This window comes from Krasilnikovia sp. MM14-A1259 (assembly GCF_047159535.1).
Classification (GTDB): Bacteria; Actinomycetota; Actinomycetes; order Mycobacteriales; family Micromonosporaceae; genus Actinoplanes.
The window spans coordinates 1-57,671 of record NZ_BAAGAJ010000003.1 but is presented as its reverse complement, the minus strand read 5'-3'; the positions used below and the strand labels follow the sequence as shown (position 1 = coordinate 57,671).

The following is a 57,671-nucleotide window of genomic DNA, read 5'->3' as shown; positions in this document are numbered from 1 at the left end:
CCGGGCATCGCGAAGCGATCGCGGTGGATCATGCTGTCGGGAGCGGCGCAGTCAGGACCGGATGCCCGACTCGCTACCGACGACCGGAGCCACCCGACAGCCGCTCGGGAGCCGGTGGCTCTGAGCCGAGGAGCGCTCCCGCGGCGCCGAGTGTCAGCGCCGCGGTACCGAGCCGCTCAACCGCGATTCCCAGTGCCGACTGCAGTTTGGCCGCCGTCACGATCGGGACGTCGCCCACGATGGTGCGCCGGGCGATGCCCGCGTGCAGCTGCTGCAGGCCGGTGTGCAGCCTGTGCACCGTGATGTGCAGCCCGACCAGCAGGTCCGCGACGTCCACGGTGCTCGGCACCGACGCCGGCACTCCGGGACCCAGCGCGGTCGCCAGGTAGTCCGCGCCGGTGGTCAGCGCCTGCACCGCTATGCGGGTACGGTCCGGGCCTACCGCAGCGTCGCCGTCGAGCAGCTTGCCCAGAGTCAGCAGCCCGGCGGTGTGGCCGTCGGCCGATTCCGAAGTAGCCATCGAAACTCCCTCGAGTCGTCGTGCTCGCCGACCCGAGCCTATCGAAGTCATTGCGAATTGGCAATGTCAAAGGCTACGGTGGTGGGAGACGACAGCAGGATCCCGGCGCCGTGATGGAGCCGAACCCCGCTGCTCGGTGAGCCGCGCCCGCCCTCTCAATGCCCGCCCCGGGATCGGCGGGCACGGCGCGCCTTTGCGTACCCGTGCGCCGCGGCGCGGGGACCAGGACGGGCAGGGCCGTACACTGCGTTGCCAATTACCAACGACAAAAGAAGGGGCCGTCCGAAGACGGCCCCACGCCCGACCCCGTACAGCGAGCACGAAGAGAGGCACACCCATCATGACGACCTGGCGCGTTCGTGTCGAGCTCGCCCCGCCAGCCGGGGCCCCGCCGGACTCCGTCCTGACGCAGATCCGCCGGCAGCTGCAGGGCCACGACCCCCAGGTGGTCGTCGAGTACGACGGCCACCTCACCATCGCCGTCACCGTCGAGGCGAGCAGCCGCCGCGCCGCCTTCGACCGCGGTGACAAGACGGTTGCCGGCGCCCTCGACGCCGTTGGCCTCGCCGACCTCGAGGTCGTCGCCGTCGGGGTGCTCACCGCCGCGGAGGAGGACCGCCGGCAACGCCAGCCTCGTGTACCGCGATTGGCCGGGGTCAGCGAAGCCGCCGCCATCCTGGGCGTCTCCAACTCCCGAGCGAAGGTGATCGCCGTGCAGCACAGCGAACACCTGCCGCTGGTCACACAATTCGCCGGCGAGAAGGGCGCCAAGGTGTGGCTGGCCGAAAGCTGGGAACGCTTCAACGACACCTGGGATCGTCGCCGGACCGGCCGGCCACCCGGCAGCGGACGCAAGGCCACAGCACCGGAGTAGGCCCTTACTGACCTCGAGACGACCGCGGCAGGTCCTCGTCCTGGCCAGCGTGTGTCCGACGTGTGGATAACGGCACCCCACCTTCTATGCCGTTCCCGCACCCCTCTCTCGAGCCTCCTGTTCAACCTCAATGGTTAGCCACGGCATCCCGCGGATGCGTGGTCAGTCGCCGCGGTGGGCATTGGCCAGCTCTCGCACTGCTGCGGCCAGGTCCAGCACGGCGTAAGCCACTGCGGCCAGGCCCTCGCCGACGGATTCCGTCAGTTCCTCCTGGCCGTGGCGCTGCGCTGCCCGGTCGGCGTTGGCAGAGGCGATGTCGTCATTCACAGTCATGGCATCGATGATGGACGACCGGTATGACACTTCCCGACAAATGATCATGTTGCGTGCGCGTCCGTACTGTCGTACGGCTCTGTCACCCTGATGGCGCAAATCTCCTTCGATCATCTTCGATTCAGATGGGGGTCGTCGTGGCACATCAGCAAGAGGTCGCCGTCAGCAAGCACATCGTCAAGCGGCTGGGCGAGGACGGCGTTCGGGAGACCATGGACAGCCTCTACGCCGTGGACTGCCAGACCTGCAACAGACCGCTGGCCGGGACGACGGCGTCGCTGGTGGTCACGGACCTCATGATGTTTCTGCAAGCGGAGCTGCACCACCGTCGGTGCCGCAAGTCGGAGTGGAACGACTCGGGCCTCGTCCGGTCGTCGGGTGAGGCCACGTTGAGCCACCGGACATTGACGGTGCTGCTTCCGTGGTCGAACAACACCGGGGAGCCGACGACGATGCAGCCGGTGTTCATCCTCAACCCGGGTCTGGAGAGTGTGTTTCTCGACCGGGATGACGACGGACGGTGGCGGGTCCGGCTCGCAGAACGGTTCGCCCACGCGGGCCTGGTAGCCGGCCCGCAGTTGACGATCGACCGCCCGGTACCGGAGGCCACGGTGCGGCTGGCCACTGACGGGGTGGCCGTGACGATGGAGAACCTGCCCCCGGAGACGTTTCTCTGCCGTGCCACGGAGCAGTATCGGGCGCAGGTCCGCGCCCGCGGCGGCGTTCTGTTCGTCGTGACCCACGCGCTCAATCCGGATGCCGTGCAGCACCAGCAGGAGTTGCTGGACGTGCTCCCCGATTCGCGCACCGTCGCCGGGTGGGTGCCGCTGGCCGAGGTGCGCGAGCGCCAGCCTCGGAAGGCGGCTCCGTCGAACCCGGCCGCGGCGGGAACCACGTACGTCCTGCACCGCAGCCCGCGCCATCTGACGGTGGGCCCGCTGTTGGCCCACAACGCCGCGGCGTTGACCCTGGAGCAGGCCCAACAGTGGGCCGAGCAGGTGATCGGATGCGAAACGCTGATCGGCTGGGAGCCCACGGTCGACGGCGAGCCTGCGAGTGGCTGGTTCAACATCGACTTCATCAGTGTGGCGCAGTACCTCCTACGCCAGTACCCGGACGGATGGCGTCTGGTTCGCTCCCTGTCGCGGGTCGACGGTGGTGGCAGCGCCGAGACGGACAACGAGGCGCGGGTGTGGGCCGACCAGGTGATCAAGTTCAGAGAACAAGTCAGCGGCCTGCAGTGGATGACCGGCCCGTCCCCGCAAGGGGCTACCACGCTGTACGCGACTGCGTGAGATCTCGGGGCGGTCAGGACCTCGTTCCCGGGCAACCTTGGCGGCGGACGCGTGCCTGCTCGGGGTGCCGCCCCTCGGGCGCGGTAGCCCCCCAGGCCGGGAGTGCTTTCCCGGCCGCCACGCGGGCGAACTGGTCCACGGGCTACCGCCAGGCCAGCGGGCCGTCCGGGTGCGCGAGCGGGGCCACGGTGACAGGTGTGCCGTCGAGGCGTACGCCGCGCCAGCCGGTGCTGGTCCTCATCCGCAGCTGGCTGTGGTCCGGGGAGAGCAGGACCGCGTCGACCGGCGCCTCGGTGGCGGGAACGATCGTGTCGAGAGCGAGGCCTCCGGCGTTGCGGCGCAGCACGGCAACGCGTCCGTAGCGCGAGGTCTGCGCGCTGAAGCAGAGCAGCGTGCTCGCCTCGAGCTGCTCGGGGCAGCTTAGGTGGAGCTCGTCGTGGGCGGAGGCCGTGACGGTGACATCGCCGGGCAGCAGCTCCGCGGTCGTCGTCAGGACCGTCGCCGTGGTGCCCGGCGCGCCGGTGATGGGCAGGCGGGCCGGGCTCGCCGATGTGCCGGTGCGGTCGAATCCCGCGGGTACGTCGTTGCCGCGCTCCATGCGGGCCGGCGCGGTAGGGTGTGCCGGGTCGAACGAGAGCACCTCGATCTGCCTGGCATCGCCCGCCCGCAAGGTGGCCTTGGCCCAGACGCGCCCGTCCGGGGCCATAGCGAGTGATTCGTACTGGGCCGTGATCCCGTTGTGGAGCTGGTCGGGGCCCCACGCGGCGATCTGCTCGTAGCGGTCGCCGCGGAGTTGGGCGACGTGGATGGTGTCGGGGTCGCGCCAGGTGACCAGGCTCAGGTCGGGGGTGAACTGCCCAAGGTTCGTGGGGTGCAGGACAGTGTCGGGCAGCGTCAGGGTCCGGGTGAGCGCCCCGGTGAGGGGGTCGTGCACGTACAGCACCGATCCGGTGCCCGACGGGTCCGCTCCGATGGTGACGATGCCGGCGGGTGGCCCGGCCACGGGCGCGGGCTTCACCGGGGCGGCCTCGGGTTTGCGGGTGAGTAGCACGGCGGCGATGCCCGCGCCGGCCAGAATGATCACCATTGCCAGGACCAGGAACCTGCGGCGGGTACGGGTGTCGGCCACGGGCGTCACCTCCCCTGTCGACGTTCGCAGCCGTGAGCCTAGTGCTGTCTCCACTCGCCTTCACTGGGTATTCCGTGGGGTGGTGGATCCTCGCTCATACCGGGTGGTGTGGGCGAGCGACTCCCCACTGTTGGTGGTGGGGCGGGCCTCAGCCGGCCAACTGATCCTGGTGCCGCCGATGGTGGGCGGCGTGGATCACGCCGGGACGGTCCGGCACCGGGCAGGTGTCGTCCGGCTCGACGGTGCGTGACCACCCCAGTCGCTATCTGTGTGGGGATGGTGGTGACGCCGCCCGGGGTGCGGGTGGCGATGGTGAACGCCGCGGCGAGATCGCGATGCCCGGCGAACTGGCAGTGCCGGCAGCGCATGCGACGGCCTGCCGGTTTGGGATTGCGTAGCCGACACAGCGGGCAGGTCGAGGACGTGCCGCGTTCATCGACCAGGTGCACGCGGATGCCAGCGAGGGCGGCCTTGTCCTGCAGGCTCTGCAGGGTGCGGCCGATCTGCCACTGCCGCAATCGTAGGTTGTGGCGGCGCCCGGCGGGTAGGCCGAGCACACCGCGGGGGTCGCCGACGGTCAGGGTGCCGACCCGGTGTTCGACGGCCCAGTCGACGACGGTTTTCGCTGCCTCGTGCTGTGCTTGCCGGAGTCTGCGCCGGTGACGGGCCTCGACCAGCCGCGCCCGGCGGCGGGACTTGCGCCAACGACGCGAACCGCGCTGGCCGGGCTTGGGTGCCCGGTCGGCGGTGGCTCTGCGGCGCGCTTTCGTGTCCCTCAGGTGCATGCGGTGCTCGGCGCGGATCGCCCGCCCGGACACCAGCAGCGCCCGGCCATCAAGGCTGGTGACCGCGTACGGATGGATGATGCCCACATCCACCCCCGCGACCCGGGAGGGATCGGGCTGCTGGCCGGCAGGGTAGGTCCTGACCGGTAGCTCGGCGGTGATATCGATCCAGCAGCGGCCCGCCTCATACAGCAGGGTCACCGACCGAATCGTCTCGGGCGGATACGGTGGCAGCCGATCCAGACGTACCCACAGTCGGGGGTTGCCAGACGCGGTCGGCAGCCGCAACCGGCGCCCCTCGAGGCGGAAGGTGCCGTGATACCAGCGAACCGGCATCAACGCGCGACGCCGCCGCGGATACCGAACCTCGCCATGACCGGCCTTACGGCGGGCGGCCGCCGAGAACCAGGCGTCTGAATAACGACGCAGCACCGACCGGGCGCCGGTCGAGTCAAGTTCCGTGAACACCGCGGGACCGCAGCCCGACAACTGCCGGCACAGCTCCTGATAGGAGGTCACCGGCTTGTCGCCGCGCTGGCGACGCCAGAGGTTGATCTCCAGTACGCACGCCCACACGTCACCCGCAGAACGCAGCAGACCGAAACAACGGCGCCGCTGACCCCGGTTCAGACGCAATCCGACCCGAGCGGTACGCAGCACCACCGGCGCACTGCCAGAATCCCTGCGTCTCGGCATGCCCGGCATTCCAGCACACAGGTACGACAGGAACCCGGCACACGTCACCAGACACCGAACTCGCTGTCGAGAAGCCCGCGGTTGGGCGCGGGAATCCCGGGGCGACCGCCGGGGGTGGTCGCCAGCGAGCCGTCCGACGTCGTAGACGGGCTCCTGCTGCTGACGGATGTCGGCGGTCACCTGGCGCACCAGCGGGGGTCGCCTGGCGGTCGCTGGGGGCGGGGTAGTCGCTGGGGCTGCCGATCCGCCAGGGGCCGATGCCGACGCCGAGCAGCTGGGCGACTCCGCCTGCTCCCCTGGCGTCGTGCCGCACGGTGTCGTTCGGCGACCGGGCGGTTTGCGCGATCCGGGCGGCGTCGTGGGCGTTGAGCAGCCGCAAGACGGTGGCAAGCCATGTGTCGTCGTTCTGGGTTCGCGGTGCGACGCCCAGGCCGTTCATTGTTTGCCGGGCCGCCGTGTACGCCGTCCAATGCGGTAGGGCAGCCGGATCAGCGCAGCGAGCTGGGCCCGGTACCGGGCGGTACACCACAGGGCGTGCGCGGCGCGGTACTCGGCCTGCGGCAGCTGGTACGCGTCGTCGTTCTCCTCGGCGAGGCGGGCGGGTACGACCGGTTCCGGTTCGGTACCGTCGAACGCGGCGAAGGTGAAGGACGGCCCCTCGGTGGTCGTCGCGGTGGAGCGCCACCGTGGCTGGTGCCGCTCGGGCGCGACCGGCGCCAGGTGGAGGCGGTTGAGGTCGGGGGGCCACACGGCAGCACTGATCGTCGGTTACGCGCCGAGCGGGGCGGGCTCGACCGAACGGGTGAGGGTACGGCGCAGGGCGCGCAGCAGGCCGGTCGCGACCGGGGTAACCCGGTGGTAGGCGTAGACGCCTTCCTCGCGGCGGGTCACCAGGCCGGCGGTGGTGAGGACCCGCAGGTGGTGCGACACCGTGGGCTGGCTGACCGGCAGTTGCGAGGTCAGCCAGCTGACGGAGGCCTCGCCGTGCTCCTGCAGCGCCATGACGATGAGCAGCCTGTTGGGCTCGCCGAGCGCGGCGAAGACCTGGTCGCCGGTGGTCGGCACGGTGAGCGCGGGAGTGGTGATGGTCATGGCAGGAGACTCCTAGTCAGGGTCGGCGGGCAGCGGGACGAGGGTGAGGGGGCCGGTCTCGGTTCGGTCGGTGCTGGCCGGGATCCGGTGGGCGGCCAGGGCGGGGCGCCAGTCTCCGCAGCACTGGCCCCAGATGCCGATGCCGTCGTCGTCGGCCTGAAACCAGTCGCCGGGGATCAGGTACTGGCCGCAGCCGCTGCACCGTTGGGGCTCGGTGGCGAGGCGCCACGGCCGGTCCGGGTCATCCATGGGGGGTCTCCTGGTCAGCTGGCGGCGGCCGCTGCCACCAGGCGGGGCCGCCGGGGCCGGGTGTCGCGGCGGCGGTGGGCGGGCCGGTCACCGGAGCTCGCCGGACCGTCCAGGGTGGCGTGGTAGATCTGCACCCCGGTCCCGGTGGTCTTGGCGCGGTACATCGCGGCGTCCGCGGCGCTCAGCGCCACACCGGTGTTCGCGCCGGTGACCGGTGCGAGGCCGATGCTGGGCGGCGCGCTGACGGCGCGGCGCGCCAGGTGGATCGGCTCTGCCAGGTGGGCGCGCCAGTGGCGGGCGACGGTGGCCGCGGTCTGGGTCTCGTCGTCGGGGAAGACGATGACGAATTCGTCGCCGCCGAGGCGGGCCACCGGCCTGCGGGGGCCGGCGAGGTGAATCAGGCGGGCGGCGAGGGTCCGCAGGACCACGTCGCCGGCGGCGTGCCCGCAGATGTCGTTGATGGCCTTGAGGCCGTCGACGTCGAGCAGGCCGATCGCGCGGGGCGTGGCGTGCAGGAGGAGCCGGTCGAGGCCGCGGCGGTTGAGTAGTCCGGTCAGCGGGTCGTGGGTTGCCTCGCGGTGTGCTGCGGCGAGCTGGCGGCGCAGGCGGTCGCGGTCGGCGATCCAGGTGGCGCCGATGGCGAGCAGGCCGGTGGCCAGCATCGTGGTGGAGCGGGGAATCCGGCGGCGGGTCACGTGGTGCCGCCCTGGTCGGGTGCGGGCATGGGGACCATCCCTTCGCACTGGTGGCCGTCGCCGGTGCGACTGCAGACAGTCGGCGAGGCTGAGAAATCGCGTTCCACTTGACAAGAGGTTACATGCAACCTATGAGCGATTCAATGTGCTCGGTGACCGTTGGCATGCCGACGCGCGCCCGTGGCTGGTCATCCGGCCAGGGCGGCACAGGCCATCAGCCAGGCCGCCTGCGCCGCGACGTTCTGGCGGATTCGCTCCCCCACCACGGCGGCCTGACCGGAGGGTTCCTCCTCGAGCGTCAACGCCTGCCACAGGTATTCGTCCACCGTGTCCGGTGCGAGCAGCAGTTCATAGGTGACCGGCCGGAACTGCCCTTGCCGGTGCAGCCGGCTGAGCATCCGGTACACCTCGCCGGCGGTGAACCCGAGCTCGGTCTGTACGCCGAGACGCGCGGCGGTCAGGTCGTGGCCGGTGGTCTCGGCCAGCGCGATCGCGATGAGCGTGGTCCGCGGGTCGGTGCGGAACCGGGCGACGGCGCCGTGGACCGCGTCGGCGTGCCGGCCGGCGTGGATGCGCAGAGCGCCGAACGCGGCGGCCAGCTCGTCGACGGCCTCGCGGCGCGCCGCGGCGACGACGAGCTTCTCCCCCGTGTCGAGGCGGGCGGCCAGGTGGCGGTGCACGGCGTGGTGCTTGGCGGCGGCGAGCAGCCGCCGCAGGGTGCGCAGCTCGGCCAGGTAGTGCGCGCCGTCGCGGTGCAGGGATCGGGCGACCCGCGGGTGGGTCACGGCCACGCGCTGCCGGGCGGCGGCCGTGGTGACGTGATCGGCCACCCGGGCCAGCAGTGTGGCCTCGGCGGCCCGGTATGCGGCCAGCGCGGCCGGGTCGCCGCCGGTCAGGTCTAGGCGCACCGGCACGGTGCGCGCACCCGGCAGCGTCGGCAGCGCCGTGGGGTCGCGGCGCAGGAGGATGCCGTGGGTGCGCAGGCGCCGGCGGACGGCGGCCGGGTCGGCGCCGAGCCGGGTGCGCAGGTGTGCGGTGCCGCCGGATTCCTCAAGGCGGTCCAGCAGGGACAGCTGGCGGGTGAGCAGCTCGGCGCCGCCGGTCGTGGTGTCGGCGGTGGTGAGGTCGATGAGCAGGCCGTCGCGGCCGGCGACGTCGACGGCCAGCTCGAACAGGGCCCGGGCCCGGGCGCTGCGCGGGGCGTGCTCGAGGTGGCCGTCATCGGCGACCAGCGCGGCCGGGCGGCGGGCGGCCAGGGCGGGTAGCCACAGGAACTGGAGTGCGCGCCGGACGCCGGCCGGGCGGCGGGCCGGGGCGCGCCGCGCCATCGTCGCGGCGCTGACGATGTACAGGTCGGCGTGCTCCGGCAGCCGGCGCGGTCCGCTTCCGGCCACGACGTGGACGCGGCGGGCCGGCAGCGCCGCGGCAGCGTGGTCTGCCCACAGCGGCGTCGCCGACGGCGGGCAGACCACCACGGCGGGGTAGGCGCGGGTGGCTTCCAGCGCGGCCAGCACGGCGTCATGCTGGCCGGAGCCGGGCGGGTCGGCGAACGCGACCCGCCGGTTGCGGGTCAGGAACCGCACGGCGAGCTGCTGATGCGGGTGCAGGGGCACGGCCAGGCCGGCAACGGTGACCGGTGGCCCTGCGGCGGCCAGTGATTCGGCGAGGTTGCGCTGTTGGACACCGCGCCAACGGCGCAGCTGCGTAGCGGCGCCGTCGTCGATGCGCAGACCGAAGCGGTCCACGGTGGCCAGTAGCTGCCCGGCGTCCGCGCGGGCCGTCAGGACGTACGCGCTGCGGTCACGGTGCCAAGCGGTGCGGTCGTCGTTGGCGGTGCGCAGCGCCGCGTGCAGGTCCGGCCGGTAGTCGCAGCCGACGACCAGGGCGCCGGTGGCGTCGTCGAGGGTGACCTGCGGGCGGTCGTTGCTGCTGGCGGCGCCCAGGGCCCAGACCGCGTCGTCGACCGTAATGCCGTGCGCGTCGGCGAACGCGACGAGCATGGCCGCCGCGCGGGGCGGGAAGACATTGGCCCGGGCGGCGGGGTCCCAGCGCCGCCCGGGCAGTGCCCGCACGAGGTAGACCAGTGTGGTGCGGGCCGGGAAGACGACCTCGACGTCACCGTCGGGGCGCACCCGCACGACGGGATCCGGGTCGCGTGTCGCCGTCGGCGCGAGATCGGTGGACAGCGCGGCGCGCAGGTGTTCGGGCACCGGGATGGCGTGGCGGTGCGCGAAGTCCAGTAGCGCGGGCAACGCGGTGACCGGATACAGGTGGGCGGGGCCGTCGGGATCGCGCTCGTGGCCGGCGATGTCCTGCGCCTGGGCGGCCAGGTCGGGGTGGTACGGGAAGGTGAGGGCGATGCGGCCGTCGCGGCGGATCGTCAGATGGCTCAGCGCGGCACGGCGTGCCCCGTCGGCGAGAGCGTCACGGGCCGTCGTCGCGGCCTCGGGTAGCGGCGCCGGTGGCAGCCGGCGGTAGTCGATGCGGGCAGTAGCGAGCGCGTGGCGGTGGCGTGCGGCGATGTCGGCCGCGGCGGTCTCCTCAGCGGGCCCCCAGGACGTGGCCGGCCGCAAGGCCAGGTGGTGCGCGAGATGCCGGTCCCCAGCCGGCAGGGTGTCGCCGCGGCTGAGCGCGGTGAGTACGGCGTGCAGCAGGACGGTCTGAGCAGGACTGCCAGTGGGGGCGGCATCGGGAACGGCGACGGCCGTGTTGTTCCCACGGGCCAGCGCGTTCTTCCGCACCTCCATAGGTTACATGCAACATCTCGGCGGCTGGTGTTTGGGACCACCCATGCACTGCCAGCAGGCCGCGGGCCTTCGGCTGCCGATAGGCGGGAACGGGGCCTCTGCGCATGCGCTGGGCATGTGGAAGGGCGCTTACCCCAGGTCTCGTCCGTGGACTTCGACGGTGCCTGGCCGAAGGCGTTCATCACGGTACGGGCAAACATCGACGCGGCAGTAGGATGGAGTGGTTTCCCCTATCGGTCATGCCGGATCACGTCAGTGACCGTCGGATAGCTTCGGACCTGCGTGGCGATCCTTGATCACGCGCCCGTTCGGGCGCGTAGCCGGTTGAGCAGCGCTGTCTCAATCTCGACCGGCAGGCGGAACCATCCGTTCGCTGTGAACAACCGGTGCCGCGTGTTGTGCTGATAGGTGCCCGCCACGAGTTTCCCGTCCTGCACCTCGATGGTGCCGATGACATCCTCTGAGGCAACGCGACCACCGGGATCAGGTATGCGGCCGTCCAGGAGGTAGACATGTCCGCTGCCTTGAATCTGGGCCTCGTGGCGAACTGCGTCACACTGGTCGATGGACTCGAAGATCGTCCTTGACAGGAGCCGAAGGAACGGGCCGTTTTCGTGGATGTCGGCAGGCAGCGGGTGGCGCGGGTCCGCGCTGCGAGTCACCACCGCCATGACCGCTTCCGGGTGCAACCCGTGTTGAGAAATCCAGTCGGGGTCAAGCAGCGACACGACGTCTCGGTCACCGCCACCGAAGTCGACGTGATATCGGAACACCTCGCGATCACGCATCACATCGGCACGATACCCGCCCGCGGCGCTAGCCAGATGCGGGAATGAGCTTTCCTGTCACAGCGGCACACGTCGACGTATCGGGGTTCCTCGAACGCCGCGGCATGCCGAGAATGGCGGGGGCCCGAGCCCCACCGTCGCGCATCGAAACCGTGTGCCGGCCCTATGTCACCTTTCTGGGCGGGCGATCTTCAGGAGGGGGCCTCCAGCCCATTCAGCCAGCGCCTTGGGGTCTGGATAGCCGGAGTTGCGCTCTGGATTTCCTGGGTTGCATTCGGGCCAGAATTGGTCGAACCAGCGCTGTTCCGCCGTGTATAGGCGGGACCAATTGTCCCGCACCATCTGTGTGACACGCTCCCGTCGTCCCGCAACGGTGAGATGTCGGCCCAGATAGCAGATCGCCGGGAGCACCGTAGACTGCAGAGACAGCGTTTCCCACTGCAGCGCGAACGGGGGAATGGGAGCCTGGACAGAAATTTCTGCGGTGAGAAGTTCTAGTACCTCCGGCCAGGCGCCGTCGTCGCCGACCGCTGCGAGACCTTGGATCGCGTAGTTGCGGACCGGTTCGTCGTCACGCAGGCACTCACGCAGGAGTGGCGAGCTTTCCACCCCCAACTGCTTGGCTAGGGCGACCACCGCGGCGCAGCGCCTGTCTGTCGGCGCATTACGGTCGCTCGCAATGTCTTGCAGCAGCGAGAGGCCATGACCCTTGGGTGTATCGCCCAGCGCAACCACGAGGCGGTTCTTTTGAGTATCGGCAGATGAATCGTAGAGCTGGCGCAGCTGGGTGTCACTGTCCGCGCCAGTGACACCCAGGCGCGAAAGGGCATCATGCAATTCCTTTTCGCTTGCTTGCTCCATGGAAGTTATCCCCCGGCAGACGGCGTCAAGCTGCTCAGTAAAGCATATTCTCCATGTCATCATACACGTATGCGATGTTGACACCCTGGCTACGTAGGTACGCGTCCTTTGCCATCTGCTCGGGGTCCTGGCCCGCTTTTCCGGACTTCGTTTCGACGTAGCCCAGCAGGCCGCCGTTCTTGTCGTAGACCGCCATGTCGAGGATGCGATCACCATCGGGTGTGCGGAAGGTCAACGCCTTGCGGTTCTCCGCGTCCGTGACGACAGTTCTGCCGTTCTGCCGGAAGAAGTCGGCGATATGGTCACGATAGGCATTTCCCACGAGATCGTTGACCGCAACTTGCTCACCTCGGGTGAGCTTCAGACCCTTAGCTGCTTTCGAAAAGACCTTCCCGAGCGGGATTAGGGAGACAACACCCACGGCCGCACTGACGGGGTGACCGTGGTCCCAGTCGTCCTTGACGAGGTACGCCGTGGCGGGCACGCCCACGTAGGGCATCCAGCTCCCGACTTCCGCGAGGTGCCGCTTGTCGGCTTCCATGCACAAGTCGATGAGCAGCGGATTCGCGCACATCTCATTCGCGCGTGCGAACCAGGCGGCTTGAGCGTCCGGGCTCTCGCCCCACGGTGTGGGCTGTGGCGTTGGGAGAGCGGCCGGCGCCGGCGGAGTGGCGGCTGGTGCGGGGGCGACACTCGGCTGTGACGAGCGGACAGGGATGTTGTAGCTGCGGCTGGGCGATCCTGAGTAGGTCGACTCCCCCGGTCTGGTCGACCCGGGCGTTCCCCCGCCCACGCGGACGGCGTTGGGCCTGCCGGCGACGGTGTTGCTGGCCGGGTCGAGGTAGTCGGTGTGCAACCCGGTCGGGTCGCTCATGGTTATCGGGTTGTTGTTGGAATAGGTGTACGCGTTCCACTGCTGCGGGTCGTTCAGGTCCTGGACCGGGTCAACGGAGATGAACTTGCCGAGGGTGGGGTCGTACTCTCGGGCGCCGATGTGGGTCAGGCCGGTGTTGTCGTTGGTGCCGCCGACCAGGCCCTTGTCGTTGGGCCAGGTGCCGGTGGTGCCCCGCGGGCTGCCGAATGGGCTTTGCCGCCGGATCGTTGCCTTCTGGGTCGTCGCGTCGACTGCCGCCTGAGCGGTGCCGAGCCGGTCGGCCGCCAGCCAGGTCAGCCCGGTAGCGGTGCGCTGCACGATGGTGGAGCCGGCGAAGCTGTAATACCGGGTGCCCGACGTCGCCCCGGTGGCATTCGTATAGCGGATTTCCTGGTTTGGCAGGTACAGCGTGCGGCCGGTCGGGTCGCGGCGGATGAGCCGGTTGCCGTCGGCGTCGTAGATGTAGGTGTTGAGCCCCGTGCTGTCCGTGGAGGTGTCGAGGTGTCCCTCGGGGTCCCAGGTCATGGTCTGGGTGCCGGCGGTGGTGGTGGGCCGGGTCAGCATGTTGCCGGTGGCGTCGTAGGTGTAGCTGCCGGTGGTGGCACCGGTGGTGCCGGTGGCCGCGTGCGGCCGGGCCACGGTGGCGCCGTTGCCGGGGTAGGTGTAGCTGGTGACGGCGTCTCCGACCGAGCGGTGCACTGTCTCCTGCGTGCGGTTGCCGATGGCGTCGTACTGCCAGGACTGCCAGTACGGCGCCGGTCCCCCGAGCTGGCTCGTCGAGGGGGCAACCGCGCAGTCGCCGCCAGCCGGGGTCCAGGCCTGGGTGAGGCGGCGCAGGTTGTCGTAGGTGAAGCACTGGGTGTCGTCGACCGGGTCCGGTGCCGTGTCGGTGGTCTGGAGCACGTTGCCGGCGTTGTCGTACCGGTACTGAACGTTGGCGACGATGGCTGGGGTGGCCTGTTCGGCGTCGGTGCGGATGCCGGTCGTGCGGCCGGTCTCCAGTTCCCGGGTGTAGGCGGTCCAGACGTGCCCGCCGGTGCCGGTGTAGCGGTCGACCTGGTCGAGTTCACCGAGGGCGTTGTAGGTCGTGTCCTGGACATAGGACAGGTTCTGGGAGCCGTACAGGCTGTTCAGCGAGTAGGGCTGGCCGAGCGAGGTGTAGCCGAAGGTGAGCGCCTCCGCCGCCAGACCGCTGTTGGTTGAGGGGATGGAGGTCGACTTGATCGAGTCGTCGTCGTTGTAGGTGTTGGTGTAGGTGTAGGTGCCGGCGAGCCCGGTTTCGCTTTGCGGGATGATGACCTGGACGTTGCCGGGCTTGTATCGGTCGTTGTAGTCGAGGACCTTGATCTGGTAGGCAGCGGAGCCCACCATGCGGGTGGATTGCGACAGTTGTCCCTTCGCGACAGTGTCGTAGATCCACTGGGCGCGCAGGGTGCCGCCGACCTGGTTGTCGTAGGAAGCCCGCCGACGGTTGAGCGTGTCGTACAGGTAGGCGACCTTCTTGCCGCGCGCGTCGGTCTGGGTCAGGACGTTACCCGCGTTGTCGTAGGTGTAACTGGTCGTGCCCTTGTCGGGGTCGTCGACGACGGTCTGGCGGCCGCGGGCGTCGTAGGTGTAGGTCCAGTCGTTGCCGAGCGTGTCGACGACGCTGGTCTGGTTGCCGCGCCGGTCGTAGTTGTAGGTGGTGGCGTCCCAGCTGCCCGGGGTCTGCGGGGTTGGGGTCGCGCCGCGGTATTGCCGCAGCTGGATGGTGTGGTCCCGGGCGTCGGTGACGGTCGAGGTGGCAGTGCCGCCGGCGGGCGGGGTGACGTCGGTGCGGTCACCGCCGTAGGCGGTGGTGGTGCGCCAGCGTTCGGTGCCGTACGGCTGGAAGATCTGCGCGGTGACCCGGCCGGCGCCGTCGTAGACGGTACGGTTCTGCCGGGGCACGAACGCCCGGTCGGTGGCGGCGAGCAGGGTGCCGCTCGCCGCCCCGGCCGCGTTGTAGGCGTCGAAGGAGAGCGAGGCGCGGCCGGCGCTGTCGTAGAAGTTCTCCGTGATGACGCGCCCGGTTGTCGGCGAGGGCGTCTGGGTCTGCCGGGGCCGCAGCATCCCGTCAAGGAGCTGGTATGTGGTGACGTAGGTGCCAGCCGGGTTCAGCTTCGAGGTGGAGACCACCGTCGGGCTGGTGGCGTTGATGTCGTAGCTGTACTTCACCGCGGCCTTCGCCAGGCCGGGCTTGTACACCTCGGTGAGCAGGCCGAGCGGGCTGTAGGTGAAGCTGGTCTGCTTGAGGTTCGGATCGATCGTGGAGGTGGTCGCACCCCACGCCGGTTCCAGGTTGGTGGTCGTCTTGTGCAGCAGCGGGTTCGTGGTCAGCGTCGAGGTGACCGGCCCATCGGTTGCGGGCGTGTAGGCGGTCGTCGTTACCGCGTTCATCGCGTCCGTAAACGAGGTGACGCGGCCGTGCACGTCGTATGCGTCCTTCTCGGTCGTGATGAAGGTCGCGGCGCCATTGGTGTAGGCGGACATTTCCTGCCGCTGGGTCGCCAGGCCCTTGGTCGGGATGGCCTTGAACGCTTGCCCGTCGAAGGACACCCTGCTGTCGCTCATGATGTCGGCATCGGTCAGCGTGCCGGTGGTACTGGCGCACTTGACCGCGTAGGTCTGCTGCTCGTGGACACGGTCGAGAATCCACGCGGTGGTGTTGCGGGGGGTGTAGTCCGTCTTGGTGCAGCGTTCGTCGCCGGTGATGCTGTCGTCGCCGAGGTCGTCGATGGCTGTGGGCATGCCATAGGCATCGAAGGTGGTGTTTGTTTTGGTCACCCGGTCGGCGCGCCCGCCGTCGCGCGCAGTGCGGGACTCGACGGTGGCCACGTTGACGAATCGGGCGGTGACCGTGTCACCGTTGATCGTGCGGGTGGCGGTGGCCGGGGACGCCCACGGCGTCTCCAGCCTGCGGGTGACCACGGCGCCACCGGGGCCGTTGAGGGTCTTGGTTTCGCGGGTCATGCCGCCGTACCAGTCCTCGTCGGCGATCCCGTCGATCGAGACAGGCTTGGTGCCGCCGGAGGCGTTGAGCCGGTCACCGTTCATGCCGCGGAAGTAGCGGGTCTCGGTGTAGGTCTGCTCGCCCGGGTCGCCGACGGTGACCCCGACGCGGCCGTAGCCGCGGTAGTCCGACCAGGTCTTGTACTTCGCCTTGACCAGGCCGTCGTCGTCGGTGTAGTGCCAGGCGGCGCCGTCGAAGTACTGGTACGAGGTGACCACGCGTGGGCTGCCGCCGGGCGGAGCTCCGCCGGTGTTGTCGTTCTCGTAGATGGTGGTGACGACGTACTTGTTGAACCAGTCGGTGACCGGCTGGCTGTAGCCGTCGGGTTCCCAGCGCACCGGGTAGCAGCGGGTGGTGTTGGTCTCGGGTGTGGGCCGGGGGGCGCCCGGCAGGCATTCAGGTTTGGAGTAGTCGACGGTCGTGGTGCCGCCGCTCTCGGTGCGGATCTCCCGGATGCGCATCCAGTTCATCGCGGCCGCGAAGTCGATGGTGTCCACCCGGTTGGCCATCTGCACCGGGGTGAACAGGACGTCGGGCACCGTGGCGGTGCCGCCGACCAGCCCGGCGTGGGAGATCTTGGACAGCCACAGGCCGGCGCGGGTGCCGTCGCCCGGATCCGGGAACAGGTGCGTCAGCGTCCACCGCTCGACGTCGCGGAACCCGATGCCGTTACGGACCTGGGTGGTGATGCTGGTCAGCCGGGTGGTCGACCAGAACGTCGGTGACCAGTCGTCGGTGCAGGACGTGCCGGTGCAGGAGGAGTCCCATGGCACGTCGGGCCAGTGCACGGCGTCGTGGGTGGTGCAGGTGGACAGGCAGCGGTCGTCGGTGACGAACTTGACCCGGGCGGGCGCGACCGTCGTGGTGCTGAGCACCGAGTCGACGCCGCCGCTCTGCCGGGTGCCGTAGTCGATGTGGTCCAGGGTGGCAGCGCGGTCGTAGCTGCGCGGGTCGTCAGCCTTCATGTTGCGGGCGTACTTGTTGGTCTGCTTCAGGTACCAGTACGACATCGAGTTGCCCAGCGGGTCGACGACGTAGTCGAGCTGCCAACGCCACGCCTGCACACAGTCGGAGCTGGTGTAGGCGGTGGCGTGGCAGGGCTCGCCCGGGTCGTTGCCGAACACCGGGACGGTCAGCGCCGAATTCGTCACGGGGTTGCCGGCGGCCCAGCCGGGCAGCCGGTTGGCGCCGAACCAGTACTGCACGCCGTTGCTGGTGGTGAGCACCCAGTATTCGCCGTCGTTGTCGCCGTTGACCGCGCCGGTCTTGCGCTCGATGCGGGAGGCGTCGTCGCCGCGCAGGTGCCAGCGACCCTCCGTGGCGTTGTAGAGCAGCTCACCGGCGTGACCGGGCAGCGACAGGGTGGCGTTGTCGGTCTCCCAGCACAGGTCACCGGTCTTGGTGGTGTTGTTCGCCGAGCTGCCCATGTCCTTGCTGCACGGCACGTAGCGGCGTTCGATGAACCCGCCGACGGATTCGTCGAAGCCCTCACCGATCCAGGAGGGCTGGTTGTTGGAGGCCGCCTGCTGGCCGTCGACCGACTGCGACGAGTAGGCCAAGCTGAGCACCGGGGCAGGTCCGCCGAGCGACGGGGGCACGCGCATCGGATAGGACCAGTTGAACGAGCCGGTGTTCTCGTTGACGTCCCAGGTCGACGACGGCTTCAGCGAGGTGGCCGTGTAGTCGCCCGCGGGGCCGGACGGCGCTGCGGTGGCCGCCACCATGGTCTGGACCGCGCTCACGCTGAGCTCTGCGGAGACCGTCTTGGCCTTGGTGTCGTTGGTCGACGCCAGTGGCGTGACCGCACATCCGGCCTTGGTGGGGGTGGTGGCCGCGCAGTCGGGCACGGACACCATCCGCAGCCGGGTCGACCAGTCCGCGCCGTAGGCGGTCGCGAACGAGCTGTAGTCAACGCTCACCTTCGCACGCCCGGCTCCGGTGACGCCGTCGGCGCGCGCGACCTTCAACGCCACGCCGTGAATCCCGGCGCGCTGCGTGGCCGCCTGGTCGAGGACCTCCACCTGCAGCCGCGACGGCGCCTTGTCCGCCGCCTTCGCGGCCGCCCCGGCGACCCGCACCGGCAGCGTCCCCGCAGCGACGGGTGCCGCGGAGGCCCCGGTCGCGGGCACGTTCACCAGCTGCGTCCCGGCCGCCGGCCACACCGGAGCCGGCCGGTCGGCGGCGGGCTTGGGCTGGGCGGCGGCGGGCTTCGCCGCATGGGTCACGGCTTTGGTCGGCACCAGCGGGACCGGTTTGGGCGCGGGCGGTAGGTGCGGCACGGCGCCCTGGGCGGGTGCCTGCTGGAACAGGCCCGCGATGAGGCTGGTGACCAGGGTTGCTGCCAGGGCGGCGCGGCGCACCGGGCGCGTCGACGGGCTGCGCTGGGGCAGGGGTGACTTCACGGTTGCTCCAAAAGGGGGGCCGAAGGCCGGCGGTTCAGACGCGGGTCGAGGGGTCAGGCGGTGGGGTCGATGCGCAACCCGACGCCGGGCCGCAGCACGGCCAGCCGATCGGAGTAGGGCAGGGCGGTGACGCCGTCCTTGTTCTGCAGACCGATCGCGGACATGCCGCCGGCCTGCAGGAAGGTGCCGTCGTTGGTCGGGTAGGTGAGGCTGAACCCGCCGGCCTCGTTGAGGATCGCCTGGAACGTGTACCGGGTCGACGGATCGTTGTGGTGGCGCACGCTGCGCCATTCGACGACGTACTGCCGGTTCGGTGCGGTACCCCGCACCCCGCCCATGATCATGGAGCTGGCGTCGGCCTCCCAGTCCGCGCGGAACGCGTCCAGGTAGGCATTACCGAACTCCAGGCTGCCGTCCGAGCCGATACTCATCGCGGTGGTGGACTGCCCGTACACGGTCACCGGGAACGGCAGGGTCACCGCCCGGCTGGTGTCGTAGCCGGTGAACAGGTTCGCGCTGGCCGGCAGCGCCGTGTACGTCACGGCCGTCTCGGTGAGCTTGTAGCCGGTGCCCGGCGGCTGGGCCGCGAAGTTGGCCACCGGGGTGGCCCGGGTGACCGACACCGGGCGGGTCATCGTGCCCGGGCAGGCACCGCCGGCGATGGTGGCCGCGACCGTCCACGTACGCGGGGCGACACCGGCGATCTGGTAGGTGCCGTCCGCGCCGGTGGTGGCGCTCAGCCCGGCCGCGGTGACCGTGGCCCCCGCGACCGGGGTGCCGGTGCAGGTCACCGTGCCGCTGATGGTGTTCTGCGCGGACACTCGCGGCGCGAACTTGATGTTCAGACCGTTGGCGAGCAGGTCAGCGGCGTACAGGTACTGGAAGCCGACCGTGCCGTTGGTGTTCTGGATACCGACGGCGCCCTCCGCGCCCTGGTCGATCGGGTTGTCCGGGTCGATGTTGCTGTAGGCGAGAGTGATGGTCCCGTTCTCGTCGAAGATCACCTCGAACGAGGCCCGCACCGTGTCCCCGCCGTACATTGACACGTTGCGCCACTCCACCGTCCAGCGCCGGTTCGGTGCCGTGCCGGTGGTGCCGACTGCGATCGCGGCCGACGAGTCGACCACCCAGTCGTCCCAGAACCCGTAGATCGCACCCGCCGGGGCGCCGCCTGCCGTGCCCGACGGGATCGGTGTGGCCTGCGCGGCGGTCGCCCCTTCGGGGGCGAGGCTGACGAAACCGTTGCTGCTGATGTACGGGGTGGTGGTGCTCTCCCCGTACAGCTTGATCGGGAACGGGGCGGTGGCTTTCCACGCCTGGTCGTCACCGGTCCACGCGGTCTGCACCGTGCTGGCCGGCACATACGTCTGCCCGGTCGCGGTGGTGCAGTCGTAGTACTGGTCACCGTCGGAGTCCAGCGACAGGTCCACGCTCAGATCCACGCCGGACTTGTGGGCCTCCGCCCGGGCGTACTGCCCGAGGCAGCGGTTGTCGCCCAGCGACGCCAGTACCTGGTAGGCGCCCGGTGTCACGCCGGTGAACTGGTAGCTGCCGTCCGCCCCGGTGGTCACCTTCAGGTTGCCCGGGTTCAGCGTGATCGTCGCCCCGGCGATCGGTGCGGTGGTGACCGCCTCGGTGAGCACACCGCGCACGGCACCGGCCGCGGCCGGCGTGTACGTGATCGAGCTGTTGGCGGTCAGCGCCGGTTCCCAGTTCGAGTAGTAGTCGGTCACCCGGTTGGACAGGTCCTCCGCACCGACCGTGGCCTGGGCGCCCTTCTGCAGGTCTGTGGACATCGCGCCGTACTGGAAGGAGTACCGGCCGTCCTCGTTGAGGATCAGCTCGAACGTGACCCGGTCGGTGCTGCCGACCACCAGCGCGTTACGCCACTCGATCACGTACGAGCGGTTCGGTGCGCTGCCCGTGACCTGGGTCCGCACGCTGGCCGACGCGTCGATGGCCAGGTCGGACCAGTACGGCTCGAGGTAGCCGCCGCCGACCAGCACCCAGCCGTTGGTCGAGACCGTGGCGATCGTGCCGGTGCGGCCGTAGAACTTCACCGGGAACGGCAGCGTCACATCGGTTTCCACGTCGTCACCGGTCAGCGGCACCACCGTGTTGGCGGCGACGTAGCCGGAGGCGCCGGTCGCGCAGGCATAGCCCATGACCCGGTAGTCCGCGGCGTACCGCAGGTCCCGCACGGTGTCGGCGGACAACTCGACCTGGCTGTCCACCTTCACCCCGCACCGACCCGGCTGGCCGCTGGTGACCCGGTAGCTGTCGGCCACCAGACCGTAGAAGGTGTAGGTGCCGTTGGCGGCTGTGGTGGTGCTCAGGCCGCTGGGGTCGAGCTTGACGGTGGCGCCGGCGACCGGGGCTCCGGCCGCGTCGGTGAGCGTGCCGCTCAGGTTGTGCGTCTCGAGCGTCCCGGCCAGGTCTGAGGGCGTGAACACGATGGCCTTGCCGTTGTCCAGTGCCGCTTCCTCGCTGGAGTAGACGATCCCGTCGGCGCCGTCCACGGATTCCATTCCGACCACGGCGTTGGCGCCCTGCTCGGCGGCGTTGTCCAGGCCGTCGTAGTTGGTCGTGACGGTGCCGTCCGGCGCCAGGGTCACCGAGAAGCTGAGCCGCTGCGCGGTGTTGCCCTTGCGGTAGACGTTGCGCCATTCCACGACCACCTGCTGGGTGGCGCCGCTGCCCACGATGCCGGTGCGCACGCTCGCGGCGTCGTCGACCACCAGGTCGTCCCAGAACGCGGCGATGACCGCGTTCGGGTCGGCCAAACCGATCAGCTGGTCACCGGCGGTGTGCGGGTGCGAGCCGGCCGGGTCGACGAACGACAGCAGACCGTTGGTGTCCACCCAGGCGCTGCGGTACGCGCCGCCGTAGAACGGGAACGCGAACGGCAGGTCGATGGTGGTCACCGCGTCGTCGCCGGTCAGTGGCAACACTGTCGAGCCCGTGGCGAACGTGGTGGTGCGCTCGGTGCAGGTGGTGCCGAGACTGTCCTTGATCTTCTTGAGCGGGATGAACAGGGTCAGTTCCTGCCCGTCGACCTCGAAGGTCTGGGCGCCCGCGGTTCCGCAGCGTCCACCGAAGCTGGCCGTGACGCTGTACATGTTGTTGGGGACGTTGGCGAAGGTGAATGCGCCGTCGACGTCCGTGGTGGTCGTGTAGCCCCCGGGCTGCAGCTTGACCGTGGCGCCGACCACCGGCAGGAACGTCACCTCATCGAGCACGGAGCCGGACACGCTGGGCGCCTTCACGATGATCTGGGTCTGGTTCGCCGGGCCCTGCCGGTTGCCATCGTCGATGGCTGCCGCGTACACCGAACGTTGGCCGCTGACCGTGCCGACGTCGATGCTGACCGTGGCCGTACCGCCGGCCACGGTCGCGTTGACCGTCGTACCGGGGGTCAGGGTGGGGTCGCCGAGGCTGTACTTGAACTTGGTGACGTTGGTGTCGCCGCCGGCGTCGAAGGTGACCGTGGCCGTGCTGCTCTGCGCGAACTCTGTGCCGTTGGTGACGGTGATGGCCGGCTGCAGCGGCTTCGCCAGATCGGCGAGGAAGGCGGGGTGGTTGGGGCCTTCGATGAAGTCGTAGATGGCCACGTCGTCGACCGCGCCGTTGAGGAAGCCGTCGTCGACACCGTTCAACTTCCGCTTGCCGATGGTCACCGGCCCGGTCGCGTCGAAGCCACCGGTCAGCACCGCGGTCTGGGTCTGCAGGGCCCCGTTGACGTACAGCGTCAGCTTCTTGGTCGACGCGTCGTAGACCCCGGCCAGCTCAGTCCACTTGCCGGCCGTCGGCGCGATGTTGGACAGCACCTGGAACTGGGCGGCGTTGGTCACGTTCGCACCGGCCATCGCGAAGCGCCACTTGTTGTCCGGGCCCGAGTAGCCCAGCGTGTACGCCGAGTTGACCGTGCCGTTGCCGGCCACCGCGACGCGCTGACCGGTCACCCCGGTGGTCGAGGTCAGCTTCACCCGGGCAGTCACGGTGAAGCTGGCATTCGAGTGCACCGACACAGTTGCACCGGTGTCCGGGTTCACGTAACTGGGCGCCGCCGCCGTGGAAGCGAAACCGGTGGTGCCGTTCAGCGACAGCGCACTGCCGGCATTGCCGCGACCCGCCACTCGCGTCGCGCTACCGCCCAGGGTGGCGGTGTTGTTGTGCTGGGTGACATCGGAGGCGGTGGTCGTGCCGGCGGCCTCGTCGAACGTCCACTGCGCCGCCGGGCCGGAACCTCCGCGGACGGTGAACTGGAACGTCGCTGGGTTCGTCGAGAACCAGCCGGCCCGGTCCTTCGACCACACGCGCAGCGTGTTGATCCCGTCGTGCACCGGCGCGAGCTTCAGCGTCGCACTGTGGTCCGCGTTGGCCGCGATGACCTGCGAATCGATCCGCACCCCGGAGTCCAGGGTCCACGCGTACCCGAGGGCGTCTTCCGGCTTCGTGGTCGGCGGAGCGATGGTGAACGTGCCGGCGATGCCGGCGCCGCCGCGCGGCGTGGTGGTCGAGTAGTCGGTCGACGTGATACCCGCCGGGGTGTTCGGCGGCGTCATGTCAACGGTGAACTCACAGGTGCCCGAGAAGGTGGACTGCCCGTAGGTGTCGGTGGTCTTGGTGTACCAAACGTAGGTGCCGCCGTCGACCAGCTTCCCCGCTGGGATCGTCGCGGACACCGTCTTGTCGTTGCCGTTGGACTGCGTCAGCTTGTTCGACTCGCTGCGGGTGCCGCCCTGCGCCCACCAGTAGAAGTCGGTGGTCAGGATCTGGTCGCCGTCCGGGTCCTTCTGGTGAGCCGACAGCGTGGGGGTGGTCCGCAGGACGTACGGGCGGGCGGCGCCCACCGCGCAGGCCTTGTTGTCCGCCGTCAGCGCCGTGGCGGCGTACGGCTTGGCGTTGTACTGGACGACCAGCTTGGCCGTTGACGGGTCGAACCGCTTCCATTGCAGCAGCGTGCCCTCGTCGACAGCCCGCAGGCCGAGGTTGACCGGTGCCCCCTCCTTGATGAGGGGACCGACGATGTCGGTGACGTCGAACTCGATGTCGCCCGGGCCGAGACACCCGTGCACGGCGCCGACCTTGCGGTTGCCCTTCGTCTGCGCGGTCTTGCTGGCGAACCAGGTCGGCTGGTTGTTCCACGTCGTCGACGAGGAGAAGCTGCCGGTCCGCCACACCTTCGCGTTGCTCACCGGGCTGCAGGTCCAGGCGTGCATCTGCTTGATCCGGAACTTCGCGTCCGTGACAGCACCCTTGACGGCGCTGGTGTCCATGTGAAACAGCGAGCGGATGATGTGATCGGCGCAGCCGTCGCAGTCCTCGGTCCGGCCGGCACCCGCCGCCCCGTACGTCGTGCCGTGCAGCAACGCGGTCGAGTTCTTCCAGAACGAACTCGACGGGTACTTGCTCCACACCGACGTCCACTCGTTGTTCACCAGACTGCCGGTGACGCCCGGGTCGATGAACACCGGGTACTCGGTCCGCGGGTCGCGCAACATCCGAGTGTCCGGCCGCAGAGTCACCGAAGCATCGCTCACGCTGACCGGCATCACCGCCCGGCGGGCCCGCTCGCCCCGGCTGTCGGGCTGCGCGTCGGGCTTGTCGAGGGTCTTGTCCCCCTGCGCCGCCTCGCCCGGCACCTGCTCGGAGGAATCCCACATCAGCGGCGCGGGGGCCTTGAACACCGGCGCGCCCGTGGCGTCGCGGGCCACCAGCCCGCCGCCGCTCGCGGTTGCGAGTGTGACACCCTTGGCGCCCATGCCGAACCGCAATGAGGCCAGCTTCGGGTTCGCCGCCGCCTTCGCGTCGCGCACGACCAGGACCTCGGAGAAGCCGGTGGCGTTCGCGCTGACCTGCAGGTCGACGCCCGGCAGCACCTGCGGATAGATCGCGGTGGAGCCCTTCAGCACCGGCTTGGGCAGCACGTCCGGCCAGGTGAACGACAACTCACGCGCACCGTCACGCAGCTTGCCGACCAGCGTGTCACCGCCCGCCGAAAACGTCATCGGCAGCACCGTCGCCCGCGGCCCCACCCCTGCCGAGGTCGCGGTCAGGGTCGTGTCGACCGGCACCCAGCCCGAGCCCCGGCGCACCCGGACCGGTTCGATGCCCTGCTCCAGCGTGCGGGTCCCATCGGGATTGAGGAACACCTGCGCGTACTCGGTGCGCTCGGCCAGGATCTCCACCCGGCTGTGACACACCCCGGTCATCCGGCTCGCCGCCGTCGCATCCGGCTGCTCGGCCACACAGGAGGACGGGGTCGTCGGCGCCGCTGCTGCGGGCGTCGCCCCGGCCAGCACCGGCAGCCCGGCCATGGTCACCAGCGCAGACATAGCCGCAGCCACCAACCGCCGTCGACGCAAACCCAGAGAAGCGACCGGCATACCCCACCCCGAAGATCAACCAACAGTGGGTCGGGACGCTAGCCCACAGCAATCGCACAGCGGAACGCCTATTGACGAAACCTTGCGGTTCCTTTTTTCCGGTTCTGACGGCACCTTGAGCGGCGGGAGTGAAGGGTGGTGCTTCCTGAGGCGTTCAAGCGAAAGTGAAGATCCATCCGATTGGCGCAGACGTCCGCCACACGGGGTAGGGGCTCACCCGGCCAGAAGGAGACTGTCCACCTCGACCGATCGGCCATTTCGACCAACATCGAAGATTACCCCAGGTCATCCCCTGACTACGGTCGGCAACTCTGGTGGAGTCTTGGATCAGGCCGCCCGCGTTAGGACCGGCTCCGGCGGCACGGCCTGTTACCGCTGATTCCCCCTGGCAGGGGGCAGTAGGCGGTGGATCAAGACAGGCATGAGCCATTTCGGCACCTGCTGCCTTTGCTCGCGTCTCCAGTGGTCGAGTCCGTCGACGTAGACGTCCCGAACGCCGCCGCTCGTACCGCACCGGTGCTCGAACTTGGTCGCCAATGGAGAGAGCGGCCCTCAACCGCTACTCAGCGTGCAGTGCCATGATTGCAGCGACTGGCCGGTTCCTCTGTGCGAATCGTTGGGTGACCCTCAGGGCATATCTGCCCCTGAGCTGGATAAACGGGACCCCCATGGCTCGGCGCGATGCCGTAACATTCCGCCGGCTCGCCAACTTCGGCACTGGGACGACTCTTGCGTACTGTTACTTCCTGTATTGCCGCGGCCCTGTTGGTCGCCGGCTTCGCCACGCCTGCCGCCGGGGCCGTTACCGACCCGGTGCGGCTGGACGTCGGTCTCGCCGCGGATACGGTGCCAGCCTCGGTGCTTGCAGTACTCGGCGACTCGGTCGTGCGCAGCCGTCCGGTGCCGGGTCTAGATGCCATGACGATCGACGTGGTCGCCGACCAGGCCGACGCGGCGCTGATCCGGCTCGGCGAGACGCCGGGCGTGCGTTACGCCGAGCGTGGCGCAGTCGTCCAGGCGGACAGCGATCTCATCTCCGGCAACTTCGGCCTCATGGACATCCCGCCAGCTTGGACCTGGACCACGGGGGATCCAAAGATCATGGTTGCGGTCGTCGACACTGGCGTCAGCCCTACTTTGGACCTTGTCGCGGACCGGTTGACCCCGGGCTACGACTTCGTCGACGGCGACACTGACCCCGCGGACGGCAACGGGCACGGCACGATGGTCGCCAACCTCATCGCCGGCGACGGCAACAACGGCGTCGGCTACGGCGGCCTGTGCAGCCGATGCCGGGTCATGCCGGTCCGCGCGCTGAGCGGACGCACCGGCAGCACCGGGGACGTCGCCGCCGGCATCGCCTGGGCCGCCGACCACGGCGCCCAGGTCATCAACGTATCGGTGAGCACCTCAGCCGCGAGCGGGCTGCTGCACGACGCGGTAGAGCACGCCGTCGGCAAGGGTGCCTTGGTGGTCGCCTCCGCCGGGAACGTGGCGTCGACCGCGCCGCGGTACCCGGCCGCTTACGAGCCCGTGCTGTCGGTCAGCGACATCGTGCCCACGAAGAACACCGCCACCGATCGGTGGGTCGACGTGCAGGCCTACAGCGGCTGGCCGGTCCTCGACCGGAACAACGTCCCGGACATCATCTCTGGGGCTTCCGGCTCGACTGCGTTGGTGTCCGGGGTCGCGGCTCTCGCGTTCGCGATGAAGCCGGACGCGACCGCCGCCGAGGTGCGGTCGTCGATCCAGCGGACCGCCAAGCTCAGCTCGATCCAGCCGCCGTACGGCACCCCCACTGTCAACGCGGCCCGCATGATGCTCGACCTCGGCGCCCCCGACACGGTCGCGCCCACGGTCACCTCGACCGGTCTGACCGACAACGAGTTCATCCCGGCCCAGGGTGTGAGCATCCTGCCGACGGCCACCGACGACCACGGGGTCGAACACCTCGAAGTGACCGTCGAAGGCCGGACCCCGTTCACTGCCCGCCCGGGCGTCAAGGTCCTGGTGGAGCCACCGATCAGGCACAGCGGCCCCCTCGCCGTGACCGTCCGCGCCTACGACTACCGAGGCAACATCGGCGAGGCGACCACCATGGTTCAGGCGGACACCGTAGCGCCCACCGGCAGGCTGATCTCGCCGGAACCTTCTGTGGTCGTGCACAGCGGGATGGTCGACGTGACCGTCGAAAGCCTGGACACCGACCTGCAGTCCATCACCTCCGAATACGGAACCGGCTCGCTCACCCGGGTCGGCGACACGAATCTGTGGCAGGGCACGGTCGCGGTTTCCCCGCAGGGCCAGATCCTGCTCTGGCTCGCGGACAAGGCCGGCAACCGTTCGCAGCTGTTCGGCAGCGTGCAGGTCAACAACGACCCGCCCGCCGGCAGCCTGCTCACCCCGGCGCCGGGCGCGCGGGTACGCGGCACGTTCACCAGCACCCTGACCGGTGTCAGCGACCTCAGCGGCGTGGTCACCGCGGAACTGCGGGTCAACGGCACACTCGTGGGCACCGACACGACCGCGCCGTACGCGCTGCCGGTCAAGACCGGCACCTACTCCGGGAACCTCACGCTGAGCTGGACGCTCACCGACCGCTGGGGCCTGTCCCGGACGCTGCCGCCGCGCACGGTGGTCGCCGACAACGCGGGTCCGTCCCTGTCCATCACCAAGGCCCCCGCGAACAACACCAAGGTCAAAGGCACGGTCACCGTCTACGCCAAAGCCTCGGACGCGAGTGGCGTCGCCCGGGTCGAACTGCTGGTCAACGGCAAGGTCGTCGCCCGAGACACCACCTCCGTGTACGCCCTGCGCGTCAACACCGCCACACAGAAGAAGACGATGAAGGTGCAGGTCCGGGCGTACGACAAGCTCGGCAACATGAAGTCCAGCACGACCCGCACCTGGTACCGCAAGTAGTGCCGAGGCGGACTCAGACCGGCGTTGCCGGTCCTGAGGGCGGCCCTGGGCGCGCAGGCCTCGGGGCGCGCGTGGCTTCCAGCGCGGCCAGCACGGCGTCATGCTGGCCGGAGCCGGGCGGGTCGGCGAACGCGACCCGCCGGTTGCGGGTCAGGAACCGCACGGCGAGCTGCTGATGCGGGTGCAGGGGCACGGCCAGGCCGGCAACGGTGACCGGTGGCCCTGCGGCGGCCAGTGATTCGGCGAGGTTGCGCTGTTGGACACCGCGCCAACGGCGCAGCTGCGTAGCGGCGCCGTCGTCGATGCGCAGACCGAAGCGGTCCACGGTGGCCAGTAGCTGCCCGGCGTCCGCGCGGGCCGTCAGGACGTACGCGCTGCGGTCACGGTGCCAAGCGGTGCGGTCGTCGTTGGCGGTGCGCAGCGCCGCGTGCAGGTCCGGCCGGTAGTCGCAGCCGACGACCAGGGCGCCGGTGGCGTCGTCGAGGGTGACCTGCGGGCGGTCGTTGCTGCTGGCGGCGCCCAGGGCCCAGACCGCGTCGTCGACCGTAATGCCGTGCGCGTCGGCGAACGCGACGAGCATGGCCGCCGCGCGGGGCGGGAAGACATTGGCCCGGGCGGCGGGGTCCCAGCGCCGCCCGGGCAGTGCCCGCACGAGGTAGACCAGTGTGGTGCGGGCCGGGAAGACGACCTCGACGTCACCGTCGGGGCGCACCCGCACGACGGGATCCGGGTCGCGTGTCGCCGTCGGCGCGAGATCGGTGGACAGCGCGGCGCGCAGGTGTTCGGGCACCGGGATGGCGTGGCGGTGCGCGAAGTCCAGTAGCGCGGGCAACGCGGTGACCGGATACAGGTGGGCGGGGCCGTCGGGATCGCGCTCGTGGCCGGCGATGTCCTGCGCCTGGGCGGCCAGGTCGGGGTGGTACGGGAAGGTGAGGGCGATGCGGCCGTCGCGGCGGATCGTCAGATGGCTCAGCGCGGCACGGCGTGCCCCGTCGGCGAGAGCGTCACGGGCCGTCGTCGCGGCCTCGGGTAGCGGCGCCGGTGGCAGCCGGCGGTAGTCGATGCGGGCAGTAGCGAGCGCGTGGCGGTGGCGTGCGGCGATGTCGGCCGCGGCGGTCTCCTCAGCGGGCCCCCAGGACGTGGCCGGCCGCAAGGCCAGGTGGTGCGCGAGATGCCGGTCCCCAGCCGGCAGGGTGTCGCCGCGGCTGAGCGCGGTGAGCGCGGCGTGCAGCGCGGCGGTCTGCGCCGGGTTCCCTGTCGCGATCGGGGTCGTCGCGCTGGCCACGCCGTCCTCGCGGGCACGCGGATGACTGGGCATGTTTGGAGGTTACATGCAACCACTCAATATGGGCGAGGTCGTTGATGGGGTCGCGACGGTTGATGGGGTCGGCCCATCGATTCGGTGGACGGAAGGCCACGGGGCCGAGATCCCCGCCCCCTGCTGCGCGGGTGATCCCCCACTGGTGGCTTTCGACGGCGGCCCACGACTGTCCTATTCGACCGCTTCACCACAGTTGGCCGATCCGGGCGACCGAATATTCCCGTGGAATATTTCGACGCTCGGCGTGGCTCATGGCGCCGCTGCGGCGGGCTTGCCCTACAGTCGATCTCTAATACACCTATTCCTGAAAAATAATGGGTGCATTCTGGTGCCCAGGAAGGAGCCGAATGCCCGGCTTCAGCAACAAAGCCGCCGAGGGCCTGTCGGCGCGCCGAGCTGCTCGCAGCGCTCACGGACTCTTCGGCGCTGGACGGCCCGACGACCACGGCCGCACCATGGCCCTCCTGACGAACCTCTCCCCCCACCCCGACAACGCCCGCACCTCGCTCGGCGACGTCAGCGAGCTGGAGCAGTCCATCCGCGCGCAAGGCGTCCTGCAAGAACTGGTCGTCACCACCAGCGAGGCCCACCTCGCTGCCTGGCCCGCCCACCGCGACGCCATCGGCGAGGCCGAGTACGTGGTCATCTGCGGTCACCGCCGGCTGGCCGCCGCGGTGCGCGCCGGGCTCACCGAGATTCCGATCCGGATCCGGCCGGAGCTGTCGGACAACGGCCGCGACCTCGAGGTCATGCTGTCGGAGAACGGGCAGCGCAACGACCTCTCCGCATTGGACGAGGCCCGCAGCTTCGCCCGGCTGCAGGAGGAGTTCGGCCGGACCCAGGAGCAGATCTGCGCCGCGGTGGGATGCAGCCAGTCCCACGTCTCGAAGCGGCTCGCCCTGCTGCGCCTGCCCGGTCCGCTGCAGGCGGCCCTGCAATCCGATGAGCTCACCGTCCGGGATGCCATCGCGCTGGAGAGCAAGCTGAAGACCGACGACGACCGGCTGGCCGCCTGGACCATGGTGGCCAACGGCGCCCTCGGCGCCGACGATGCGGTGCGGCCGGTATCCGTGTCCGAGGCCATCGCCGTGCGACGCGAGCAGGGCGCCGCTGCCGGACGGGTGGCCGCCGCCCGCAAGCGTGCCCAGAAGGAAGGGCTCTCTCTCGTCGACGTGTCGGGCGACGGCCAGCACTGGCGATTGGAGGACGACGACGCGGTGGCCCAGGCCCGCGCTGCGGGCACTCTCGCTGCGCTGATCGACGCGGCTGGCACGTTCTGCTACGTGTCGACCCAACCCCTGCCCGCGGAGGCCGCCGCAGCCGCACCCGCACCGCGCACTCCCCCGCCCGCCGCACCCGCGGCGAAGGCGGCGCCCACTGCCGCTCCTGCCCGGACGTCGGCGCCCGCGCCGCGGCCGACGGCGGAAAACCCCGCGGCGGAGGCCGCGAAGGCACGGGAGGATGCCTGCCGCCGGATCGCGGCACGCAAGCCCACCGCGGCGGAGGCGCTGCGCCGGATCTCCCGGTGCGTGGTGCTGCAAGGCGCCACGAAGACGGCGAGCCTGCTGGCCCACCAATGGCTGTACGCGTCGCGGGTCGGTCCGGAGGACGCCAACCCCGACCGCTACTTCGACGCGGTGGTGCAGGCCGGCGGTGACCTTCAGGTGCAGCTGGCCCACGCCGCGGCGCTGGCCGCCGACGAGCTCGCCGCCCGCGCCGCCGGTGACCGGTGGGGCCCGGACACCCTGGCGCATGTCCGGCGGCTGATGACCGAGGCCGATTACAGCCCCACCCCCTGGGAAGCCGCCCGGCTCCAGGACGCCGCTCAGCCGGCATAGCCCGCCCACTCCCCCGCACACCGATATTCCCGTGGAATATCGCCGAGAGGATCCGACCATGGCCAAGAGCGCCTTCATGAACCAGTCCGGAGGGGCTGGCAAGACCACCTCGATCACCGGCGTCGCGGTGACCCTCGCGACCAAGAAGCACCGGCGTGCCCGGGTCTGGGACTGCGACACCAACCGCGACTCCTCGCAGTACCTGGGCTACGACAACCCCGACGACATCCCCGACCTCGCCAACGTTGTCGACGTCCTGCACGGAGACGCCAAGGCCAAGGAGGCCACGGCCCCCGCCCGAATCCCCACCCCGGACGACGCCTGGCGTCCCATCCCGAACCTGGAACTGGTCCCCGGCTCGGTTCACCTCGCCAGCTTCGACGTCACCTTCGCCAACAAGATGAAGCGCGAGGAACGGCTCGCCATCGCATTCGAGGAGGACGATGACGCCCGCGACCACGAGCTCGTCGACGGGCCGGCGTCGCTCGGCCTGCTGGCCATGAACATCCTCATGGGCGTCGACTTCGTCAACGCGTGCGTCAAACCCGGCATGAAGGAGATCCGGGCCCTCGCCGAGCTGGAGGGCACCATCGCCGACATCAACCAGTGGCGCAAGAACAACCCGGTCCAGCTCGGCGCGATCATCGTCGCGGACCGACCCCCGCGCAACGCCGGCATAGCCTACGAGGACGCGATCAAGGTCCTGGTGAACGAGTACGGGCGGGAACGCATCGTGCCGCTCGTCGACATCGAGACCGACGCCGGCACCGACCAGCAGTACGGCGTCAGCCGGACGGTACGCGTCGCCGAGGCCTACCAGCGGAAGATCCCCCTGCCGCTCTACGCGCCGACCACCCGCGCCAGCACCGACACCGAGGTTCTGACCGACCAGCTGCTCAAGCTGGGCGTCATCTGATGCCCGAACGAGGCGCCAACGGCTACGCCCGGGTCAAGTTCTCCAACCCGATGCTCCGCAAGGACATCGCCCTGCGGGTCCGCAGCACGGTCCGCGGGATGCAGGCCGACGCGAACCCGAGCTTCACCCTGCGCCAGTTCGTGGAGGAGGCATTCGCCGCCTACTGCCAGCTGCTGGAGGACCGGTACCACGACGGCAAGCCCTGGCCCGAGGTGGAGGATCCCCTCACCGCAGGTCGGCCCAGCGGGTACTGACGGAAAGGGCCTCGGATATTCCCGTGGAATACCCGAGGCCCTTTCGTTCGAGTTCTGTGTTCGTCCCGGGTTGGCACCTCTACTCGATCATGCCCTTGTTGCGTACATCCGGCCGTGAGGCCTGCCTCGCCTAACCGTCGCCCGGCGGGCCATCCCGACTCACCAGCAACCGCAGCACCGCGTACGCCGAGTCCCGGCGACTCTTACGCTTCGACAGCACAGCCACGGCCGCGAGCAGCGCCAGGCCGGATACCACTAGCGCCGTGACGACAACGGCGAGCACCGGCTCCCGGGTACTGACCAGAACGCCGCCTGCGGTCCCGCCGGCCCAAGCCGACACCGATGACAGTCGCTGCATCATGCACCCCCGTGACCAGACCGGTGAACTGACCACCTCAGGCTGACCTGCCGGGCAGTTCGGTGGGGTTCGGGCCGAACTGCCGAACCGGGAGCGGAGCAAATGCCGCTGCGCTGGCCGCAGGCGTGCTGTGCTTGGCGGGTGGCTCACGATGCGGCAGGCCCGTCGACCGAACTGCTGACGCAGCTGAGGAGGTTGCACGCGGACGTCGGCAGGCCGCAGCAATCCTGGATGGCGAGGAATGCGGCCAGCGCTAGCGGGTGGGACAAGGAGGAGCTCGGACGCGCAGGCTCCGAGGTAAGCCTCTCGGAGTTGAACAGCGGAAAACACGACTGCCCGTTGTGGAGAACCGTGTGGACCTGGGTCTGCGGCTGCCAGCTGTATGCCGAGAAGTACCCCGGCCGCTCCATCGTTTCCGCTGACTCGCCCGACTTCGCCCGCACACGCTGGGAAAGCCTCCATCAACAGGCCGCAGAGGCGAAGGACGACAGACGCGACAACGCACGCGAGTCTCAGCTCGCGACCGCCAAGCAGCAGATCACGACGCTGACGCAGAGATGCGCACAGCTGGAGAAAGAACTCGAGTCACAGGCCGCCAAGATCGAAGAGCTCGAGGTCCGACTCGCACAGGCCCGTGAGGACTCCGCCGATGTGGCCACGGTTGATGAGCTGAAGCGGCAGCATGCCCAGGCATTGATCATGTACGGCGAGACAGCTTGGAAACTGCGGGAAGTCCAGGCCGAGCTGAGCCGGGTGATATCGGACCGTGACTACCTGCGTGGGCAGCTGCACCTGCCTCCCGTAACTCCTCCGGGCGGATCTGAGGCCCCGCGCTCGTGGCGAGAGCCCTCGACACCCGCCTCGAACGAGTCGGCCTCTGCCTCGGACGGATCATCGTCCTTGGAAGCCCTGCGCTGCGAAGTCGGCGCGGCACTCGCGATCTTCGAAGCCGCACGGGCCCAATGGGAGGCGGCAGCCGACCGGATCCAGCACGCCAACGAGGCGCTTGCCGTCTTCCTCGACGTGCAACCGGTCCAGCACGTTCTGGCCGTCACGGACGAGGCGAGACAGCGGCTGGCCGACGGACTCGACCTCACTCGGACCGCCGAGACGCTCACCGAGCAATTCCGCGCAGACTTGTACTCACAGACGCGAACCGCGACCGATGACCTCACCTCGGGTGCCATTCACCTGGGCGAGGCCTTCACCCGGGTGCGCGACGCGCGCACGACTCTGCTCGCGCTCGCCTATACCACCAACGAGTTGGCCACTCAGGCGTTGGCGGAAGGCGAGGGCGTCCAGAACATCCTGGGGGACGCCAGGCACCGGACAGCGTTGCTCGCGACGCTCCTGCAGGACTACAAGGCGAGCATCTGACGGTCGCCAGGCAGGCTCAGGTACCCCGGGCTTACGGGCACGATCACGTCGATGTGCCGGCGCCGCCCTCCGGCCCGCGCGATACGCACTTGAAGGGCGGCATGCGGGCCGACGCCAACCCGGCGTTCACTCTGCGCCAGTTCGTGGAGGAGTCGTTCGCCGCCTACTGCCAGCAGATGGAGGACCGCTACAACGGCGACACGCCATGGCCCGAGGTGGAGGATCCCCTCACCGCAGGTCGGTCGAGCGGGTACTGAACCAGGGCCCGGATATTCCCGTGGAATATCCGGGCCCTGCCATGTCGACTCCAAGGTGTCTGGTGCTCACCACCAGCCACCCACGAGTCGAAGCGATTGGCTCGGGTATTCCCGTGGAATATTCGTCCCGCGCCTGCGGACCGGCCGTGGCGACCCCTGCGCAGGCGAACGACTGGGCTGCCGCGGCGACAGCGGGCTGGGGGAGTGCCGGCCGCTGGCCAGAGCCGTCGGCAGGCAAACCGGGATGAGTGACTCAGTGTCCCCGAAGCGCGGTGTACTCGTCCCGCAGACGCTGCTGGTGCGTGAGTGTCTGGCGCAGTTCGCTGCCAGCCGGGATTCGCACAGGGCCGTCGGCGCGGAGGAGATAGAGCGCATAGGCGACCGCCGCCGCCAGCGCCCGCGATGGGCGGTGGCTGATCTGCTCGCCGGCATGGTCGATGGCTTCGGTGAGGTTGTCACGTTCCCCGGCAGGGCTGGCGGCCAGCAGTTCGTCGCGGTGGTCGATCAGAAGTTCGGCTACGTGAAGCAGGGCGTGGTGGTTGTCTGCGAGCCAGCCCTGCAGGGTCAGACTGGGTGCGGACACCGGTGCGGCGAGCTCTGCCGCGAGTTGCTGGGCGCGAGCGGCTCGCGCCTTGGAGAGATCCGACCGCGTGCCCTGGCCGCGTCGATCGATGCGGAAGGCCTCGACGGCAGACGTACGCCACCGGGGTCGTCGCCGCTGCGGAGCAGACCCCGAGTCAGGGTCGTCCGGTGCAGGGGCGTAGCCCCGCGAGACATAGGAGCGCCAGGTGCTGGGCGCGACGCCGGCCAGGGCAGCCGCCTCCGTGGGATCAAGCCAGGCGTCGGCGTCGGTCACCGCGTCAGCTCCGCTTCTGCTCATTCCTCAAAGGTTACAGCGCAGCGCTGCAAAGTCAGTGACATCCCGGGCTCACCCGGCTCACCTGTGCGATAACCAGGACGTGACCTGCAGCTTTCCCAGCTCAAGGGAGGCAGTGGCGCCGCCTGAGCCCCCGTGGGAGTTGACCGACCGCGGATCCCGACGTTCCGAACAGGACTGGCGGAGGTGGACGGCCGGCCATCCACGACCGACGGCGGCATCGGCGCCGGGTTGGCCCAAGTCCGTTCTGGCGGGGCCCTCCCGGCGGCTCGGCGTGGTGGTGTGCAGCCGAGGCGCGTTGGCTCGTCAGTGGCCGCGGCCGCGGCCCGCGTCTGCCCGCGGCACTGACATGGCGCCCTTGCTCAGCCCACTGCCTGATGCATCCGGCTCAGTTGCTCGCGCAGTCGGCGCACGGTGCGGGGCTTGACGCCGAGCTCATCAGCCAGCCTCTGGTCGACCTCCGCCAGCTTCATGTCGGGGTGCTCGTCGAGGAACTGCCGCACCCGGGGCAACCGCTCATCATCGGCGGTCACTTCGTTGGCGCTCGGCCGGTGCCGGACCGGCGCAGCCCCGGGTGGCGAGATGTCGAGGGCGGTGGCGGGACGTGCCGGGGCCAGCGTTCCGACGGGGCGGTGGGCGCCTACGACGGCGTCCGCCGTCCGCGTGCGGGCGACGATCTGGCCGATGCTCGCCGCGGCGCTGAGCTTGCCATCCACGCTGGGCATCGTCGACGCGGGGAGGGGTCGCCATGGGTTCAGTGTTTGACTGAACCATGGCGGTCGTTGGGCTGGCAGCGTCAGGGAGCGATGCCACCCTCCGTTGGATCAGGTGGCCTGGGGCCTGACATGACAGTCATGCCAAGCCGTCACCCGTGCCGGGTTCAGCGGAACCACGTCCAGGCAGGTGGCGACTTGGTGGTGGGCCCGGTCCTTGCTGCCGATCGGGAGTCGTTGGCCAAGGGGGTCTCGAAGTCATCGGTGGGCGGCCGAGGCCCCGCCCGCCGTAGGTCTCATCGTCGTAGCCGCTCCAGCCGTATCCGGCGAAGCTCCCATCGTCGTAGCCGCTCCAGCCGTATCCGGCGGACGAGCGCTCCTGTCGTCCGAGTAGCTCAGCCAACCGAGCGGCGGCGAAGGAATCGCCGCCGTCAGCAAGCGTCGGCACCTTCGACGAGGTCCTCGCCGCGTTCGGGATGCGCGGGCGGCCCGCCACCGCCGGCGAGCTCGAGTGGCTGCTCTACCGGTCCGTGGCGCTGGGCATGACCCCACCGCAGCAACTGCCCACCCCGGCGTCCGGCCGGTGGGAGCTGGGCGACCTGCTCGCGCTCACCGAGCAGATCGAACGGTTCCGCACCCCCTACGGCTCCACGGTGCGGCTGGTCAACCGGCTCACCGGCGAACAGTCCCATGTGGCGGTACTGACCGTCGGGCGCATGGAACAGCTGGACATCCCCGAACGGCACGAACCGTGGCTGCACTTCAACGAGCGGCTGCCCTGGCCGATGGAACTGTCCTCCCGCATCGACGTGCTCGGCCCCGGCGACACCTTCCGGCAGCTCGACCACCGGCTCAAGATGATCCGCTCCCAGCAGCGCGACTACGCCGAGCACGGCCTGGACTCCCCGCCCGAGCTGGAGCGCCTCGCCGGGCGGGCCCTGGTCGTCGGAGACCAGGTCACCACCGGCCTACCGATCGACGCGTCCCGCGTGCACGGCTGGCACCGCATCGCCGTGGCCGGCGCCACCCGCGAGCAGTGCCTGGACCGGGTCCGGCGGCTGCAGAAGCTCTACAGCCGCGGCCTGCGCGTCAGCCTGCAACACCCCAAACGCCAGGACCTGCTGATCCGCGAATTCGTCCCCGGCGAGCCGGCAGCCGACACCGGCTACCTGCGCCGCATGCCGGTGCGGATGTTCGCCGCCGGGCTGCCGCAGGCCGCCTCCACCGTGGGGGACCGCCGCGGCGACCTCATCGGCCGCACCGCCGGCACCTCCCGCCGCCCGGTCTTCCTGGACCTGCACTTCCCGATGGAGGTCCGGGAACGCTCCGGGCTCGCGGTGTTCGTCGCCGAGCCCGGCGGCGGCAAGTCCACCCTGATGGGCGCGCTGGGCTACCTCGCGGCGCGCCGCGGCGTGCAGGTCACCCTGCTGGACCCGTCCGGGCCCCTCGCCAAGCTGTGCCAGATGCCGGAACTGGCCCCGTACGCGCGGGTGCTGAACCTGACCGGCTCCGAGCGCGGCACCCTGGCCCCGTACGCGCTGATCCCCACCCCGCTACGCCAGCACTACATCCCCGGCGAGGCGGGCGACCGCGAGTTCGACATCACCACCTCCAACGCCCGCGCCGAACGGCGCATGCTCGTGCAGGACATCGCGATGATGCTGCTGCCCCCGCAGGTGGCCCGCCAAGCCGACACCGCGACCGCGCTGCGCCACGCGGTACGGCAGGTACCCGCCGAGGAGACCTCCACCCTCGACGACCTCATCGCCGCCCTGCGCGGCGTCGGCGCCGCCGGCACCGAGCTGGCCAACCTGCTCACCGACGCCGCGGACATGCCCCTCGCGCAGCTGTTCTTCGGCCCGGCCCCGGCCGGCACCCTGGCCGACGACACCACCCTGACCGTCATCACCATGGCCGGGCTGCGGCTGCCCGACCTGGCCATCGAGCGGGAGTACTGGTCGGCCGAGGAACAGCTGGCCCTGCCGATGCTGCACACCGCACACCGCCTCGCGGTGCGGCGCTGCTACTCCGGCGACATGTCGCGCCGCAAGCTGGTCGGGCTTGACGAGGCGCACTTCATGCAGGGCTGGGGCTCCGGCCGCTCCTTCCTGGTCCGGCTGGCCCGCGACTCCCGCAAGTGGAACCTCGCCGCCCTGGTCGGCTCCCAGAACCCGGCCGACATCCTCGGCCTGGACGTGCAGAACCTCGTCTCCACCGTGTTCGTCGGCCGCATCGCCGAGGACTCCGAGATCGCCAGCGAGGCGCTGCGGCTGCTGCGCGTCCCCGTCGACGCCGGCTACGAACAGATCCTCGGCGCCCTGTCTCAGGTCGACGCGTCCAGCGAGCAACGGCTGCCGTACCGCGAGTTCGTCATGCGCGACGTCGACGGGCGGGTGCAGAAGATCCGCGTCGACATCTCCTACGTGAAGAACCTGCTGGGCTACCTCGACACCACCCCGGCCGCCCCACCCACCCCCGTCCCGGGTCCGCGCCTGCAGGAGTCCGGCGATGTCGCGGCGTGAGCGGCCCGGCGGCCGGCCCGCTGCGCTGCCGGTGGCCCGGATGCTGGCCCGCGCTCTCGCGCAGGCCCGCGACGGTGTCCTGCGCCCCGAGGACGACGCGGGTGCCGCGGCCGCGCTGGCCACCCTCGAGGAAGCCGGGCGGCTACTCACCACACCGAGCTGGCACCAGGTCCGCGCGCACCTGTTGCACGAGCTGGCCGACACCGCCCTGCCCCAGCTCGACCTGCGCGACCCCGACCGGATCCAGGTCGCGCTGTGGCTGCGCGAACGGGCCCTCGACGAGGAACACGCCGCCGCCCACGCCGCTTCGACTACCGGCGCGGCCCCCGCCGCCGCCTGAAGGAGGACCCGATGCCCCCGCCCCGTACCCGGCGGCGGCCGCGCCGCCTGATCGCGGTGCTGCTGGCCGTCTTCGTCGCCGCCACCACCTCCCTGTACCTGCCGGCCGCCCCGGCGTACGCCGCCGACATGTGCTCGGTCGAACAGTGGCGCCAGGACCCGGTCGGCTGCGCCGGCCGCATCCCCGACGTGCTCGACGCCCGCAAACAGTGCCTGAACCCGCCGATCCCGGCCGCGCCCGACGAAGGCCTCGGCGGCTGGTTCGCCAGCGAACCCGCCGCAGCCAAACAGTCCGGCGTCGCCGGCATGTACACCGACACCGGCTACGCCGGCTTCGACTTCGTCGTCTACGACACCGGCTGCACCGGGTCGATCACCTCACCCGGCAACGAGATCAGCTCCACCATCGCCTCGTGGGAGATGATGGGCGCCACCGCCGTGCTCGGCGCCGCCAACGCGATGCGGGAAAAGGCCTGGGCACCCGGCGGCCTGTGGAACTGGGCCGACCCGCTCGTCACGCAGGCCACCACCGCCATCTACCAGCAGGTGTTCACCGTCTTCGGGGTCCTCACCCTCGGCATCGTCGGCCTGTGGCTGCTCTGGCGGGCCCGGCACGCCAACGCCAGCCAGAGCATCACCATCGCCGGCTGGGCCATCTTCGTCATGGTGCTGGTCACCGCCGTCGCCCGCTGGCCGGTCACCTCAGCCCACCTGGCCGACTCGGCGCTCACCAACACCGTCACCACCGTGGCCACCGCCGTCGGCCCCCAGGCCAAGAAGATCGACCCGACCGACTGCATCCTCGGCCCCGAGGCCTGCGAAGACCACCGCGACGCACCCACCCGGGCCGCCGACACCACCGTCAACACGATCCTCTACCGGGCCTGGCTGCGCGGGACCCTCGGCTCCGCGGACAGCCCCACCGCCCGCAAGTACGGCTGGCCCCTGCACCAGGCCTCCACCCTGACCTGGGGCGAGGCCCGCGACGCCAACGACCCGACCCTGCGCGCCCAGATCATCGAACGCAAACAGGACCAGTTCAAGAAGCTCGGCGAGCAGCTGCGCACCGAGGACCCGGCCGCCTACTCCTACCTCGCCGGCACCCGCGGCTCCGACCGCGTCGGCGCCGGATTCATCGCCCTGCTCTCGGCCATCGTGTTCGCCGCGTTCGACCTGACCAGCTCGATCCTGATCCTTATCGGGTTCCTCATCCTGCGCTGGGCGGTCATCGCCGCACCCGCGCTGGGCACCGTCGCCCTGTTCAAACCCGCCGCGGCCGGCCTCAAACGGCTGTTCAACACCGTCATCGGCAGCCTCATCTCCGTCGTCATCTTCGCCGTGGGCGGGCCGGCGTACCTGTCGGCCACCGACATGGTCATGACCCAGACCTCCCTCGCGGGCTGGCTGCAGATGGTCCTGGTCGCCCTGTTCGGGGTCACCGGCTGGATCCTGCTGCGCCCCTACCGCAAGCTGCGCGGCCTCGCCGGCGGCGACCCGCTGCTGGCCATGCGCGGCGTCCAGGGCGAGATGCACGGCATGCAGAAACAGATGCGCCGCCAGTACCGGCGGATGCGCCGCCGCCAGCGCCGCACCCAGCGCACCGCCCGCGGCGCGGAGGAGGCCGCCGAGGAAGCCGCCGAGATCCTCAGCGAGGAGGAGGATTGGGCACGCCCGGAAGGTGACGTCGAAACCGATCTCGGCCCGGTCCGCGCGTACGCCTTCCGCCGGCACTACGAAAGCCACCGCGATCCCCGCGTCGGCGCGATCGGGGTGCGCCCGTACCGCGACGGCACCCCCGCCATCGGCCCGGCCATCGACCTCGAGGACGCCGCCGGCGACCCGGCAGCCGGCAACCGCACCCGGGGCCGCGCTAAACCGGACGCCGTCGTCGACGCCGAGCTGGTCACCGACAGCGGCCGCCGCGTCGAGCAACCCCCGGCCGGGGGACACAGTGCACCCGACGTCATCGACGTCGAGGTCATCGACAACCCAGCCGCCGGCCGGGCACACCGGGTGTGGCGGCCCGGCACCGGCTACCAGGTCATCGCGCTGCGCCCGCGCCCGGCGATCCTGGCCGGCCCGCACAACACCGGCACCTCCGCCGGCAACCCGGCGCCGGTCCTCGCGCCCTACGACGGCGAGGTCGACCTGTGACGACCCTGCTGTCCGACCTCATCCGCCGGGTGCCCACCCGCCTGCTCCTCGGCGCCCTGCTCCTTGCTACGGGCGGCGGCGCGCTGGTCGTAGCAAGGATGACCAGCCACCCCGATGCCGCACCGCCCGCGGTGACCAGGTCCGCCACCACCCCTACACCGGAAGCCTCTCCGAGTACCGCCGATGGCAGCGCCAGCACCTCGCCGAGCCCTACCCGGTCGCCGTCCGGCGACGACGATGACGGTTCACCCGTGTACACCCCGCCGTCCTCAGCGCCGGCCCGACCCGCAGCCGCCGCGGTCGCGGCGCAATTCGCCCGCGCCTGGGTACGCCGGGACCTACCCGGCACCCAGTGGTGGTCCGGCATCGCGCCCTACTGCGAGCCGGGACTCGCCGACCAGCTCCGCACCGCCGACCCCGGCCGGGTCCCCGCCGGCCGCATCACCGGCGCCCCCACACCCGTCCAGTCACGCACCGACTTCGCCGCCTTCGACGTGCCCACCGACGCAGGCGTTCTGCAGCTCGGCGTGGCCAGCCTCGACGGCGCCTGGCGGGTCACCACCCTCGACTGGCGGCGCACATGATCTCGCGGCGCGCGCTGCTTGGCGCCGCCCTGGCGGTGCTGCTCGCCGGCGCCTGCGCCATCGGCACCGTGGCGTCGATGTTCATGGACGTCTACGCGCCGCCCTTGGCGCTCGCCGGCTGCGGCAAACCGGCCGGCGGCGCACCCTCGGCTGGACCGCTGCCAGGCACCGGCAAAGCATTCCGTGAATGGGACATCAGCCAGGTCGGCCACGCCACCACCATCGTCGCCGCCGGAAAGCAGCTCCGCATTCCCGCCCGGGGCTGGGTCATCGCGGTGGCCACCGCCATGCAGGAGTCGACCCTGCAGAACCTGGCCAACACCAACGTGCCCAGGTCACTGGGCATCCCGCACGAGGGCAGCGGCCATGACCACGACTCCGTCGGGCTCTTCCAGCAACGACCCAACCCGCCCGACGGCGAGGGCAGCTGGGGCACCGTGCAGGAGCTGATGACCCCGGCCACCGCAGCCACCAAGTTCTACCGAGCGCTGCAACATGTGCCCGGCTGGCAGACCATGGACCTGGCCGAGGCCGCGCAGCGGGTACAGCGCTCATCGTTCCCCGACGCCTACGCCAAATGGGAGACAAAGGCCGGGGAACTGGTGGCTCACGTCGAAGGCGTCACCGACATCGGCCAGCTCGGCGGCGCGCAACCGAGCGCACCGTGTGGGCAGGACAGCCCCGGCCTCGACGACATCGTCATCTCCCCAGCCGGCTGGACCGAACCTGTGCACGCACCGCTGGGCTCCGGGTTCCGCACCCCCTACCGGCCCAACCACCAAGGCGTCGACCTCATCGCCGCCCGCGGCACCCCGATCGTCACCGCCGGATCCGGCCAAGTCGTCCGGGTCGTCTGCAACAGCAGCATCGGCACCTGCGACCGCGACGGCGGCGTCACCGTCCGCGGCTGCGGCTGGTACGTCGAGGTCCTGCACCCGGGCGACGTGGTCACCCGGTACTGCCACATGGGACAGCGGCCCAGCGTCACGGTCGGCGAGCAGGTGCACGCTGGAACCTTGCTCGGCTTCGTCGGCTCCTCCGGCCACAGCAGCGGTCCTCACCTGCACTTTGAGGTGCACTACCGAGTGCCAGCAGGGCACTTCGCGAGCAGCGAGAATGCAAGATCACCAGTCGACTTCATGATCAGAGTAGGAGCGCCGCTGGGTAGGTAGCTATGTAGGTTTCCCGCTGAAGATGGCGCTTCTCACGGACGTGACCCCTGAGCTAGCGCGTGCACCAAAGCATGAGAGCGGTTCGGCGCGTCACCCATTGATCTTTGTCAACGCGGGGGCCGCCCGTAGATGCGCCTGGCCCACCGCACCTGGCCCTTGTCATCGACGTAGAACATCGCCACCACAATCTCGCCTGCCGGATCCGTGAATGGAATCGTGCCCTCGCCCCATTGCCGGAACCACGCCGTCACCGTCCCATCCTCAGCTGCCGGCGCGTTCACGGCGGCAGTGGGAAAGGTGTTCATGCCGTTGGCGTCGGTGTAGTTCGCCGCCGCGACTCCGCTCAACCAGTCGTAGTGCTGTGCCAGCGCTTCGTAGGCGCCTGCCCAGTCCGACCCGGTGCCGCCCTCAGAATTCCAGCCGCCATCGGCGGCGAGGGGCCGGGCCGGAAACACTCGCCGATCGAGCGCGATCAGCTCGAACGACCCATCGGAGTGCGGTGACCCTGACCAGCGGACGTGCACCACGACGGATTGGTCTGCGTTTTCAGATCGGGTCGCTTCGCCAGCTGGTACGCCAAGCCCGGCTACGACACCTCCGAAGGTGTCGTGGGTGGCGAGAACGACCTCAGCACGAACCGTCAGCTGATCGCCGCCCTGAGTCCACTCGCGCTCTCGCTGGACGTGCAGCAACACAGCTCCTGCTGCGACGAGCGCCGCGGCTGCAACTGCAGCCGCGATCAAGGACCGTCTCACCGAGGGATTGTCACATGACACCGCACCGCAGGATCTCCTGAAGAACGCGACACGGCCTCGACGAACCGGCGGCGCCATTTAGGTGAGAAGCCGCCAGCAAGGCGCAGGTCGTCGCGGTCACTCCAGGCAGGACCAGCGAGAACCCACATTTCAGCGGACCTGATCCGGGGTCGCGAGCCCGCGGGCAACGACGGGATGTCACACCGGAGCAGTAGCGTGGTTCTCGGGAATGCCACCAGAGGGGCTGACCCTGGGTAAGGCAGTGCCGGGGCATCCCGGGTACTCCCATCAGTCCGAGTCCACGGCGGTAGTCCCTGCTCAATCCCCGCATGCGGGAGGACAGTTCCTGAGCCCTACGGGCCAGCGTGGCCCTGTCGTCCCGCGGGCGCGGGGGTGGTCCTATCGACGCGACGACCCCGATGCCGCAGGCGCCGTCGTTCCCGCATACGCGGGGGTGGTCCCATCGGCCTGGACTGGAAGGAGCTGATCCAGTCGCCGTCCCCGCGTACGCGGGGGTCGCCCTTCAGCCCGCGGCGGTGGCGGATTCGTCGTCGGCATCGAGCCGTCACCGCGGAGGCGGGTGGTCCCCTCACAGGACCCGGGTGGACAACGTGGGGCATGAACTGCAGGCAAGTGCGGGCCACCCTCCAGGGCCATTTCCGGAAGTGTCGGACCCAGATGTTTCCATCGTCTCTGTGGAGTTTGACGTAGCCCTGACTGATATGGCTCGTGCGGTCTGGGGTAAGTCCGGTGATCTGGTGCGGCCATTGCCGTTGTGGCGGCACCTGGTGGACGCCGGTGACGTTGCGGGGCTGCTCTGGGACGGGTGGTTGCCCGTCGCGGTCCGGGAGCGTATCGCCGTGGAGCTGCCTGATGGTGTCGCGGACGGGCGGCTGTTGGTTCGTTGGTTGGCCGGCGTACATGACATCGGCAAGGCCACTCCGGCTTTCGCCAGCCAGGTGCCGTCGCTCGCGGAGCTGATGCGCGGTCATGGTTTTCGTTTCGATCCGCAGGTGGCCGCGGATCGCCGCCGGGCACCTCACGCCACCGCCGGGTTTGTGGTGCTCGCTGATTGGCTGGTGCGCCGGCACGGGTGGGATCGTGCGGCTGCGACGCCGTTCGCCGTGGTCGTGGGCGGCCATCACGGCGTCCCGCCCACCCTGGCCGAGATCCAGCAGGTGATCGATCTGCCTCATCTGATGGGGGTGGACGGACCGTGGCCCGAGGTGCGTGGCGAGCTGCTGGACTGGATGGCGGCGCGCGTCGGTGTCGCCGACCGCTTGGCCGCGTGGCGGGAGGTGAGCCTGTCGCCTCCGGTGCAGGCACTGCTGACCGGGATCGTCATTGTTGCGGACTGGATCGCGAGCAACGAGGAGTACTTCCCGTACGATCGGCGCCTCTCCGATGGAGCGGCCCGTCTCGCGGAGGGCTGGGAAACCGTCGATCTGCCCACTCCGTGGCAGGCGGTTGTCCCTCCCACCGATGTGGATCAGCTGTTCGCGGCACGTTTCGAGCTCCCGGACCACGCACGTGCACGTCCGGTGCAAAGGGCCGCGGTCGAGGCGGCCTGGCAGATGCCCGTCCCGGGGGTGCTGATCGTGGAGGCGCCGATGGGGGAGGGTAAGACCGAGGCGGCGCTGGCGGCCGTGGAGGTGCTGGCCGCGCGTTGCGGGGCGGGCGGATGCTATGTCGCGCTGCCGTCCAGGGCGACCAGCGATGCGATGTTCTCGCGGGTGCTGGCCTGGGTGCGGCGCCTCCCTGACGCCGACGTCGGCCGGGGTGCGCACGGGGTGTCGCTGGCGCACGGTAAGGCGCAGCTCAACACGGAGTTCGCGACGCTGTTGAAGGCGCCGCTGCCCACCGAGATCGGGGTGGACGAGGGCGGGGCTGAGGTTGCCGCGCACCGGTGGCTGGCCGGGCGTAAACGCAGCATGCTCGCTGGTTTCGTGATCGGCACCATCGACCAGCTGCTGTTCGCCGCGCTGAAGAAACGGCATCTGGTGCTGCGGCATCTCGGCCTGGCCGGCAAGGTCGTGGTGATCGATGAGGCGCACGCCTACGACGTGTACATGAGTCAGTACCTGGACCGGGCCCTGGAATGGCTGGGCGCCTACGGCGTGCCGGTGGTGGTGCTGTCGGCGACGCTGCCGGCGCAGCGCCGTGCCCAGATGATGGAGGCGTACGACAACGGCCGGTTCGCGTCGGCGCCGCGGGTACGTCGCCGCAAGGGCCGCGGAAGCGGGGAACCGTCGCCCTATCAGGCGCTGCGGGAGGATCTGCGGTATCCGCTGCTCAGCGTCTCCGGGACCTCGAGGAACCCGACCACGGTCGCCTGTGATGCGTCGAGCCGGAGGATCCCGGTGCGCCTCGAGCGCCACGACGACGACCTGGTCGAGCTCGCGGGCCTCCTGCGGGAGGCGCTGGCCGAGGGCGGATGCGCCCTGGTGGTCCGCAACACCGTCACCCGGGTGCAAGAGGCGGCCGCCGTGTTGCGGCGGCTGCTGCGTGGCGAGGTTGAGGTCTCCGTCGCTCACTCCCGGTTCATGGGACCGGATCGGGCGGCGAAGGACCGCTGGCTGGTAGACCGGGTCGGGTCCCCCGGACACCTCGCGCGCACCGGCGGCACCCGGCCGGTCCGGCATGTCGTGGTCGCCAGCCAGGTCGCGGAGCAGTCGCTGGACATCGACTTTGACCTGCTCATCACTGACCTGGCACCGGTTGACCTGATCCTGCAGCGCATCGGCCGGATGCACCGCCACCAGCGGGACCGCCCGGCCCGGCTGTCGCAGGCGCGGTGTCTGATCACCGGTGCGGACTGGGCCGCCCAGCCACCCGCCCCGGTCAGGGGATCGACTGCCGTGTACGCGGAGTCCAGCCTGCTGCGCAGCGCGGCAGTGCTGTGGCCGTACCTGACGCAGGGCCGGCCGGTGGACCTGCCCGCCGACATCTCACCCTTGGTGCAGGCCGCGTATGCGGACGACCCGATCGGCCCGGCCGGGTGGCAGCCACGGCTGGCCGAGGCCGCAGACCGGTTGGCGCAGCAGGACTTCGACCGGGCGCAGCGCGCGGACGACTATCGCCTCGGCGCGGTGGGGGCGCCCGGTGCGGATCTGGTGGCCTGGCTGAGCGGGGACATCGGCGATGCGCAGCGGGGCTCCGACGACGCGCGGGGACGTGCGCACGTGCGCGATGACGGCGCTGAGACCCTCGACGTGCTGGTCCTGGTCCGCACCGCTGAGGGCCTGTGCACGCCGTCGTGGCTGCCGGCCAACGGTGGCCTGGTCGTGCCCATCGATACCGTGCCGCCGGCGTGGCTGGCCCGGACGGTCGCGTCGTGCGTGCTGTCGCTGCCCGCGGCGATGACTTCCGGCTCGGGCCGGATGGACCGGCTCATCGGTGAGCTGGAGCGCGGCTACATCGGCGCGTGGGCGAAGGACCCGTGGCTGGGCGGTGAGCTGATTCTCGCGCTCGACCCGTCGGGTCGGGCCGAGCTCGCCGGTTTCCATCTGCAGTACGACAAGGACGACGGCCTGCGCGTCATGCGACATCCCTCGGACGACTGAAACCGGCCCGGGGGAGCGCGGCCGCCTGGCATGACCTTGCAAGGTCGCGTATGGCCTGCTCAAACCCCGCCTGGCGCGGGGAGCATGTGGACGAACGAAGCAGTAGCGGGCCACCCCACCAGCGAGTGGGAACACGATTTCGGGCCTTCGAAGTAGTAGGTTCTCACGCGCTCACGCCAGCTCCTCAGTGGAAGGAGTGCTACGTGTCTGACAACCCGTCCACCTTCTCTCTGATCGACGACCCGTGGATCGTCGTGCTGTACCGCACCGGCGTACAGGACACGATCTCGGTGATGAAACTGTTCGCCGAGGCCGGCGAGATCAGGGCGATCGTGGGGGACCTCCCGACGCAGACGTTCGCGATCCTACGGCTGCTGCTGGCGATCCTGCACTGCTCGGTCGCCGGACCGGCCGACGAGACCGAGTGGCGCCGGCTGTGGCGCAGCCCGCGGCTGCCCACCGACGACATCGGCGGCTACCTGGCCGGCTACCGGGACCGGTTCGACCTGCTGCACCCGGTCACCCCGTTTTACCAGGTCGCCGGCCTGCGCACGGCCAAGGACGAGCCGGTCGGCCTGGAACGGCTGATCGCCGACGTGCCCAACGGCACGCCGTACCTCACCGCCCGGGTGGGCGCAGCCCTGTCCCGGATCACGCCGGCGGAGGCAGCCCGGTGGCTGGTGCACTGCCAGGCGTACGACACCTCGGGCATCAAGTCCGGTGCGGTCGGTGACCCGCGGGTCAAGGGCGGCAAGGGCTATCCCATCGGCCCCGGCTGGTGCGGCAACCTGGGCGGGATCTTCCTCGAAGGCGCCTCGCTGCGAGAGACCCTGCTGCTCAACCTGATCCCGGAGGACTTCCCGGGCCTGGGCCGGGGCGACGCCGACGCCCCCGTCTGGGAACGGGACCCGATGGGTGCCGCGGAGCAGGACATCCGTGCCCGTGGCCCGTTCGGCCCGCTGAGCCTCTACACCTGGCAGTCCCGCCGGATCCGCCTGTTCGGCGACGCCGAAGCGATCACCGGCGCGCTGATCGCCAACGGCGACAAGCTGGACACCGCCGACCGGCATCGCCTCGAGCCGCTGAGCGGCTGGCGGCGCAGCGAGCCCCGGGAGAAGGAGCTCAAACGCAGCCCCGTGTACGTGCCCGCCCGCCACGACCCGGCTCGCGCCCTGTGGCGCGGTCTCGAAACGCTGCTGCCCGCCCCGGCGTCCGCGGCCGGTACGGCGGGTGCGGCGCACCTCGCGCCGCCGGTCACCGAGTGGCTCGCCAGGATCCGCTACCACGAACACGTCGCCCGGGACGCCCGCGTCACCGTCCACGCCGTCGGCGCGGCGTACGGAACGCAGCAGTCGGTGATCGACCAGACCATCGACGACGCGTTGACCATGACGGTGCAGGTCTTCCACCCGGATGCGGGGCTGCGGATGCTCATCGTGAGCAGCGCCGGCGACGCCGACGCCGCGGTCAAGGCGCTGCGCGTGCTGGCCGCCAACCTTGCCCGCGCAGCCGGCGCGAAGGGAGATGGCCCGGCCGACGCCGCCGGCCGGGCGGCCGACACCGCCTACGCGGTGCTGGATCAGCAGTTCCGGCACTGGCTGGGCGGCCTCGGCCCCGACACCGACCTCGCGGCGGCGCGCAGCGACTGGCAGGGCACGGTCCAGCGTGGCCTGCTGCGGCTGGGGGCAGACCTGATCCGGCAGGCCGGGCCGGCGGCCTGGACCGGGCGGGAGATCGGCGGGGACAAACCGCAGTTCATCTGCGCCCCGCTGGCCGAGATCTGGTTCCGGCGCCGACTCCACCGTGAGCTGCCCCTGGCCCTCGCGGACACCGGCGCCGCCCAGAACGTCGACACCGAGGAGGTACCGGCATGACCGCCGACGCCACATCCGCACCCGGGGAGGCACCCGCCCCTGCGACCCAGCGGCGCCGCGAGCCGTTCGGGCACCACGTCGCCCGCACGGTCGCCGACCTGCAGGACCGCCTGATCAGGCGCGACAGCAGCGCGGTCGCCACCCTGGCGCGGCTGCGTGCCGCGGCGGGCAGAGCACCCGGCGCCGTCTACACGGTGCTGACCGTCACCAGCGTCCCCGACCGCTTCTTCCAGGCCGCGCCGGGCGACGAGCCGACCCGGCAGGAGTGGGCCAAACACACCGCACTGACCCTGTACGCGGGGCACCAGCAGTCGGTCGGCGAACCCATGCACGTCGACGGCATCGGCCTCGGCACCGCCATCAGCCGGCTGGCCCGCACCGCCGACAGCCCCGACGCGGTACGCCGCCGATTCTCCGCCCTCGGGGCAACGATGACCTACGACGCCACCGCCTACCACGTCCGGGCGCTGATCAGCTTGCTGAGGCAGCACCGCATCCCGCTCGACTACGGGGCACTCGCCGACGATCTCGTCCGCCTCCAGTGGCCCGGCGGGCACGACCGGGTCCGCGCCCAGTGGGGCCGCGAGTTCTACCGCAGCTTCACCCCCCAGACCGTCGCCGACGATTCCCAGGAGTAGCCATGACCCGCTCGATCATCGACGTCCACGCGCTGCAGACCGTTCCCCCGAGCAACCTCAACCGCGACGAGACCGGTTCCCCCAAGACCGCCGTCTACGGCGGCGTCCGCCGGGCGCGGGTGTCCAGCCAGGCATGGAAACGCGCCGTGCGGTTGGCGTTCGAGCAGCACCTCGACGACGACCAGCTCGGTGAGCGCACCAAACGCGTCGGTGAAGCCATCGCCGCGCGCATCGACGCACTGGACCCCGACCTGACCGACCAGTCCGCCGCGCTGGCGCACGGTGTCCTCAAGGCCGCCGGGCTGATCAAGAAGGAGCCCAAGAAGGGCGCTGCGGCCGAGTCGGAGTACCTGCTGTTCCTCAGCCACCGCCAGCAGCAACGCCTCGCCGAACTGGCCGTCGACGCTGCCCGCGCCGGCACCACCCCCGACGCGAAGACGGCGAAGGACGCCGCCAACCGCGAACACTCGGTGGACATCGCCATGTTCGGCCGGATGGTCGCCGACGTCAGCGACATCAACGTGGACGCGGCCGTGCAGGTCGCCCACGCCATCAGCGTGCACCCGGTGGACAACGAATTTGACTACTTCACCGCCGTGGACGACCGCAAACACGACGTCCAGGAAACCGGTGCCGGCATGATCGGCTCGATCGAGTTCAACTCCTCCACCCTCTACCGCTACGCGACGATCGACGTCGACCGTCTGCACGACACCCTCGGCGACCCGGCCGCGACCCGGCGGGCCGTCGAGGCGTTCCTGCGTGCCTTCGCCCTCAGCATGCCCACCGGCAAGCAGAACACCTTCGCCAACGGCACCCGCCCCGACGCCGTGCTGGTCCAGTTGCGTGACACCCGCGCGATCAACCTCGTCGGCGCGTTCGAGGAGCCGGTGGGACGCGCCGACGACGGCTCCGGCCGGGTCGGCGCGGCCACCAAGGCGCTGGCCGACTACACGACCCAGGTCCACGAGGCCTACGGCGAGCAGCCGGTCGCCGCCTGGGTCACCCACGTCGGCCCCCGCACCTCCGCGCTGGCCGCGCTGGGCGCCCCGCTCCCGCTGCCGGCGCTCGCCGAGGCCGTCGGTGACACCATCGCCGAGCGCCTCGGCAGCCCGCGGTGAGCGTGCTGCTGATGCGGCTGGCCGGCCCGCTGCAGGCCTGGGGCACCCGCAGCCGTTTCGTGCACCGGCACACCGAGACCGCACCCACCAAGAGCGGCGTCATCGGCATGCTCGCCGCCGCCCGCGGCCTGCGCCGCACCGACCCGCTCACCGACCTGCTCCAGCTCCGCTTCGGAGTCCGCGTCGACCAGCCCGGCCAGATCATCCGCGACTTCCAAGTGGCCCGCACCCTCGACGGGCGGACCAGCATGCCACTGACCTACCGGCACTACCTGTCCGACGCCGTGTTCCTCGCCGCGGTCAGCGGCGAGCAGACCCTGCTGCACGGCCTCGACGCGGCCCTGGCCCGCCCCCACTTCCCGATCTTCCTGGGGCGCCGGTCGTGCCCGCCCGCCGGTGTGGTGAGCCTCGGGGTTCACGACGGCGACCTGGGCGACCGGCTCAGGACCTGGCCCTGGCAGGCCGCGGCGTGGCATCAACGCGAACACCGACGACACCGGACCGTACGCCTGGAGATTCAGCGCGATGCCGGCCCGGACGATCCCGTCACGGAGACCATGCCGGACGCGCCGGTCAGCTTCGACCCGACCCACCGGCGCCACGCATGGCGCAGCGTCGTGCGCGACCACACCGCTGTGGAGAATCCCCTCGCCCGGCCGGCCATCGACCACGACCCGATGGACGTCCTCGAAGGATGGACATGTACCTGACCCGCTTCCGCATCAACGGCGCTCGTCGGGGCGCCCGCAAACTGCTGGACTCGCCGCAGGCCATGCACGCCGGTGTCCTGGCCGGCTTCCCGACCGTGGAAGACCACACCCGGGCCGGCGCGCGCACCCTGTGGCGCCTCGACCAGAGCACCGACCGGCAGATCACCCTGTACATCGTCAGCCCTGGGCGGCCCGACCTGACACACCTGGTCGAGCAGGCCGGCTGGCCCGCCATCGACACCTGGACGACCCGCCCCTACCAGCCCTTCCTCGCCACCCTGCAGGACGGCCAGCACTGGGCCTTCCGGCTCACCGCCAACCCGGTCCGCAGCGGACGCCGCACCGACGGCGCCGACACCCAGCGCTACGGCCACCTCACCGCCGATCAGCAGGTTCGGTGGCTCACCGACCGGGCCGAGCGGCACGGCTTCACCATCACCGATCAGGCCGACGGCCAACCCAACCTCCTGCTGCACCAGCGCCAAACCCTCAGATTCGTCCGCAACCACGGGCAGCGCCCCGTCACGGTGATCACCGCCACCTACGACGGCGTGCTGACCATCCAGGACACGCAGACCTTCCGGACGGTGCTGACCGGCGGCATCGGCCACGCCCGGGCGTACGGATGCGGCCTGCTCACCCTCGCCCCGCTGAGCCGTCCGTGAACAATCCCGGCGTCCCACCGCCCCAGCTTCCCGATCTGCTGCGCGCCCAGGACCGGATCAGCTTCCTCTACCTGGAACGCTGCGTCATCCACCGCGACGCCAACGCGATCACCGCCACCGACGACAAGGGCATCGCACACATCCTCGCAGCGACAATCGGGGTGCTGCTGCTGGGGCCCGGCACATCCATCACGCACCAGGCGATGATGCTGATCGCCGACAACGGCGCCACCACGGTGTGGGTGGGGGAGCGCGGCGTGCGCTACTACGCCCACGGCCGTTCACTGGCCAAGTCCAGCCGGCTGCTCATCGCCCAGGCAGCCGCCGTCTCCAACCGCAACCGCCGGCTCGCCGTCGCCAGGGCCATGTATCGGATGCGGTTCCCCTGCGAAGACACCACCACCTCGACCATGCAGCAGCTGCGCGGCAAAGAAGGTGCCCGGGTCCGGCGCTGCTACCGGCAACACTCCGCGCGCACCGGCGTGGCCTGGAACCAGCGCGACTACGACCCGACGAACTTCGCCGGCGGAGACCGCATCAACCAGGCGCTGTCCGCCGCCCACGCCTGTCTGTACGGAATCGTGCACGCCGTGATCGTCGCCGTCGGGGCCTCACCCGGGCTCGGATTTGTCCATACCGGCCACGAGCGGTCCTTCGTCTACGACATCGCCGACCTGTACAAAGCAGAGATCACCATCCCGGTGGCCTTCGACATCGCCGCCGGTGAAACAGCCGACATCGGCCCCGACACCCGCCGCGCCATCCGTGACCGCGTCCACGACGGAGCCCTGCTCGACCGATGCGTACGCGACATCCGCAACCTGCTGATCGACACCCAGCCGACCCCCGGCCCGATCGACGACGACTGGCTCGACGCCGACGAGGTCAACTTGTGGGACGACAGCGGAGCCGAGATACCGGCACGCTACAACCACGGCGACCAGGCGGTTGACTTCTGATGACCGTCATCATTCTCACCGCCTGCCCACCAGGGCTGCGCGGGCACCTCACGCAATGGCTGCTCGAAATCGCGGCAGGGGTATACGTGGGCCACGTGAACTCCCGCATCAGACAACGACTCTGGGCCCGAGTCATCGAATTGGCCGTTCCGGGCCGGGCGCTGCTCGTCTACCAGCGACCCGGCGAACAGCGCCTCACCTTCGAAACACACGATCACGACTGGCAGCCCGTCGACCACGACGGCATTACACTGATGCGCCGCCCGGCATCACAGCCGGTCTACAACCCCGCGATTCCGCAAGGATGGAGCAAGGCAGCCAAACGCCGCCGCTTCGCCCGTCGCTCACCCGGCACCAGCGGAGCAGCGTCCACACCAACTAAACAAAACCCGACAAGTTGATCTACATTAACGCAGCTCAGGAAGAGTGCTCCCCGCGCATGCGGGGGTGGTCCCCTGTGGCAGGCCCGCGCCGCCGCCATGTACCTGTGCTCCCCGCGCATGCGGGGGTGGTCCCTCCACGTCCGGCCAGCCACCCCAGCAAGGAGCGTGCTCCCCGCGCATGCGGGGGTGGTCCCTCTCGGCGAAGGCCCGGGTGGGCTGACGCTCGCGTGCTCCCCGCGCATGCGGGGGTGGTCCCCTGCTCCGCAAGGTGGCCGCCGTCGCCGAGAAGTGCTCCCCGCGCATGCGGGGGTGGTCCCTGATCAACAGCGCCATCAACGCGGCCTGCCGGGTGCTCCCCGCGCATGCGGGGGTGGTCCCGTCCTCGAACTGGTCGGGGAGGTTCCAAGCCACGTGCTCCCCGCGCATGCGGGGGTGGTCCCGGGATCGTGGCGTGGACGGGAAGGACCACCCCGTGCTCCCCGCGCATGCGGGGGTGGTCCCGGGTTGTACTGATTCGGCAGGTAGGAGCCGACGTGCTCCCCGCGCATGCGGGGGTGGTCCCACGAAGAAGCTCGACCCGGAAACGCTGGAGCGGTGCTCCCCGCGCATGCGGGGGTGGTCCCCGGACGGCGGAGTGATCGTGGTCGGGGCAAAAGTGCTCCCCGCGCATGCGGGGGTGGTCCCGCGATGTTCTTCGCGCTGTTCCGCGGCTGCACGTGCTCCCCGCGCATGCGGGGGTGGTCCAACGAGCCGGCCGGGCGAGGGTTACGCGGGAACGTGCTCCCCGCGCATGCGGGGGTGGTCCCTCGATGGTGCACCAGAGCCGGTAGATCTGCCCGTGCTCCCCGCGCATGCGGGGGTGGTCCCGGGAGCAGGGTGTAATCGGCCGAACCGAGCACGTGCTCCCCGCGCATGCGGGGGTGGTCCCGTGGTCGGGCACTGGAACCAGCCGTACTTGGCGTGCTCCCCGCGCATGCGGGGGTGGTCCCCACGGCATCACCCAACCCGACGGGCGGTCCCTGTGCTCCCCGCGCATGCGGGGGTGGTCCCGGTGTCTTCAACGATTGCAGCGGGGTACTCCAGTGCTCCCCGCGCATGCGGGGGTGGTCCCACCGCCATCACCGACATCGACAACCGGTTGATGTGCTCCCCGCGCATGCGGGGGTGGTCCCTGCGTCATGCCGGTGATCCGAACACCTTTCGCGTGCTCCCCGCGCATGCGGGGGTGGTCCCGACTGCGCACGGCGTTCGGCGCGCACCGGATCGCGCTCCCCGCGCATGCGGGGGTGGTCCCCGGGTGCAGTGCGAGCAGGACGGTGAGTGGCGTGCTCCCCGCGCATGCGGGGGTGGTCCCGACGTCGGGGCGACGGCGATCCTGCCTATGGAGTGCTCCCCGCGCATGCGGGGGTGGTCCCCGGTCCAAGGGCACCGGCACCGCGTTCATCACGTGCTCCCCGCGCATGCGGGGGTGGTCCCAACGGTGCAGTCAAGCGGGCGCTGTACTGTAGTGCTCCCCGCGCATGCGGGGGTGGTCCTGCCGAACGGATCACGCCCTGATGCTGCAGGTCGTGCTCCCCGCGCATGCGGGGGTGGTCCCACGGCACGCACCACCCGATCCCATGCAGCGCCAGCGCTCCCCGCGCATGCGGGGGTGGTCCCTCGTACTCCGTGCCATCGCGCTGCTCGGGCTTATGCTCCCCGCGCATGCGGGGGTGGTCCCAAGGTCGAGGCGTACCGGCTGGATTCGTCCTCATGCTCTCCGCGCATGCGGGGGTGGTCCCATAGGGTGCGGCGATGTCCAGCAGCCACCGGCCGTGCTCCCCGCGCATGCGGGGATAGTCCCACGTCGTAGGTGTCGCAGACGACCGTGCGCAGGTGCTCCCCGCGCATGCGAGGGTAGGCCACGGAAGCTCTGCCCGGCAGGTGCGGGAACACCTGTGTTCCCCGCGCATGCGGGGGTAGTTGTCGACGCCGCGACAAAGTCGGACCGCCCGGCACCTGGCGCTTGCGGAACCGCCGGCCGCAACGAAAGGTGGGCACGGTGAATGCTCGAGAGGAACTGGTCTGGTACGCCGCGATCGGCATGATCGAGAAAGCTCGTCCCTTGTCCGACGACGAGCGTGTGATGCTGCACGCGTCCAGCATCACGGCCGTCGTCGGCGCGTTGGTCTTGCTGGAGGTGCCCGATCAGGCGACCCGTGACCTGGTCGACAATGCACAGCGCGAGGCGATCGAGTCCGCCTTGTCAGTGTTGGCGAAAGGCGCCGTGCACGTCATGACTAGGGTACGCCCGAGTCTGCCGGAACCGTCGGAGGACTGGCTCGCCAGAGCGGCTGCAGCCCTGAGGGAGTAGGTCCGTCGCAGATCAAGACGCGTTTCCCGCTGCACGCCGGGGATGGTCCGCAAGCTGGCGCTCGCCCAGGTCGTCGTATTGGTCGAAGACCAGCGTCCGACTTCGTGGGCGATGAGGTGATTCTGGTGCTGGGTGGGTGGCGGCCTGAATCAGGGCGCCACACCGCATCCAGCAGCCGCTCCGGGGTGTCCTCACCGCGCTGACGAGGATGGCGTCGGTGGTGTCGGTGTCGAGCCACACGCGACAGGCGTAGCCAGCCGTCCGGGCGGTGGCCACCACCTGGATCTCGACCGGTCGGCTGCGCCGGTGGCCAGGCGTCTGGCACACGCGACGGCCGTCGAACGGCACCGGCACCTCCACGCCCATTTCGGCGATCTTCTGTGTGCACCTCTTGTCTCAGGTCGGGGCCGTCTCGTTTCTGGGCTGCCCGCCGCACCGATCTCGTCACTAACCAGGGCTGATCGCCTGTTCGGTCCATCATCCTGACAGCCGGGTGGCGGCGCGGCACAAGTGGTCGTGACCAAGTACGGAGTAGATCGTCGTGGATCCGACATCACCGTCGGACCCGGCAAGACGACGCGGGGTCGGGCTGGCCCATGGATGGTCCAGGGGCGTGGCGCGGTCCCGACAACGCGGCTGCTGCTCGGCAGATACGGCTTGTGGGCGTCAACTCCCCACGGCGTCGGTCCGCTCCTACACTGCTGGGGACCGCAGCAGCCTGGCAGGACAGGAGAGACTTCCTGTGAGTAGCAGCTTCGATCTGTTGCCCACCGACTGGGGCCTTGAGATACCGATGGACGTTGCCGCCGCTCTCATCGACCTCGGCCACGCCTGCAACCATGCTGCTCTGCTGGTCAGCGAGGCGGATCTGCTCGGTCAGCGGGCAGCGGCGAGCGAGGAGCGCACGTGCTCGTCGGTGCGGTCACGTCTGGACACGGCCTGGGTGCTGGCTTCGTTGAGTTACTCCGAGCAGATGGTTGTGGCGTACACGGCGGCGGCCACCGACTATGCGGTGACCGCTGCGCAGGTCACCCAGCCGGTGACGCAGAGTGGCCAGCCGCCGCGTCTGCCGGATCGGGTAGGCGCGGCACCCTCTGCGGTGCTGGGGTCGTTGGCGGAACATCTACCGCTCGTGCAGCTGCCCGCAGACGCGGAGCGCCACATCCAGGTCGCCGAGTACAATGTGGAGCTGGCGGTCAGCCACCGGCAGGTACACGTCCTGGTCGAGCACACCCTGCGCTCGCATCCGGTCGAGATGTTCGACGACCCGCGGCGCGCGGCGAACCGGCCGGCCGGGTCGGTCGATATCGGAGCGGAACTGGCCACGGCCCTGCACCGGTACGCGGCCGCGTGCACGTGGGCGCTCGCCATGACCACCCGGCGGCCCGCCCAGGTCGACCTGGCAATCTGACCTCCGCCGAGGCGGGGGGAGCGCGGCGCGGCAACGGCAATCACACGTCGCGCAGCTGCGTGCGGCGCAAGCGCTTGTTGTCGCGCCGCCGGAGTGAAAAGTCCGAGTGCCGGACGCAGCTGCGTATGCTGAGCGAGGAGAGCGGCAGCACGTACGCGGGGTGGAGCGCTGGTGAAGCAGTGGATGCGCGAGATCGCCGCGCGGCGTGGAAGTCAGCCGGGGCCGGTACGGCGGCCGCCGCAGCCGCGAAAGTGTGAGCTGCCGCGTGGGGGATACGACGGTGGTCTGCTCAATCTCGCGGTGCACCCGCTGCGGCGGGTCGGCGGCGAGCACAACGGGAATTGCCCCGCCAAGGAGCGGTTGGTACGGGTGGACTTCGGCATCCGGGTGAAGGGTCGGAGCCGGTGGCGGACGTGGCCGCAGTGCATCGACGTGGTGCCGATGCATGCGGTGCGCCGGCATCGGATGACCGTGCGCAGCTACCGCGACATGCTGCGCGCGCAGAGCGGCGTGTGCGCCCTGTGCCCGGCACCGTTCAGCCGGTTGTGTTGTGAGCCGGTGGCGTTGTCGATCGACCACGACCACGCGTGCTGCGATCAGGGCTACAGCTGCGGGCTGTGTGTGCGGGGGCTGCTCTGCAATGACTGCAACTTCATGGTGGCGCAGTACGAGCGGCGGGCAGCATTCATGACGGAGAGTCGCAATGCCCGGATGCGAGCCAGGGGTAAGCGAATCGCCGCGTACCTCGCGGCCCACCAGGCACTCCGGGCCGCCCGGGACTAAGCCGTGCTTCGTACCCATCGATGTCTTGGCGTGCCGGCGATCTCACCCGTCAGAACCGGAGCGGCTCGAGCAGACCACTGACCTACGTCAGT

At 70.2% G+C, this 57,671-nt stretch carries 40 protein-coding genes, 1 pseudogene and 1 CRISPR repeat array; of the genes and pseudogenes, 24 read left to right on the top strand and 17 right to left on the bottom strand.

Translation table 11 applies throughout. The features are described from left to right. Window positions 1-73: 73 nt before the first annotated feature. A complete protein-coding gene (locus ACMCNK_RS35780; protein WP_412741136.1) occupies window positions 74-520 on the bottom strand; it encodes a hypothetical protein in 447 nt (148 codons plus the stop codon). Between the two features lie 340 nt (window positions 521-860). On the opposite strand from ACMCNK_RS35780, the gene ACMCNK_RS35775 reads away from it, so the two are divergent. After that, a complete protein-coding gene (locus ACMCNK_RS35775; RefSeq protein WP_412741135.1) occupies window positions 861-1,394 on the top strand; it encodes a hypothetical protein in 534 nt (177 codons plus the stop codon). Between the two features lie 162 nt (window positions 1,395-1,556). Here ACMCNK_RS35775 and ACMCNK_RS35770 read toward each other — a convergent pair whose 3' ends face one another. Continuing rightward, a complete protein-coding gene (locus tag ACMCNK_RS35770; protein WP_412741134.1) occupies window positions 1,557-1,727 on the bottom strand; it encodes a hypothetical protein in 171 nt (56 codons plus the stop codon). 137 nt (window positions 1,728-1,864) lie between these two features. Here ACMCNK_RS35770 and ACMCNK_RS35765 point away from each other — a divergent pair, with 137 nt between their 5' ends. Next, a complete protein-coding gene (locus ACMCNK_RS35765; protein ID WP_412741133.1) occupies window positions 1,865-3,022 on the top strand; it encodes a hypothetical protein in 1,158 nt (385 codons plus the stop codon). Between the two features lie 142 nt (window positions 3,023-3,164). On the opposite strand, the gene ACMCNK_RS35760 is transcribed toward ACMCNK_RS35765, so the two are convergent. From ACMCNK_RS35760 to ACMCNK_RS35710, 11 genes are all read right to left on the bottom strand, one after another. Next, the gene (locus ACMCNK_RS35760; RefSeq protein ID WP_412741132.1) at window positions 3,165-4,151 is read right to left on the bottom strand and encodes a hypothetical protein; all 987 of its coding nucleotides are present in this window, start codon (window positions 4,149-4,151) and stop codon (window positions 3,165-3,167) included. A 38-nt stretch (window positions 4,152-4,189) separates the two neighbouring features. Continuing rightward, on the bottom strand, window positions 4,190-5,632 hold the full coding sequence (locus ACMCNK_RS35755; RefSeq protein WP_412741131.1) for an RNA-guided endonuclease InsQ/TnpB family protein: 1,443 nt from the start codon (window positions 5,630-5,632) through the stop codon (window positions 4,190-4,192). Between the two features lie 435 nt (window positions 5,633-6,067). Continuing rightward, window positions 6,068-6,382: a hypothetical protein gene (locus ACMCNK_RS35750; RefSeq protein ID WP_412741130.1), complete on the bottom strand. Its 315-nt coding sequence runs from the start codon at window positions 6,380-6,382 to the stop codon at window positions 6,068-6,070. Between the two features lie 18 nt (window positions 6,383-6,400). Continuing rightward, complete coding sequence (locus tag ACMCNK_RS35745) at window positions 6,401-6,724, bottom strand: ArsR/SmtB family transcription factor (RefSeq protein ID WP_412741129.1); 324 nt, start codon at window positions 6,722-6,724, stop codon at window positions 6,401-6,403. A 12-nt stretch (window positions 6,725-6,736) separates the two neighbouring features. Then, entirely contained in the window at window positions 6,737-6,973 is a 237-nt protein-coding gene (locus ACMCNK_RS35740) for a hypothetical protein (RefSeq protein ID WP_412741128.1), read from the bottom strand. Between the two features lie 14 nt (window positions 6,974-6,987). Then, complete coding sequence (locus tag ACMCNK_RS35735; protein ID WP_412741127.1) at window positions 6,988-7,668, bottom strand: GGDEF domain-containing protein; 681 nt, start codon at window positions 7,666-7,668, stop codon at window positions 6,988-6,990. Between the two features lie 188 nt (window positions 7,669-7,856). Continuing rightward, window positions 7,857-10,415, bottom strand: a complete 2,559-nt coding sequence (locus ACMCNK_RS35730; protein ID WP_412741126.1) for a hypothetical protein — start codon at window positions 10,413-10,415, stop codon at window positions 7,857-7,859. A gap of 296 nt (window positions 10,416-10,711) precedes the next feature. Then, window positions 10,712-11,206 carry a hypothetical protein gene (locus ACMCNK_RS35725; protein ID WP_412741125.1) on the bottom strand — a complete coding sequence of 165 codons (495 nt, stop codon included), beginning with the start codon at window positions 11,204-11,206 and terminating at the stop codon, window positions 10,712-10,714. 165 nt (window positions 11,207-11,371) lie between these two features. Next, the gene (locus tag ACMCNK_RS35720) at window positions 11,372-12,064 is read right to left on the bottom strand and encodes a HEAT repeat domain-containing protein (protein WP_412741124.1); all 693 of its coding nucleotides are present in this window, start codon (window positions 12,062-12,064) and stop codon (window positions 11,372-11,374) included. Window positions 12,065-12,098: 34 nt separating this feature from the next. Beyond that, window positions 12,099-18,371 carry an RHS repeat domain-containing protein gene (locus ACMCNK_RS35715; protein WP_412741123.1) on the bottom strand — a complete coding sequence of 2,091 codons (6,273 nt, stop codon included), beginning with the start codon at window positions 18,369-18,371 and terminating at the stop codon, window positions 12,099-12,101. Between the two features lie 53 nt (window positions 18,372-18,424). Further along, the gene (locus tag ACMCNK_RS35710) at window positions 18,425-24,709 is read right to left on the bottom strand and encodes a carboxypeptidase regulatory-like domain-containing protein (RefSeq protein WP_412741122.1); all 6,285 of its coding nucleotides are present in this window, start codon (window positions 24,707-24,709) and stop codon (window positions 18,425-18,427) included. 969 nt (window positions 24,710-25,678) lie between these two features. Between ACMCNK_RS35710 and ACMCNK_RS35705 the strand changes: the two genes are divergently transcribed. Then, window positions 25,679-27,682, top strand: coding sequence for a S8 family serine peptidase (locus ACMCNK_RS35705; RefSeq protein ID WP_412741121.1), 2,004 nt, complete (start codon window positions 25,679-25,681; stop codon window positions 27,680-27,682). A 13-nt stretch (window positions 27,683-27,695) separates the two neighbouring features. Here ACMCNK_RS35705 and ACMCNK_RS35700 read toward each other — a convergent pair whose 3' ends face one another. Further along, window positions 27,696-29,000 carry a hypothetical protein gene (locus tag ACMCNK_RS35700; protein ID WP_412741120.1) on the bottom strand — a complete coding sequence of 435 codons (1,305 nt, stop codon included), beginning with the start codon at window positions 28,998-29,000 and terminating at the stop codon, window positions 27,696-27,698. Window positions 29,001-29,350: 350 nt separating this feature from the next. Here ACMCNK_RS35700 and ACMCNK_RS35695 point away from each other — a divergent pair, with 350 nt between their 5' ends. The 5 genes from ACMCNK_RS35695 (at window position 29,351) to ACMCNK_RS35675 (ending at window position 34,003) form a co-directional block, all read left to right on the top strand. After that, window positions 29,351-30,841, top strand: a complete 1,491-nt coding sequence (locus ACMCNK_RS35695) for a ParB/RepB/Spo0J family partition protein (protein WP_412741119.1) — start codon at window positions 29,351-29,353, stop codon at window positions 30,839-30,841. A gap of 58 nt (window positions 30,842-30,899) precedes the next feature. Continuing rightward, window positions 30,900-31,757, top strand: a complete 858-nt coding sequence (locus tag ACMCNK_RS35690) for a ParA family protein (protein ID WP_412741118.1) — start codon at window positions 30,900-30,902, stop codon at window positions 31,755-31,757. Then, on the top strand, window positions 31,757-32,011 hold the full coding sequence (locus ACMCNK_RS35685) for a hypothetical protein (RefSeq protein ID WP_412741117.1): 255 nt from the start codon (window positions 31,757-31,759) through the stop codon (window positions 32,009-32,011). The genes ACMCNK_RS35690 and ACMCNK_RS35685 overlap by 1 nt, the downstream gene beginning before the upstream one ends. Window positions 32,012-32,471: 460 nt before the next feature. After that, the gene (locus ACMCNK_RS35680) at window positions 32,472-33,746 is read left to right on the top strand and encodes a hypothetical protein (protein WP_412741116.1); all 1,275 of its coding nucleotides are present in this window, start codon (window positions 32,472-32,474) and stop codon (window positions 33,744-33,746) included. Window positions 33,747-33,847: 101 nt separating this feature from the next. Continuing rightward, on the top strand, window positions 33,848-34,003 hold the full coding sequence (locus ACMCNK_RS35675; protein WP_412741115.1) for a hypothetical protein: 156 nt from the start codon (window positions 33,848-33,850) through the stop codon (window positions 34,001-34,003). Window positions 34,004-34,256: 253 nt separating this feature from the next. Here the strand turns inward: ACMCNK_RS35675 and ACMCNK_RS35670 are convergent, their stop codons facing one another. Both ACMCNK_RS35670 and ACMCNK_RS35665 read right to left on the bottom strand, forming a co-directional pair. Then, window positions 34,257-34,859 (bottom strand): helix-turn-helix transcriptional regulator, encoded by a 603-nt coding sequence (locus ACMCNK_RS35670; RefSeq protein ID WP_412741114.1) that lies wholly within the window; start codon window positions 34,857-34,859, stop codon window positions 34,257-34,259. A gap of 383 nt (window positions 34,860-35,242) precedes the next feature. Further along, window positions 35,243-35,596 (bottom strand): hypothetical protein, encoded by a 354-nt coding sequence (locus ACMCNK_RS35665; protein WP_412741113.1) that lies wholly within the window; start codon window positions 35,594-35,596, stop codon window positions 35,243-35,245. A 434-nt stretch (window positions 35,597-36,030) separates the two neighbouring features. Here ACMCNK_RS35665 and ACMCNK_RS35660 point away from each other — a divergent pair. The 5 genes and pseudogenes from ACMCNK_RS35660 to ACMCNK_RS35640 all read left to right on the top strand — a co-directional run. Beyond that, a pseudogene (locus ACMCNK_RS35660) lies at window positions 36,031-38,115 on the top strand (ATP-binding protein); the annotation flags it as partial. Beyond that, the gene (locus tag ACMCNK_RS35655; RefSeq protein ID WP_412741112.1) at window positions 38,102-38,455 is read left to right on the top strand and encodes a hypothetical protein; all 354 of its coding nucleotides are present in this window, start codon (window positions 38,102-38,104) and stop codon (window positions 38,453-38,455) included. The pseudogene ACMCNK_RS35660 and the gene ACMCNK_RS35655, both read left to right, overlap by 14 nt. A gap of 11 nt (window positions 38,456-38,466) precedes the next feature. Continuing rightward, a complete protein-coding gene (locus ACMCNK_RS35650; RefSeq protein ID WP_412741111.1) occupies window positions 38,467-40,608 on the top strand; it encodes an MFS transporter in 2,142 nt (713 codons plus the stop codon). Next, window positions 40,605-41,192, top strand: a complete 588-nt coding sequence (locus ACMCNK_RS35645) for a hypothetical protein (protein WP_412741110.1) — start codon at window positions 40,605-40,607, stop codon at window positions 41,190-41,192. Before ACMCNK_RS35650 ends, ACMCNK_RS35645 begins: the two co-directional genes overlap by 4 nt. Next, entirely contained in the window at window positions 41,189-42,364 is a 1,176-nt protein-coding gene (locus ACMCNK_RS35640) for a M23 family metallopeptidase (RefSeq protein WP_412741109.1), read from the top strand. The genes ACMCNK_RS35645 and ACMCNK_RS35640 overlap by 4 nt, the downstream gene beginning before the upstream one ends. Before the next feature lie 107 nt (window positions 42,365-42,471). Here ACMCNK_RS35640 and ACMCNK_RS35635 read toward each other — a convergent pair whose 3' ends face one another. Continuing rightward, complete coding sequence (locus tag ACMCNK_RS35635) at window positions 42,472-43,056, bottom strand: hypothetical protein (protein WP_412741108.1); 585 nt, start codon at window positions 43,054-43,056, stop codon at window positions 42,472-42,474. Between the two features lie 785 nt (window positions 43,057-43,841). Between ACMCNK_RS35635 and cas3 the strand changes: the two genes are divergently transcribed. The 11 genes from cas3 to ACMCNK_RS35580 all read left to right on the top strand — a co-directional run bounded on the left by cas3 (window position 43,842) and on the right by ACMCNK_RS35580 (window position 57,579). Beyond that, window positions 43,842-46,682, top strand: coding sequence for a CRISPR-associated helicase Cas3' (cas3, locus tag ACMCNK_RS35630; protein WP_412741107.1), 2,841 nt, complete (start codon window positions 43,842-43,844; stop codon window positions 46,680-46,682). 203 nt (window positions 46,683-46,885) lie between these two features. Next, entirely contained in the window at window positions 46,886-48,556 is a 1,671-nt protein-coding gene (casA, locus tag ACMCNK_RS35625) for a type I-E CRISPR-associated protein Cse1/CasA (RefSeq protein WP_412741106.1), read from the top strand. Continuing rightward, window positions 48,553-49,194: a type I-E CRISPR-associated protein Cse2/CasB gene (casB, locus tag ACMCNK_RS35620; protein WP_412741105.1), complete on the top strand. Its 642-nt coding sequence runs from the start codon at window positions 48,553-48,555 to the stop codon at window positions 49,192-49,194. Before casA ends, casB begins: the two co-directional genes overlap by 4 nt. Before the next feature lie 2 nt (window positions 49,195-49,196). Next, complete coding sequence (gene cas7e / locus ACMCNK_RS35615) at window positions 49,197-50,315, top strand: type I-E CRISPR-associated protein Cas7/Cse4/CasC (protein WP_412741104.1); 1,119 nt, start codon at window positions 49,197-49,199, stop codon at window positions 50,313-50,315. After that, a complete protein-coding gene (gene cas5e / locus ACMCNK_RS35610; RefSeq protein ID WP_412741103.1) occupies window positions 50,312-51,025 on the top strand; it encodes a type I-E CRISPR-associated protein Cas5/CasD in 714 nt (237 codons plus the stop codon). Before cas7e ends, cas5e begins: the two co-directional genes overlap by 4 nt. Beyond that, entirely contained in the window at window positions 51,016-51,690 is a 675-nt protein-coding gene (gene cas6e, locus ACMCNK_RS35605; RefSeq protein WP_412741102.1) for a type I-E CRISPR-associated protein Cas6/Cse3/CasE, read from the top strand. Before cas5e ends, cas6e begins: the two co-directional genes overlap by 10 nt. Further along, window positions 51,687-52,649, top strand: a complete 963-nt coding sequence (gene cas1e / locus ACMCNK_RS35600; protein WP_412741101.1) for a type I-E CRISPR-associated endonuclease Cas1e — start codon at window positions 51,687-51,689, stop codon at window positions 52,647-52,649. Before cas6e ends, cas1e begins: the two co-directional genes overlap by 4 nt. After that, complete coding sequence (cas2e, locus tag ACMCNK_RS35595) at window positions 52,649-53,050, top strand: type I-E CRISPR-associated endoribonuclease Cas2e (RefSeq protein ID WP_412741100.1); 402 nt, start codon at window positions 52,649-52,651, stop codon at window positions 53,048-53,050. Before cas1e ends, cas2e begins: the two co-directional genes overlap by 1 nt. A gap of 25 nt (window positions 53,051-53,075) precedes the next feature. Beyond that, a CRISPR array of direct repeats spans window positions 53,076-54,998; the repeat unit is 29 nt; unit sequence GTGCTCCCCGCGCATGCGGGGGTGGTCCC. Between the two features lie 75 nt (window positions 54,999-55,073). Then, entirely contained in the window at window positions 55,074-55,385 is a 312-nt protein-coding gene (locus ACMCNK_RS35590) for a hypothetical protein (protein ID WP_412741099.1), read from the top strand. A gap of 742 nt (window positions 55,386-56,127) precedes the next feature. Further along, the gene (locus ACMCNK_RS35585; RefSeq protein ID WP_412741098.1) at window positions 56,128-56,796 is read left to right on the top strand and encodes a hypothetical protein; all 669 of its coding nucleotides are present in this window, start codon (window positions 56,128-56,130) and stop codon (window positions 56,794-56,796) included. A gap of 171 nt (window positions 56,797-56,967) precedes the next feature. After that, the gene (locus ACMCNK_RS35580) at window positions 56,968-57,579 is read left to right on the top strand and encodes an endonuclease domain-containing protein (protein WP_412741097.1); all 612 of its coding nucleotides are present in this window, start codon (window positions 56,968-56,970) and stop codon (window positions 57,577-57,579) included. The last annotated feature ends 92 nt before the right edge of the window (window positions 57,580-57,671 follow it).

Bases quoted from the DNA above. Each gene is read 5' to 3' on its own strand.
- ACMCNK_RS35775 (WP_412741135.1), top strand. From the start codon at position 861: ATGACGACCTGGCGCGTTCGTGTCGAGCTCGCCCCGCCAGCCGGGGCC.
- ACMCNK_RS35755 (WP_412741131.1), bottom strand. From the start codon at position 5,632: ATGCCGAGACGCAGGGATTCTGGCAGTGCGCCGGTGGTGCTGCGTACC.
- ACMCNK_RS35675 (WP_412741115.1), top strand. From the start codon at position 33,848: ATGCGGGCCGACGCCAACCCGGCGTTCACTCTGCGCCAGTTCGTGGAG.
- ACMCNK_RS35730 (WP_412741126.1), bottom strand. From the start codon at position 10,415: ATGGAGGTGCGGAAGAACGCGCTGGCCCGTGGGAACAACACGGCCGTC.
- ACMCNK_RS35700 (WP_412741120.1), bottom strand. From the start codon at position 29,000: ATGCCCAGTCATCCGCGTGCCCGCGAGGACGGCGTGGCCAGCGCGACG.
- ACMCNK_RS35710 (WP_412741122.1), bottom strand. From the start codon at position 24,709: ATGTCTGCGCTGGTGACCATGGCCGGGCTGCCGGTGCTGGCCGGGGCG.
- cas6e (WP_412741102.1), top strand. From the start codon at position 51,016: ATGTACCTGACCCGCTTCCGCATCAACGGCGCTCGTCGGGGCGCCCGC.
- ACMCNK_RS35695 (WP_412741119.1), top strand. From the start codon at position 29,351: ATGCCCGGCTTCAGCAACAAAGCCGCCGAGGGCCTGTCGGCGCGCCGA.
- ACMCNK_RS35650 (WP_412741111.1), top strand. From the start codon at position 38,467: ATGCCCCCGCCCCGTACCCGGCGGCGGCCGCGCCGCCTGATCGCGGTG.
- ACMCNK_RS35780 (WP_412741136.1), bottom strand. From the start codon at position 520: ATGGCTACTTCGGAATCGGCCGACGGCCACACCGCCGGGCTGCTGACT.
- ACMCNK_RS35685 (WP_412741117.1), top strand. From the start codon at position 31,757: ATGCCCGAACGAGGCGCCAACGGCTACGCCCGGGTCAAGTTCTCCAAC.
- ACMCNK_RS35655 (WP_412741112.1), top strand. From the start codon at position 38,102: ATGTCGCGGCGTGAGCGGCCCGGCGGCCGGCCCGCTGCGCTGCCGGTG.
- ACMCNK_RS35745 (WP_412741129.1), bottom strand. From the start codon at position 6,724: ATGACCATCACCACTCCCGCGCTCACCGTGCCGACCACCGGCGACCAG.
- ACMCNK_RS35640 (WP_412741109.1), top strand. From the start codon at position 41,189: ATGATCTCGCGGCGCGCGCTGCTTGGCGCCGCCCTGGCGGTGCTGCTC.
- casB (WP_412741105.1), top strand. From the start codon at position 48,553: ATGACCGCCGACGCCACATCCGCACCCGGGGAGGCACCCGCCCCTGCG.
- ACMCNK_RS35690 (WP_412741118.1), top strand. From the start codon at position 30,900: ATGGCCAAGAGCGCCTTCATGAACCAGTCCGGAGGGGCTGGCAAGACC.
- ACMCNK_RS35720 (WP_412741124.1), bottom strand. From the start codon at position 12,064: ATGGAGCAAGCAAGCGAAAAGGAATTGCATGATGCCCTTTCGCGCCTG.
- cas2e (WP_412741100.1), top strand. From the start codon at position 52,649: ATGACCGTCATCATTCTCACCGCCTGCCCACCAGGGCTGCGCGGGCAC.
- ACMCNK_RS35680 (WP_412741116.1), top strand. From the start codon at position 32,472: ATGCCGCTGCGCTGGCCGCAGGCGTGCTGTGCTTGGCGGGTGGCTCAC.
- ACMCNK_RS35705 (WP_412741121.1), top strand. From the start codon at position 25,679: ATGACGATCGACGTGGTCGCCGACCAGGCCGACGCGGCGCTGATCCGG.
- ACMCNK_RS35740 (WP_412741128.1), bottom strand. From the start codon at position 6,973: ATGGATGACCCGGACCGGCCGTGGCGCCTCGCCACCGAGCCCCAACGG.
- ACMCNK_RS35770 (WP_412741134.1), bottom strand. From the start codon at position 1,727: ATGACTGTGAATGACGACATCGCCTCTGCCAACGCCGACCGGGCAGCG.
- cas7e (WP_412741104.1), top strand. From the start codon at position 49,197: ATGACCCGCTCGATCATCGACGTCCACGCGCTGCAGACCGTTCCCCCG.
- cas3 (WP_412741107.1), top strand. From the start codon at position 43,842: ATGGCTCGTGCGGTCTGGGGTAAGTCCGGTGATCTGGTGCGGCCATTG.